The organism is Delftia sp. BGA-UO-ETr-SB1 (genome assembly GCF_059567865.1).
Window position 1 is genome coordinate 1,948,938 of sequence record NZ_JCAQOW010000006.1, and the last position, 55,447, is coordinate 2,004,384.

Annotated in this window: 54 protein-coding genes and 1 other RNA gene (2 of these 55 only partly in view); 30 read left to right on the forward strand and 25 right to left on the reverse strand. The window is 67.0% G+C overall.

The features are described 5' to 3' along the window. The 6 genes from pstC to phoR all read left to right on the forward strand — a co-directional run. Nucleotides 1-731, forward strand: partial view of a phosphate ABC transporter permease subunit PstC gene (pstC, locus tag AC57B5_RS27515; protein WP_012206716.1) — the 3' portion only. It extends 208 nt beyond the left edge of the window; 731 of the gene's 939 nt are visible here — the last part of the coding sequence; its start codon lies beyond the left edge, outside the window; its stop codon occupies nt 729-731. A gap of 17 nt (nt 732-748) precedes the next feature. Beyond that, a complete protein-coding gene (gene pstA, locus AC57B5_RS27520; RefSeq protein ID WP_034398840.1) occupies nt 749-1,612 on the forward strand; it encodes a phosphate ABC transporter permease PstA in 864 nt (287 codons plus the stop codon). Between the two features lie 38 nt (nt 1,613-1,650). Continuing rightward, the gene (gene pstB, locus AC57B5_RS27525; RefSeq protein ID WP_012206714.1) at nt 1,651-2,433 is read left to right on the forward strand and encodes a phosphate ABC transporter ATP-binding protein PstB; all 783 of its coding nucleotides are present in this window, start codon (nt 1,651-1,653) and stop codon (nt 2,431-2,433) included. A gap of 13 nt (nt 2,434-2,446) precedes the next feature. Further along, on the forward strand, nt 2,447-3,148 hold the full coding sequence (phoU, locus tag AC57B5_RS27530; RefSeq protein ID WP_012206713.1) for a phosphate signaling complex protein PhoU: 702 nt from the start codon (nt 2,447-2,449) through the stop codon (nt 3,146-3,148). A 20-nt stretch (nt 3,149-3,168) separates the two neighbouring features. Continuing rightward, a complete protein-coding gene (gene phoB, locus AC57B5_RS27535) occupies nt 3,169-3,864 on the forward strand; it encodes a phosphate regulon transcriptional regulator PhoB (protein WP_012206712.1) in 696 nt (231 codons plus the stop codon). 118 nt (nt 3,865-3,982) lie between these two features. After that, nucleotides 3,983-5,377, forward strand: coding sequence for a phosphate regulon sensor histidine kinase PhoR (phoR, locus tag AC57B5_RS27540; protein WP_012206711.1), 1,395 nt, complete (start codon nt 3,983-3,985; stop codon nt 5,375-5,377). Between the two features lie 30 nt (nt 5,378-5,407). On the opposite strand, the gene AC57B5_RS27545 is transcribed toward phoR, so the two are convergent. The 4 genes from AC57B5_RS27545 to AC57B5_RS27560 form a co-directional block, all read right to left on the reverse strand. Continuing rightward, complete coding sequence (locus tag AC57B5_RS27545) at nt 5,408-6,775, reverse strand: MATE family efflux transporter (protein WP_496400698.1); 1,368 nt, start codon at nt 6,773-6,775, stop codon at nt 5,408-5,410. Beyond that, the gene (locus AC57B5_RS27550; protein WP_099750753.1) at nt 6,772-8,511 is read right to left on the reverse strand and encodes a hypothetical protein; all 1,740 of its coding nucleotides are present in this window, start codon (nt 8,509-8,511) and stop codon (nt 6,772-6,774) included. The genes AC57B5_RS27545 and AC57B5_RS27550 overlap by 4 nt, the downstream gene beginning before the upstream one ends. 155 nt (nt 8,512-8,666) lie before the next feature. Beyond that, nucleotides 8,667-8,912, reverse strand: coding sequence for a type B 50S ribosomal protein L31 (locus tag AC57B5_RS27555; protein ID WP_013801474.1), 246 nt, complete (start codon nt 8,910-8,912; stop codon nt 8,667-8,669). Between the two features lie 114 nt (nt 8,913-9,026). After that, a complete protein-coding gene (locus AC57B5_RS27560) occupies nt 9,027-10,220 on the reverse strand; it encodes a citrate/2-methylcitrate synthase (protein WP_496400699.1) in 1,194 nt (397 codons plus the stop codon). A gap of 101 nt (nt 10,221-10,321) precedes the next feature. On the opposite strand from AC57B5_RS27560, the gene AC57B5_RS27565 reads away from it, so the two are divergent. Continuing rightward, a complete protein-coding gene (locus AC57B5_RS27565) occupies nt 10,322-11,731 on the forward strand; it encodes a CoA transferase (protein ID WP_496400700.1) in 1,410 nt (469 codons plus the stop codon). A 73-nt stretch (nt 11,732-11,804) separates the two neighbouring features. On the opposite strand, the gene rho is transcribed toward AC57B5_RS27565, so the two are convergent. Together rho and trxA are read right to left on the reverse strand one after the other, a co-directional pair. Next, nucleotides 11,805-13,067 (reverse strand): transcription termination factor Rho, encoded by a 1,263-nt coding sequence (gene rho, locus AC57B5_RS27570; RefSeq protein ID WP_012206705.1) that lies wholly within the window; start codon nt 13,065-13,067, stop codon nt 11,805-11,807. Nucleotides 13,068-13,333: 266 nt separating this feature from the next. Beyond that, nucleotides 13,334-13,666, reverse strand: coding sequence for a thioredoxin TrxA (gene trxA, locus AC57B5_RS27575; protein WP_012206704.1), 333 nt, complete (start codon nt 13,664-13,666; stop codon nt 13,334-13,336). A gap of 271 nt (nt 13,667-13,937) precedes the next feature. On the opposite strand from trxA, the gene AC57B5_RS27580 reads away from it, so the two are divergent. After that, nucleotides 13,938-15,314 (forward strand): TIGR03862 family flavoprotein, encoded by a 1,377-nt coding sequence (locus AC57B5_RS27580; protein ID WP_202759648.1) that lies wholly within the window; start codon nt 13,938-13,940, stop codon nt 15,312-15,314. Nucleotides 15,315-15,379: 65 nt separating this feature from the next. On the opposite strand, the gene ffs is transcribed toward AC57B5_RS27580, so the two are convergent. Then, nucleotides 15,380-15,476: signal recognition particle sRNA small type (gene ffs / locus AC57B5_RS27585), an RNA gene on the reverse strand. Between the two features lie 100 nt (nt 15,477-15,576). Here ffs and dnaX point away from each other — a divergent pair. From dnaX to AC57B5_RS27610, 5 genes are all read left to right on the forward strand, one after another. Beyond that, nucleotides 15,577-17,763, forward strand: coding sequence for a DNA polymerase III subunit gamma/tau (dnaX, locus tag AC57B5_RS27590; protein ID WP_496400701.1), 2,187 nt, complete (start codon nt 15,577-15,579; stop codon nt 17,761-17,763). Between the two features lie 47 nt (nt 17,764-17,810). Beyond that, on the forward strand, nt 17,811-18,143 hold the full coding sequence (locus AC57B5_RS27595; protein WP_012206701.1) for a YbaB/EbfC family nucleoid-associated protein: 333 nt from the start codon (nt 17,811-17,813) through the stop codon (nt 18,141-18,143). Nucleotides 18,144-18,288: 145 nt separating this feature from the next. After that, nucleotides 18,289-18,879 (forward strand): recombination mediator RecR, encoded by a 591-nt coding sequence (recR, locus tag AC57B5_RS27600; protein ID WP_034396114.1) that lies wholly within the window; start codon nt 18,289-18,291, stop codon nt 18,877-18,879. A 45-nt stretch (nt 18,880-18,924) separates the two neighbouring features. Continuing rightward, entirely contained in the window at nt 18,925-19,356 is a 432-nt protein-coding gene (locus AC57B5_RS27605; protein ID WP_496400702.1) for an MAPEG family protein, read from the forward strand. Nucleotides 19,357-19,440: 84 nt separating this feature from the next. Continuing rightward, nucleotides 19,441-20,526, forward strand: coding sequence for an ABC transporter substrate-binding protein (locus AC57B5_RS27610; protein WP_097201699.1), 1,086 nt, complete (start codon nt 19,441-19,443; stop codon nt 20,524-20,526). Nucleotides 20,527-20,602: 76 nt separating this feature from the next. Here AC57B5_RS27610 and AC57B5_RS27615 read toward each other — a convergent pair whose 3' ends face one another. Then, entirely contained in the window at nt 20,603-22,138 is a 1,536-nt protein-coding gene (locus AC57B5_RS27615; RefSeq protein ID WP_012206697.1) for a transglycosylase SLT domain-containing protein, read from the reverse strand. Then, nucleotides 22,138-22,911 (reverse strand): hydroxyacylglutathione hydrolase, encoded by a 774-nt coding sequence (gene gloB / locus AC57B5_RS27620; RefSeq protein ID WP_012206696.1) that lies wholly within the window; start codon nt 22,909-22,911, stop codon nt 22,138-22,140. Before gloB ends, AC57B5_RS27615 begins: the two co-directional genes overlap by 1 nt. Before the next feature lie 19 nt (nt 22,912-22,930). Here gloB and AC57B5_RS27625 point away from each other — a divergent pair, with 19 nt between their 5' ends. The 7 genes from AC57B5_RS27625 to AC57B5_RS27655 all read left to right on the forward strand — a co-directional run bounded on the left by AC57B5_RS27625 (nt 22,931) and on the right by AC57B5_RS27655 (nt 30,115). Beyond that, complete coding sequence (locus AC57B5_RS27625) at nt 22,931-23,740, forward strand: class I SAM-dependent methyltransferase (protein WP_496400882.1); 810 nt, start codon at nt 22,931-22,933, stop codon at nt 23,738-23,740. Then, on the forward strand, nt 23,737-24,183 hold the full coding sequence (gene rnhA / locus AC57B5_RS27630) for a ribonuclease HI (RefSeq protein ID WP_013801482.1): 447 nt from the start codon (nt 23,737-23,739) through the stop codon (nt 24,181-24,183). The genes AC57B5_RS27625 and rnhA overlap by 4 nt, the downstream gene beginning before the upstream one ends. Nucleotides 24,184-24,407: 224 nt before the next feature. Then, nucleotides 24,408-25,493, forward strand: coding sequence for a porin (locus tag AC57B5_RS27635; RefSeq protein ID WP_349612673.1), 1,086 nt, complete (start codon nt 24,408-24,410; stop codon nt 25,491-25,493). A 51-nt stretch (nt 25,494-25,544) separates the two neighbouring features. Then, complete coding sequence (locus AC57B5_RS27640) at nt 25,545-25,991, forward strand: (2Fe-2S)-binding protein (RefSeq protein WP_012206692.1); 447 nt, start codon at nt 25,545-25,547, stop codon at nt 25,989-25,991. After that, nucleotides 25,969-28,218, forward strand: a complete 2,250-nt coding sequence (locus tag AC57B5_RS27645) for a xanthine dehydrogenase family protein molybdopterin-binding subunit (RefSeq protein WP_496400703.1) — start codon at nt 25,969-25,971, stop codon at nt 28,216-28,218. Before AC57B5_RS27640 ends, AC57B5_RS27645 begins: the two co-directional genes overlap by 23 nt. 38 nt (nt 28,219-28,256) lie before the next feature. Continuing rightward, on the forward strand, nt 28,257-29,078 hold the full coding sequence (locus AC57B5_RS27650) for a TauD/TfdA dioxygenase family protein (protein WP_012206690.1): 822 nt from the start codon (nt 28,257-28,259) through the stop codon (nt 29,076-29,078). A 53-nt stretch (nt 29,079-29,131) separates the two neighbouring features. Continuing rightward, nucleotides 29,132-30,115, forward strand: coding sequence for a Bug family tripartite tricarboxylate transporter substrate binding protein (locus AC57B5_RS27655; protein WP_279211073.1), 984 nt, complete (start codon nt 29,132-29,134; stop codon nt 30,113-30,115). A gap of 53 nt (nt 30,116-30,168) precedes the next feature. Here the strand turns inward: AC57B5_RS27655 and AC57B5_RS27660 are convergent, their stop codons facing one another. The 9 genes from AC57B5_RS27660 to AC57B5_RS27700 all read right to left on the reverse strand — a co-directional run bounded on the left by AC57B5_RS27660 (nt 30,169) and on the right by AC57B5_RS27700 (nt 38,541). Then, entirely contained in the window at nt 30,169-30,900 is a 732-nt protein-coding gene (locus AC57B5_RS27660; protein ID WP_225970995.1) for a TetR/AcrR family transcriptional regulator, read from the reverse strand. Nucleotides 30,901-30,946: 46 nt separating this feature from the next. Further along, nucleotides 30,947-31,279 (reverse strand): thioredoxin family protein, encoded by a 333-nt coding sequence (locus AC57B5_RS27665; protein ID WP_012206687.1) that lies wholly within the window; start codon nt 31,277-31,279, stop codon nt 30,947-30,949. Nucleotides 31,280-31,291: 12 nt separating this feature from the next. Continuing rightward, nucleotides 31,292-32,638, reverse strand: a complete 1,347-nt coding sequence (moeA, locus tag AC57B5_RS27670) for a molybdopterin molybdotransferase MoeA (RefSeq protein WP_496400704.1) — start codon at nt 32,636-32,638, stop codon at nt 31,292-31,294. Nucleotides 32,639-32,690: 52 nt separating this feature from the next. After that, entirely contained in the window at nt 32,691-33,386 is a 696-nt protein-coding gene (gene mobA, locus AC57B5_RS27675; protein ID WP_096913648.1) for a molybdenum cofactor guanylyltransferase MobA, read from the reverse strand. A gap of 85 nt (nt 33,387-33,471) precedes the next feature. Then, nucleotides 33,472-34,608, reverse strand: a complete 1,137-nt coding sequence (gene moaA, locus AC57B5_RS27680) for a GTP 3',8-cyclase MoaA (protein ID WP_013801490.1) — start codon at nt 34,606-34,608, stop codon at nt 33,472-33,474. Between the two features lie 65 nt (nt 34,609-34,673). Next, a complete protein-coding gene (locus AC57B5_RS27685) occupies nt 34,674-35,459 on the reverse strand; it encodes an SDR family oxidoreductase (protein WP_065346096.1) in 786 nt (261 codons plus the stop codon). Nucleotides 35,460-35,483: 24 nt separating this feature from the next. Beyond that, nucleotides 35,484-36,083, reverse strand: a complete 600-nt coding sequence (locus tag AC57B5_RS27690; RefSeq protein WP_043819748.1) for a DUF2889 domain-containing protein — start codon at nt 36,081-36,083, stop codon at nt 35,484-35,486. A 74-nt stretch (nt 36,084-36,157) separates the two neighbouring features. Then, nucleotides 36,158-37,591 carry an aldehyde dehydrogenase family protein gene (locus tag AC57B5_RS27695; RefSeq protein WP_012206681.1) on the reverse strand — a complete coding sequence of 478 codons (1,434 nt, stop codon included), beginning with the start codon at nt 37,589-37,591 and terminating at the stop codon, nt 36,158-36,160. 113 nt (nt 37,592-37,704) lie between these two features. Continuing rightward, a complete protein-coding gene (locus AC57B5_RS27700; protein ID WP_013801494.1) occupies nt 37,705-38,541 on the reverse strand; it encodes a Crp/Fnr family transcriptional regulator in 837 nt (278 codons plus the stop codon). A gap of 62 nt (nt 38,542-38,603) precedes the next feature. Here AC57B5_RS27700 and AC57B5_RS27705 point away from each other — a divergent pair, with 62 nt between their 5' ends. From AC57B5_RS27705 to AC57B5_RS27720, 4 genes are all read left to right on the forward strand, one after another. Next, nucleotides 38,604-39,146 carry an Mpo1 family 2-hydroxy fatty acid dioxygenase gene (locus AC57B5_RS27705; RefSeq protein ID WP_012206679.1) on the forward strand — a complete coding sequence of 181 codons (543 nt, stop codon included), beginning with the start codon at nt 38,604-38,606 and terminating at the stop codon, nt 39,144-39,146. A gap of 153 nt (nt 39,147-39,299) precedes the next feature. Next, nucleotides 39,300-39,827, forward strand: a complete 528-nt coding sequence (gene ppa / locus AC57B5_RS27710) for an inorganic diphosphatase (protein WP_183021738.1) — start codon at nt 39,300-39,302, stop codon at nt 39,825-39,827. A gap of 181 nt (nt 39,828-40,008) precedes the next feature. Further along, on the forward strand, nt 40,009-41,787 hold the full coding sequence (locus AC57B5_RS27715; protein WP_496400705.1) for a methyl-accepting chemotaxis protein: 1,779 nt from the start codon (nt 40,009-40,011) through the stop codon (nt 41,785-41,787). A gap of 498 nt (nt 41,788-42,285) precedes the next feature. Beyond that, nucleotides 42,286-44,106 carry a methyl-accepting chemotaxis protein gene (locus AC57B5_RS27720; protein WP_496400706.1) on the forward strand — a complete coding sequence of 607 codons (1,821 nt, stop codon included), beginning with the start codon at nt 42,286-42,288 and terminating at the stop codon, nt 44,104-44,106. A gap of 3 nt (nt 44,107-44,109) precedes the next feature. Here the strand turns inward: AC57B5_RS27720 and AC57B5_RS27725 are convergent, their stop codons facing one another. Further along, entirely contained in the window at nt 44,110-45,333 is a 1,224-nt protein-coding gene (locus tag AC57B5_RS27725; RefSeq protein ID WP_496400707.1) for a GNAT family N-acetyltransferase, read from the reverse strand. A gap of 86 nt (nt 45,334-45,419) precedes the next feature. Here AC57B5_RS27725 and AC57B5_RS27730 point away from each other — a divergent pair, with 86 nt between their 5' ends. Next, the gene (locus AC57B5_RS27730; RefSeq protein ID WP_496400708.1) at nt 45,420-47,069 is read left to right on the forward strand and encodes an NAD+ synthase; all 1,650 of its coding nucleotides are present in this window, start codon (nt 45,420-45,422) and stop codon (nt 47,067-47,069) included. Between the two features lie 71 nt (nt 47,070-47,140). Further along, a complete protein-coding gene (locus AC57B5_RS27735; RefSeq protein WP_012206673.1) occupies nt 47,141-47,479 on the forward strand; it encodes a P-II family nitrogen regulator in 339 nt (112 codons plus the stop codon). Nucleotides 47,480-47,580: 101 nt separating this feature from the next. Here the strand turns inward: AC57B5_RS27735 and AC57B5_RS27740 are convergent, their stop codons facing one another. Genes AC57B5_RS27740 through AC57B5_RS27765 form a run of 6 tightly spaced genes read right to left on the reverse strand, consistent with a single transcriptional unit; the run spans nt 47,581 to nt 51,099 of the window. Then, complete coding sequence (locus tag AC57B5_RS27740; RefSeq protein ID WP_012206672.1) at nt 47,581-48,174, reverse strand: LOG family protein; 594 nt, start codon at nt 48,172-48,174, stop codon at nt 47,581-47,583. Continuing rightward, nucleotides 48,171-48,584 carry a diacylglycerol kinase gene (locus tag AC57B5_RS27745; protein ID WP_043819740.1) on the reverse strand — a complete coding sequence of 138 codons (414 nt, stop codon included), beginning with the start codon at nt 48,582-48,584 and terminating at the stop codon, nt 48,171-48,173. The genes AC57B5_RS27740 and AC57B5_RS27745 overlap by 4 nt, the downstream gene beginning before the upstream one ends. Nucleotides 48,585-48,624: 40 nt before the next feature. Further along, on the reverse strand, nt 48,625-49,170 hold the full coding sequence (locus tag AC57B5_RS27750) for an RDD family protein (protein WP_013801502.1): 546 nt from the start codon (nt 49,168-49,170) through the stop codon (nt 48,625-48,627). Between the two features lie 29 nt (nt 49,171-49,199). Next, nucleotides 49,200-50,051 (reverse strand): DUF3106 domain-containing protein, encoded by an 852-nt coding sequence (locus AC57B5_RS27755; protein WP_013801503.1) that lies wholly within the window; start codon nt 50,049-50,051, stop codon nt 49,200-49,202. Nucleotides 50,052-50,071: 20 nt separating this feature from the next. Beyond that, complete coding sequence (locus tag AC57B5_RS27760) at nt 50,072-50,530, reverse strand: DUF3619 family protein (RefSeq protein ID WP_496400709.1); 459 nt, start codon at nt 50,528-50,530, stop codon at nt 50,072-50,074. After that, a complete protein-coding gene (locus AC57B5_RS27765) occupies nt 50,527-51,099 on the reverse strand; it encodes an RNA polymerase sigma factor (protein WP_013801505.1) in 573 nt (190 codons plus the stop codon). Before AC57B5_RS27765 ends, AC57B5_RS27760 begins: the two co-directional genes overlap by 4 nt. A gap of 277 nt (nt 51,100-51,376) precedes the next feature. Here AC57B5_RS27765 and AC57B5_RS27770 point away from each other — a divergent pair, with 277 nt between their 5' ends. The 4 genes from AC57B5_RS27770 to pssA form a co-directional block, all read left to right on the forward strand. Next, nucleotides 51,377-53,158: an acetolactate synthase 3 catalytic subunit gene (locus tag AC57B5_RS27770; protein ID WP_043819761.1), complete on the forward strand. Its 1,782-nt coding sequence runs from the start codon at nt 51,377-51,379 to the stop codon at nt 53,156-53,158. Nucleotides 53,159-53,312: 154 nt separating this feature from the next. Beyond that, nucleotides 53,313-53,804: an acetolactate synthase small subunit gene (ilvN, locus tag AC57B5_RS27775; protein WP_012206665.1), complete on the forward strand. Its 492-nt coding sequence runs from the start codon at nt 53,313-53,315 to the stop codon at nt 53,802-53,804. Nucleotides 53,805-53,876: 72 nt separating this feature from the next. After that, nucleotides 53,877-54,893, forward strand: coding sequence for a ketol-acid reductoisomerase (gene ilvC, locus AC57B5_RS27780; RefSeq protein WP_012206664.1), 1,017 nt, complete (start codon nt 53,877-53,879; stop codon nt 54,891-54,893). A 210-nt stretch (nt 54,894-55,103) separates the two neighbouring features. Next, nucleotides 55,104-55,447, forward strand: partial view of a CDP-diacylglycerol--serine O-phosphatidyltransferase gene (pssA, locus tag AC57B5_RS27785; protein ID WP_012206663.1) — the 5' portion only. The gene runs 490 nt beyond the window's last position; 344 of the gene's 834 nt are visible here — the first part of the coding sequence; it begins with the start codon at nt 55,104-55,106; its stop codon lies beyond the right edge, outside the window.

Genomic DNA, 55,447 nt, shown 5'->3' on the forward strand with positions numbered 1-55,447 from the left:
CGCTGGCCACCTCGGCCATCGCGTTGCTGATTGCGGTGCCCGTGAGCTTTGGCATCGCCCTGTTCCTCACCGAGCTGTCGCCCGCCTGGCTCAAGCGCCCGCTGGGCACCGCCGTCGAGCTGCTGGCTGCCGTGCCCTCCATCGTCTACGGCATGTGGGGCCTGATGGTCTTCGGTCCCGTGCTCTCCACCTATGTGCAGCAACCGCTGCAAAAGCTGTTTCAGGGCGTTCCTTATCTGGAAGCCTTCGTGTCCGGCCCGCCCGTGGGCATCGGCATCCTGTCGGCCGGCATCATCCTGGCCATCATGATCATCCCCTTCATCGCCTCGGTGATGCGCGACGTGTTCGAAGTCACGCCGGCCCTGCTCAAGGAGTCTGCCTACGGCCTGGGCTCCACGACCTGGGAAGTGGTCTGGAAGGTCGTGCTGCCCTACACCAAGACCGGCGTGCTCGGTGGCGTGATGCTGGGTCTGGGCCGTGCGCTGGGCGAGACCATGGCCGTCACCTTCGTGATCGGCAACATGAACCAGCTCAACTCTCTGTCGGTCTTCGAGGCTGCCAACAGCATCACTTCGGCGCTGGCCAACGAGTTTGCCGAAGCGGGCGAAGGCCTGCACCAGGCTTCGCTGATCTATCTGGGCCTGGTGCTGTTCTTCATCACCTTCGTGGTGCTGGCCTGCTCCAAGGTGCTGCTCAACCGTCTGCAGAAGAATGAAGGAGCCCGCTCGTGAGCAGCACCTCCACCAAGATGATCAATGCGGCCGAACTGACGCGTGTGCGCCAGGCCAAGTACGCCAAGCGCAAGCGCGTGAACCAGGTGGCGCTGACCCTGTCGCTGGCTGCCATGGCCTTCGGCGTGTTCTGGCTGGTCTGGATCCTGTGGGAAACCATCACGCTGGGTATCGGCGGCCTGAGCCTGGCGCTGTTCAGCGAAATGACGCCTCCGCCCAATGAGGCGGGCGGCATTGCCAACGCCATCTTCGGCTCGCTGATCATGGTGGCCCTGGCCACCTTCGTCGGCACGCCCATCGGCGTGATGGCCGGTGTCTACCTGGCCGAATACGATGCGCGCGGCTGGCTGGCCAATACCACGCGCTTCGTCAACGACATCCTGCTGTCGGCACCTTCCATCGTGATCGGCCTGTTCGTCTACACCGTGGTCGTGGCGCGCTTCAAGAGCTTTTCCGGCTATGCGGGTGTGGTGGCGCTGGCGCTGATCGTGATTCCCGTGGTCATCCGCACCACCGAGAACATGCTGGTGCTGGTGCCTGCCAGCCTGCGCGAAGCGGCCTATGCACTGGGCACGCCCAAGTGGAAGGTCATCATCATGGTGACGCTGCGTGCAGCGCGTGCCGGCGTGATCACCGGCGTGCTGCTGGCCGTGGCCCGCATTGCCGGGGAAACCGCTCCGCTGCTGTTCACGGCGCTGAACAACCAGTTCTGGAATGCCGACCTGTCCAAGCCCATGGCCAGCCTGCCGGTGACGATCTTCAAGTTCGCGATGAGCCCTTACGAGAATTGGCAGCAACTGGCCTGGGCCGGCGTGTTCCTGATCACCGTGGCGGTGCTCGGTCTCAATATCCTGGCGCGGTTCCTGACCCGCCAGAAGTAATGCAGCAATAAGCAATCAACAAGGACAAGGATCACGCAATGACTGCGACCTCTTCCACCGCGCTGAACTCCTCCAAGCTGACGGTTCGCGACCTGAACTTCTACTACGGCAAGTTCCACGCCCTCAAGGGCATCAACCTGGACATCCCCGAAAAGAAGGTCACGGCCTTCATCGGCCCGTCGGGCTGTGGCAAGTCCACGCTGCTGCGCACCTTCAACCGCATGTTCGAGCTGTACCCCGAGCAGCGCGCCGAAGGCCAGATCATGCTGGACGGCGAGAACCTGCTGACCAGCAAGCAGGACGTGGCGCTGATCCGCGCCAAGGTGGGCATGGTCTTCCAGAAGCCCACGCCGTTTCCCATGTCCATCTACGACAACATCGCCTTCGGCGTGAAGCTGTTTGAAAACCTCAGCTCCTCCGACATGGACGACCGTGTGGAATGGGCACTGCGCAAGGCGGCGCTGTGGGGCGAGGTCAAGGACAAGCTGCAGCAAAGCGGCTCGGGCCTGTCCGGCGGCCAGCAGCAGCGCCTGTGCATCGCGCGCGGCATTGCCATCAAGCCCGAAGTGCTGCTGCTCGACGAGCCCTGCTCGGCCCTGGACCCGATCTCCACGGCCAAGATCGAGGAGCTGATTGCCGAGCTGAAGAACGACTACACCGTCGTCATCGTGACGCACAACATGCAGCAGGCAGCGCGCTGCAGCGACTACACGGCCTACATGTACCTGGGCGATCTGGTGGAATTCGGAGACACCGAGCAGATGTTCTTCAAGCCCCAGCGCAAGGAAACGGAAGACTACATCACAGGCCGCTTCGGCTGAGCAGGAGCAATCGATGAACGAAAAACACCTTTCCAGCCAGTTCGACAGCGAACTCAACCGCGTCTCTGCGCGCGTCATGGAGCTCGGCGGCCTGGTCGAGTCCCAGATCCGCCAGGCGGTCTATGCGCTGTCGCGCTTCAGCATCGAGGCCGTGGAGCAGGTCGATGCCGCGGAAAAGCGCGTCAACGCCATGGAAGTGGAGATCGACCACGAGCTCTCGTCCATCATCGCCCGGCGCCAGCCCACGGCGCGCGACCTGCGCCTGCTGATCGCCTTCTCCAAGGCCACGGCCAATCTGGAGCGCATGGGTGATGAAGCGCACAAGATGGCGCGCATGGTCAAGTCCATCATCGAAAGCGGTGCTGCGCGCTCCCTGCCCACGGGCGACCTGCGCACGGCGGCCGAGATGGCCTCGGGCCTGCTGCGCAAGACGCTGGACGCCTTTGCACGCCTGGACACCAAGGCTGCCGTGGCCATCCTCAAGGAAGATGATCTGATCGACCAGGAGTTCGACGGCTTCGTGCGCAAGCTCATCACCTACATGATGGAAGACCCGCGCACCATCTCGGCCAGCCTGGACCTGCTGTTCCTGGCCAAGGCCATCGAGCGCATCGGCGACCATTCCAAGAATGTGGCCGAGCTGATCATCTATCTGGTGGAGGGCAAGGATGTCCGTCACCAGACCATGGATGCCATTGAGTCGGCAGTGCTGTAAGTGCCGGAGGCGAACAACGGATGAAGAAGATGCCCATGGTCCTCATCGTCGAGGACGAGCCCGCCATCGCGGAGCTGATCGCTGTCAACCTGCGGCACAACGGCTTCCAGCCGGTCTGGGCCGAGGATGGCGTGACGGCTCAGCGCGAGCTGGATGCCGTGCTGCCCGACGTGATCCTGCTTGACTGGATGCTGCCCGGCGCCAGCGGCCTGTCCCTGGCGCGCAAATGGCGCGCGGACAGCCGCACCAAGGCCGTGCCCATTCTGATGCTCACGGCGCGCGGCGATGAACCCGACAAGGTGGCGGGGCTCGATGCGGGCGCCGATGACTACATCACCAAGCCCTTCTCGACCCAGGAGCTGCTCGCGCGCATCCGTGCCGTGCTGCGGCGCCGTGCGCCCGAGCAGATTCAGGACAAGGTCAATATCGGCGAGCTGGTGCTCGATGCCGCCGCGCACCGCGTGAGCTGGCAGGGCGACATGATCAAGGTGGGGCCCACCGAGTTCAAGCTGCTGCACTACCTGATGAAGCACCCCGAGCGCGTGCACAGCCGTGCCCAGTTGCTGGACAAGGTCTGGGGCGATCACGTCTTCATCGAGGAGCGCACGGTGGACGTGCACGTCAAGCGGCTGCGCGAGGCGCTGGGCATGGCCGGGGCATTGATCGAGACGGTACGCGGCGCCGGCTACCGGCTCAGCGCGCAGGCGCTGGCCTGAGGCCGTTTTTTCCGCATGAATCCACGCATGGCCTTCACGGGCCATGCCAGGGCGCCGCTGCCCCAGGCAGCGAATACAACGCAAAGAAGGCGCAAGTATGGGTTGGCGAGGTTTTCGCTTGTTGGCGTCCCAGATCGCGGGCGCATTGCTGGGCTGGTGGCTCTGGGGCGTCATGTCCGCCTCCAGCCCCGGCATGGCCGCCCAGGCCGTGGCAGCCCTGACGGGGGCGCTGTGCGCGGGCTGGATCTGGTGGCTGGTGGACAGCTGGAACGCCATGCGCCTGCTGTCCTGGCTGCGCCAGTCGGAGCTGCGGGAGGCGCCCGAGCTCAGCGGCATCTGGGGGGAAGCCAGCGTACGCATGCGCCGGTGGCTGCGCCAGAGCGTGCAGCAGGTGCAGCAGGGCGATCAGCGCCTCAACGACATTCTTTCCGCCCTGCAGGCCAGCCCCAATGGCGTGGTGCTGCTGGACGCCGATGGGCGTATCGAATGGTGCAACCAGATCGCGGCGCGGCAGTTCGGCTTCGATGCCGAACGCGACCTGCTGCAAAGCATTGGCAACCTGGTGCGCGACCCCGAGTTCAGCGCCTATTTCGCCACCCAGGATTTCTCACGCGACCTGGTCATGCAGGGCCGCGAAAGCACGGCCTCGCGGCCCGTCAAGCTGTCGGTGCAGCTGTATGGCTATGGCGAAGGGCGCAAGCTGCTGCTGGCGCGCGATGTCACCGCGGTGGAGCAGGCAGAGGCCATGCGCCGCGACTTCGTGGCCAATGTCTCGCATGAAATCCGCACGCCGCTGACCGTGCTCGTGGGCTTTGTGGAGACGCTGCAGAACCTGCCGCTGGAGCCCGAGGAGCGCAACCGCTACTTGGGACTGATGGCCCAGCAGGCCGAGCGCATGCAGCATCTGGTGGAAGACCTGCTGGCGCTGTCGCGCCTGGAGGGCAGCCCCTTGCCCAGCAGCAACGAATGGGTGCCCGTGGCCCAGCTGATGCAGCGCTGCGAGAACGAGGCGCGCGGCCTGTCTTCCATGCTCACGCGCAAGCAATCCCTGCCGCATGCGCTGAGCTTTCCGTCGGCCGAGATGCTGGCGCAGGCCGGTGAGGTGGCCGGCGCCAGCGCCGAGCTGCAAAGCGCTTTCTCCAACCTGCTGGCCAACGCCATGCGCTACACGCCGGCAGGCGGGCGCATCGAGGTGACCTGGGAGAGCCTGCCTGATGGATCGGCCCGCTTTGCCGTGCAGGACTCCGGGCCAGGCATCGAACCCAAGCACCTGGCGCGTCTGACAGAACGCTTTTACCGTGTGGACCGCAGCCGTTCGCGCGACACCGGCGGCACGGGCCTGGGCCTGGCCATCGTCAAGCATGTGCTGCAGCGCCATGGCGCCAAGCTGGGCATCACCAGCGCGCCGGGCCAGGGGTCGGAGTTTTCCGTGACCTTTCCGGCCAGCCGCGTCCGCATCGCGGCCCCCGGCACACGCGAAGTCGGCGAGGCCCGCGAAAGCCGCGCCGCATAGGCGTGGTCCCGTGTGAACGGCCGTTGCCGTTCAGCGGCTTGTGGCTTTGCGCACGATGGCGCTGAACACCAGGGCCGTCACCAGCAGCGCACAGGCACTGCTGGCCCAGAACGGGGCGGGCGTGCCATGGTGCAGCCAGGCGGGCAGGGCGCTGTCCGTGCCGTAGGCCAGCCAGTATCCGCCGGCCAATCCGCCGCCCCACAGCAGCAGGCAGTAGATGACCAGCGGCGCCACGGTGATGCGGTAGCAGCGCAGCACGAAGAGGCAGAAGGTCTGCACGGCGTCGGCCACATGGTAGGCAGCCACCCAGGCCAGCAGGCTGGCGGTAGTGGCCACCACCTCGGGGTTGCTGCTGTAGATGCGGGCCAGGCCCCCGCGGGACAGGAACAGTGCCGAGGCCAGCACCAGTCCACCCGTTGCCGCAAGCCGCCAGCCCATGGTGACAAGGCGGCGCGCCATGGCCTCGTCCCCCGCGCCGCGCCAGTAGCTGATCCGCGCGCTGGTGGCAATCGCCAGCGACAGGGGCACCATGTAGCACAGCGCCGCAAGATTGGCAGCAATCTGGTGGCTGGCCGAGGACAGCGTGCCCTGGCGTGCCACGAACAAGGCCATCAGCGTGAACGAGGTCACCTCCACCAAAATTGCCAGCCCTGCAGGAACGCCCAGTCGAGCGAACTGCGCCAGTTGCGGCCAGTCCGGGGGCTCCATGCGCTGCCACAGCGCCAGGGGCGCATACAGGCGCTGGCTGCGCATCAGCACGAATGCGAGGGCGACCATGGCGTAGTTCACCACCAGCGTGGCCCAGGCACAGCCCTCGGCGCCCAGCGCAGGCAGGCCGGCGCCGCCAAAGGCCAGCCAGATCGACAGGGGGATTTTCAGCAGCAGCGACAGCAGCTGCAGCCAGGTCACCAGCAGGGGATGGCCCAGCGCCTGGTTCAGTGTGCTGTAGATGCGAAACAGCAGCGCGGCCGGAAGGCTCCAGGCCAGCACCGAAAGATAGGCCCGCACCTCCACCTGCAGCGGTGGCGGCACATCGGCCCAGCGCAGCAGCGCATCGGGAAACAGCAGCACGCCCATGCCCAGGGCGCAGGCGGCCAGCAGCATGTACATGGCCTGGCGCAGCGTGCGGCCTATGGCCTCGGGCTGTCCGGCACCGCGATGCTCGGCCCACAGCGGCAGCAGGGCCTGGAAGATGCCCATCAGGGAGACATAGACACTCACGAAGATGGCCGAACCCACGGACAGCGCTGCCAGCGCCTCTTCGGCGTAGCGGCCCGCCACGATGGTGTCGGTCACGCCGAAGGCCATCACCGCCAGCTGCCCGGCCAGCACGGTCAGCGCGTGCTGGGCGATGGTGCGCCGTTCGGTGCCCAGTGGCGCGCGCGCAGGCTGGCTCATGGCCTGGCCTGGGCGCGGCTCGCCTCGGGCCTGCGCTTCAAGACCAGCAGGAAGTCCTTGCGATCGGTGGGGCGCACCACGCGGGCCACGGTTTCCCAGGTGCCCTGCAGGCGCGCGCTGTGCGGGTCCAGCCAGGTTTCTTCCTCGGCCACCATCCAGTCGCAGCGTGCGGCGCCGGCCATGCTCAGGCGTTGGGTGTCGATGTCGCCGTAGTAGCGCAGCGCCGCAATGTGGGCGCGGGGCAGGCCATAGGTTTGCACGCAGCTGCCGTCCTTGGGCAGTTCGGCCAGCACCTGGCGCATCTGCGGCTCGAAGCTGCGCGCGTGGTCCAGCAGCGGCAGCCACAGCGTCATCAGCAGCAGCCAGCCCAGCGTGGCACCGCTGGCCGGCAGCACCAGGCTCTTCCAGATGGCGGCGCGGTTGCGCGATGTGCGCCAGGCGACGAGCACGCACCAGGCCAAGGTGGCGGCAACCGCCACGGCGAAGGAGAACACCGAGAATTCCGGCGTGAACTGCGGAGCCAGCCTGGCCACATTGGCGGCCGGCTTGGCGGGAATGCCCGTCTGCAGCGAGAGCCAGATCACCCAGATGGCAATGGCGGCGGCGCTGAAGAACAGCAGGGTGAACCAGTCGATCAATGCGCTGATGCTGCGGCGCAGCGTCGGCAGGGCAAAGGCTGCCAGCGTGGCGATGGCCGGCAGGCCCAGCAGCAGGGCGCGGTCCGCAGGCAGCGTGCTCAGCGAAGCGATCACCGGAATGACGGCAAACCACAGCGGCAGCGCCAGATGGGGATAGCGGCGAGGCGCGGCGATCTGGCGGCGCCAGACCCACAGGGTCCACATGGCCAGCGGCCAGGCCGGCCAGCTGAACCACAGCAGCAGCCTGACCAGGCTTTGCCATTCCTTGGCGGTGCCGCTGTCCACAAGGCGCCAGGCCCATTGGTCCAGCCACAAGGACAGTGCAGCCGCCAGCAGCGTGACGCCCAGCCACAGCGCGGTCCAGATGCGCGCCTCGCGCGGCGCGGGCGAGGGCTCGTCACCCCAGGTGCGCGAGAAAAACGCCATGGTCGCACCGCCCAGGCCGAACAGCGTGGCCACGGTCGGCGCGCCGCTCAACGCCAGGCCCGGCAGGCCCAGCAGCAGCGCCAGCATGGCGGTGCGGCCGTGGTAGGGCATGGCTGCGGCGGCAAAGAACAGCAGGGCCGCGCAGCCGAGCTGGGTCATGTAGCTGGTGGTTTCATGGGAAAGCTGGGCCAGGCCCAGGCAGGCCACCAGGGCCAGCAGGCCGCCATCGGCCATGGCGCGCGCATAGTCGGTGGGCTGTGCCTCGCCGCCAAAGGCAAAGGCCACGGGGCGCGCGCCCGGCGTGCGCGCCAGGTAGTACACGCCCCACCAGGTGGCAGTCAGCGTGAGCACCAGCATGGCGATGAAGGGCAGGCGTGCCGCCATCTCCAGATGCAGCCAGGAAGGCGCTCCCTGCATGGCCAGCGCGCCAAGCCAGTACGACAGCAGGCCCTCGGATTCGGGCAGCAGGCCCGCCATGCGCGGTGCCAGCCACGAGGTATGGCCCAGGGCCAGCTCCCGCATGTAGCCGAAGGCCTCCATGTCGGCCATGCGCCAGGGGCTGCGCCCCACATATCCGGGCACGACATAGGCCAGGCACAGCAGCAGCAGCGACCAGCGGGGCAGGCGGCGCACGGCGCTTTGGGCAACGATGGCAGGGGTGGGCTGGTTCACTCACAGGACTTTCTGCAACGGAGGGCGCAAGAATACGCGAAGCAAGGGCCTCGAAAAGCGTGGAACATGGCTGGCCGGCAGGGATTGGCCGGACTGCGAAAAACAAAAGGGCAGCGCGGTTGCCCGTGCTGCCCTTCTGGCCGGAGAAGCAGGATTTACTTCTTGCCGAAACGGTTGCGGAAGCGCTCCACACGGCCGCCCATGTTGTCCACCGACTTTTGCGTGCCGGTGTAGAACGGGTGCGACTCGGACGAGGTGTCCAGCTTGAACAGGGGGTAGTCCTTGCCTTCGAAGGTGTCGGTTTCCTTCGTGTTCACGCAGGAGCGGGTCACGAACTTGAAGCCGTTGGACAGGTCCACGAACAGAACTTCGCGGTAGTTGGGGTGGATGCCTTCTTTCATGATCTTTCCTTCTGATGCAAGTGCGGTAGCCGTGCCTGACCCGCTGCAACCTTTGTAGCGGTTCAAATCAAGCGTACTTTCCGCAAGAAAAAGCCCTGCATTATCGCATAGTGCTCAATTGCGTGCCAAGCCGGCGGGCCTGAGCCCCGTGTACGCCGCGCGTGGCCGGATGATCTGCCGTGTGGCGCGCTGCTCCAGCGCCTGTGCCAGCCAGCCTGCGCAGCGGCCCAGCGCGAACAGCCCGAAGGCGCTGCCCGCCGGCAACTGCAGGTGCCGCCGCAGGGCCACCAATGCGAAATCGACCGAAGGGGCCAGGCCAGTGAGTGCCATCACTTCGGCCGCCAGGGCCGCCGCCGGTCCCTGCCTGGGCAGCATTTCCAGCAGCAGGGCGGCGCGCACATCGCCTTCGGGGTAGAGGTGGTGGCCGAAGCCGGGCAGGGTCTCGCCGCGCGCCAGGCGCTGGCGCAGGCGTGCCGGGGCCTGCGCCTCGCCCAGCTCGTCCCAGAGCGCCTCCACGCGCGCGGTCGTGCCGCCGTGGCGCCCGCCCGTCAGGGCGGCAAGGCCTCCCACCACGGCCGCCCGCAGGCTGGCGCCCGTGGATGCCACGCAGCGCGCCGTGAAGCCGGAGGCGTTGAGTTCATGGTCGGCGCACAGCACCAGGGCCATGCGCACCAGGTCGGCGCCTTGTGCGTCCAGCGCCCAGGCCTGGGCGCATTGCAGGTGGATGGGGGCCTTGTCCGGCGCCGTGCCCAGCAGGCAGGCCGCCAGCAGGCGCAGGAGCGCTCCGCAGCCTGCCGCCAGCCGTTCTGGCGATTGCTGCCATGCGGCAGTGGCCGCGTCATCGCTGGCGACGGTGAACAGGGCCAGCAGCGTGTTTTCGCAAGGCTGGCCGGCCATGCGCTGCTGCAGGTCGGGCAACACAGGGGCGGCCTCCACGGCGTGTGCGGCGAAGGCGGCATCGGCCGGGTATTGCCAGAGCAGGGCGGCGGTCTCTTCCAGCGTGTGCGAGCGTGCCCAGTCCACGGCGTCCTCGCCACGGTAGTAGAGGCGGCCCTGCTCTATCAGCGTGATCGATGACTCCAGCACCGGCAGGCCCCAGTTGAGCGCGGCCTGGGCGACTTCGCGGGGTTTGCGGCCCTGGCCGCGCTGGCGCGCGAGCTGCTCGACCTCTTCGCGCAGGTAACGGCTTTCGCGCGGCGTGTCTGCCGCATGGGCGTGCAGCAGACCCCGGCTGACATAGGCATACAGCGTGGCGCGGCTCACGCCCAGCAGTGCGGTGGCTTCGGTCGAGTTCAGGTAGTCGGGCATGGATGTGATGATATGTTGATTTATTTAATCAATATTGACAATATTTTCTGGAAATCTATGGTGCGGGTTCCAACCCTTGTTTCCGTTGCCAGGAGTGCTCCATGTCCAGTCTTCCGACCTCTTCCGCTTTTGATCACTGCGCCGCCCAGATCTGGGCGGCACTGGAAGGTGCCCAGGACGCGCTGCACCGTCTGGAGATGCGCGGGCAAGGCGCCTTGGCCTCGGTGTTTCCGGTCTCCGATCTGGCGGCGGCCAGCCTGGGTGTGGCAGGCCTTGCCATCTCCGAGCTGGTGGCCCAATGCGGCGCTGCCGCGCCGCAGGTGGTGGTGGACCGCAGGCTCGCGTCCCTGTGGTTTGGCAGCAGCCTGCATCCGCTGGGCTGGGAGATGCCCGCGCTGTGGGACGCCGTGGCCGGCGACTACCGCACGGCCGATGGCTGGATCCGCCTGCATACCAATGCGCCCCACCACCGCGCAGCGGCGCTGGCCGTGCTCGACACGCCGGCCGATAGGGAGGCTGTAGCGACGGCGGTCAGGCGCTGGACGGCGCATGAGTTGGAGTCGGCCGTTGTTGCGCAGGGTGGCTGTGCCGCCGCCATGCGCGGGCTGGCTGCCTGGGCTGCGCATCCGCAGGGGCAGGCCGTGCAGCAGGAGCCTTTGCTGGCGTGGCAGATGCATCCGCAGCCGGGCCAGCCCTTCAGTTTCAGTGCTGGTGCGTGGCAGCCATCGGCGCAGCGGCCGCTGCAGGGGCTGCGCGTGCTGGATCTGACGCGCATCCTGGCCGGTCCCGCCGCCACGCGCTGGCTGGCGGGCCATGGTGCCGAGGTGCTGCGCATCGATCCGCCCGGTTGGGAGGAGCCGGGTACGGTGCCTGAAGTCACGCTGGGCAAGCGCTGTGCCCGGCTGGACCTGCGGGCGCCCCAGGATCGTGCCGTGTTCGAGCAACTGCTGGCCGGCGCCGACGTGCTGGTCCATGGTTACCGGGACGGTGCGCTGGAGGGGCTGGGATTCGGGGCCGCGTGGCGCCGTCGGCTGAATCCCTCGCTCATCGATGTGTCGCTCAACGCCTATGGATGGAGCGGGCCCTGGCAGCGGCGGCGCGGCTTCGACAGCCTGGTGCAGATGAGCGCCGGCATTGCCGATGCAGGCATGCACCGGCTGGGCCGTGACCGACCCACGCCCCTGCCGCTGCAGGCGCTGGACCACGCCACCGGCTATCTGATGGCTGCCGCCGTGGTGATGGCGCTGGTGCGGCGCATGCAGGGGCAGGGCGGCAGCACGGTGCGTGCCTCGTTGGCGCGCACGGCGCATCTTCTGGCGGGGCATGGCGTGGGTGACCCGGATGCCTGCCCGCTGGCGCCGGTGAACGGTGCCGAGGATTTCAGCGCGGCGATCGAGGCGACCTCCTGGGGCGCGGCACGGCGTCTGCGGGCGCCGGTGGAGGTGGCGGGTGCGCCCATGCATTGGGAGCGCGCGGCCTGTGCGCTGGGCACGTCTGCCGCAGCGTGGTGAGACGGGCGGCTGGAACGCAAAACGCCCCGCGTGAGCGAGGCGTCTGTGGGGGCCGTGGGCTGGATCTCTGCGATCAGCCGCCGCGGCGCATCATGTCGAAGAAGTCCACGTTGGTCTTCGTGGCCCGCATGTTCTTGATCATCAGCTCCATGGCCTCGATCTCGTCCATGTTGTACATGAACTGGCGCAGGATGCGGGTCTTTTGCAGGATCTCGGGAGCCAGCAGCAGTTCTTCGCGGCGTGTGCCGCTCTTGTTGAGTTCGATGGCGGGGAACACGCGCTTCTCGTAGAGACGGCGGTTCAGGGCCAGTTCGCTGTTGCCCGTGCCCTTGAACTCTTCGAAGATCACTTCGTCCATGCGGCTGCCGGTATCCACCAGGGCCGTGGCGATGATGGTCAGCGAGCCGCCTTCTTCCACATTGCGTGCCGCGCCGAAGAAGCGCTTGGGGCGCTGCAGGGCGTTGGAGTCCACGCCGCCCGACAGCACCTTGCCCGACGAGGGCACGACGTTGTTGTAGGCGCGGGCCAGGCGGGTGATGGAGTCCAGCAGGATGACCACGTCCTTCTTGAGCTCGACCAGGCGCTTGGCGCGCTCGATCACCATCTCGGCCACGTGCACGTGGCGCGTGGCGGGCTCGTCGAAGGTGGAGGCGATGATTTCGCCCTTGACCGAGCGCTGCATCTCGGTCACTTCTTCGGGGCGCTCATCGACCAGCAGCACCATCAGGTGCACGTCGGGATGGTTGGCCGTGATGGAGTGGGCGATGCTCTGCATCATCATGGTCTTGCCGCTCTTGGGCGGTGCGACGATCAGCGCGCGCTGGCCGCGGCCGATGGGGGCGATGATGTCGATGATGCGGCCGGTGATGTTCTCCTCACCCTTGATCTCGCGCTCCAGGCGCAGCTGCTGGGTGGGGAACAGGGGGGTCAGATTCTCGAACAGCACCTTGTGCTTGTTCTGCTCGGGCGAGCCGCCGTTGACGGAGTCGAGCTTGGTCAGTGCGAAGTAGCGCTCGCCATCCTTGGGCGTGCGCACTTCACCTTCGATCATGTCGCCGGTGTGCAGGTTGAAGCGGCGGACCTGGCTGGGCGAGATGTAGATGTCGTCGGTGCTGGCCGTATAGCTGGTGTCGGGGCTGCGCAGAAAGCCGAAACCGTCCGGCAGGATTTCCAGCACGCCGTCGGCGAACACTTGTTCGCCTGCCTTGGCTCGCTTTTTGATGATGGCGAACATCAACTCTTGCTTGCGCATGCGACCGACGTTTTCGATCTCAAGCGCTTCGGCCTGCTTCAGGACTTCAGACACGTGCAGTGCCTTGAGTTCATTAAGGTGCATGGAGTGACTCCAGAACGGAGTGGAAAGAAACCAGGGGAAGGCGTTGAGCCAAGCGAAACACTGTGGAAGTGGGCTGGCTTGCCTGAGGGTCTCAGCGCGGCCTTCAATGCATAAGGCCGGTGATGAAGGGCATTATGACAGGAAAAAATCCGAAGGTCACAGGGAAATTTGCGCTGGCGCCTCGTTTATGCGCCAGTGCGATGCGGTGCCGCGGCCAACGCCGGCCCGCATCTGTGACGGCCCCGTGTGCGGGGCCGTCGGGGGAATCAGGCCAGGTGCTGTTCCAGGAAAGCGGACAGCTGTGCCTTGTTGAGGGCGCCCACCTTGGTGGCGGCCAGCTGGCCATCCTTGAACAGCATCAGCGTGGGGATGCCGCGGATGCCGAACTTGGCGGGGATCTCGCGGTTCTCGTCCACATTCATCTTGGCGATGGACAGCTTTTCCTTGTAGGTCTGCGCTGCTTCGTCGAGGATGGGGGCGATCATCTTGCAGGGGCCGCACCATTCGGCCCAGTAATCGACCAGCACCGTGGTGCCAGGCTGCAAGACGTCGGCTTCAAAGCTTGCGTCGGAGATGTGTTTGATCAGTTCGCTGGCCATGGGTGGAGTCCTTGATTTTTCGCAATGAGGAAGGCGCAGGAAAATCCGCACCGCAAAAAGATTGTGACAGAAACCTATCACCTGCTGCACCGTATGGGCGGTAGCTCAATGCTATGACTGTCATAGCTGTTTATGGGGTGGCGACAGGGTTGCCGGGACTCCGGGAATTAGTGGCGCCCGCGCGCAGACCGGCCTGCGGCAGGGTATTCTGCGCGCCCGCGCTGCAGGCATATGTGCCGGCCGGCAGCGCCAAGTTGAATGCGAGCATGGAATGGAAACTGATGTGATGGATGCTTTTGAACCCGGTGCGGCAGCGCGCACGATGGACTGCGATGTGGCGGTGATCGGTGCGGGGCCTGCGGGCCTGATGGCGGCCGAAGGGCTGGCCGGCAAGGGGCTGGATGTCCATGTGTTCGAGGCCAAGTCCTCCGCTGGGCGCAAGTTCCTCATGGCTGGCAAGGGCGGGCTCAACCTGACCCATTCCGAAAACCTGCCCGCCTTTGTCTCCCGCTACGGCGAGCGCAGTGCCGAGGTGTCGCGCTGGCTGGAACTGCTGTCCCCGGATCAACTGCGTGCCTGGGCCGGTGAACTGGGCGTGGAAACCTTTGTGGGCAGCTCGGGCCGCGTATTCCCCAAGGACATGAAGGCTGCGCCCTTGCTGCGTGCCTGGCTGGTGCGTCTGCAGACCCAGGGCGTGGTGCTGCACACGCGCCACCGCTGGGTGGGCTGGCAAGACGGCGATGCGCTGGGCTTTGATACACCCGAAGGGCGGCTGCAGGTGCGTGCAAGGGCCGTGGTGCTGGCATTGGGCGGTGGCAGCTGGGCGCGCCTGGGCTCGGATGGCGCCTGGCTGCCCTTGCTGGAGCAGCGCGGTGTTGAAGTCGCTGTGTTGAAGCCTTCCAACTGCGGGTTCGATGTGGGTCTGGATGGCGCGGCTTCGGGCGGACAGATCGATCGCCGGGAGTTCATGGCCGAGCTGCTGGGCGCCAGCCCCCAGCCTGCGCGCGGCTGGAGTCCTTACTTCACCGAGCGCTTTGCGGGCCAGCCGTTCAAGTCTGTGGCGCTGTCCTTTGATGATGGCAAGGGCCATGTTTTCTCGCGCAAGGGCGAATTCATTGCCACGACCACGGGCGTGGAAGGCAGCCTGATCTATGCCGTCTCTGCGGCGTTGCGCGAAGCTATTGCGCGCGATGGGCAGGCCACCGTCCATCTCGACCTGCTGCCCCAGTTGACGCCCGAGCGCGTGCTGGTGGAAGTGCGCCATCCGCGCGGCTCGCGCAGCTTGGCCAGCCATCTGAAGGGGCGCCTGGGCCTGGACGGCATCAAGGCCGCCGTGCTGCATGAGGTGCTGGGCAAGGAAGGTGTGGCCGACCCTGTGCGGCTGGCCCATGCCATCAAGGCCCTGCCCATCACCGTGGTGGCGGCCCGACCCATTGACGAGGCCATCAGCACGGCAGGCGGCGTGCGGCTGGAAGCTCTGGACGCCAACGGCATGTGCGCAGCCGCTCCTGGCGTTTTCTGCGCCGGCGAGATGCTGGACTGGGAGGCTCCCACGGGCGGCTACCTGCTGACGGCGTGCATGGCCAGCGGCCTGCAGGCGGCGCAAGGCGTTGCGCGCTATCTCAAGGTGGATGGCGCAGAGCGTTAAGGAGGAGAGGGTGCCGCAGCGGGCCTGGACGGGGCAGGCGCCCGCAGGGCCTGCTGTTCAATGAAGGTGACGAGCCTTGCCCTCGGCACTGGTTTCACGGTTAGGGCTGCTTGGTTCCCCACCTGACCCGGTTGGCCGCTTCCCCATGCGAGGAGGCCCGTCACTCTCGATTATAGGGGCAAACACCGGGCCGCCCGGACGACATGGCCGGCCAAACCCGGGTGGCCTCGGGCAAGGGCGCCCAGCCCCGTAGAATCGCGGGATGTCTTATCTTGTGCTGGCCCGCAAATACCGCCCCCGCAATTTCTCTGAAATGGTGGGGCAGGAGCATGTCGTTCAGGCGCTCACCAATGCCCTGACGCAGCAGCGCCTGCACCATGCCTATCTGTTCACCGGCACGCGCGGCGTGGGCAAGACCACGGTCTCGCGCATTCTGGCCAAGTCGCTCAACTGCCAGGGCGCCGATGGCCAGGGCGGCATCACGGCAACGCCCTGCGGCGTCTGTGCGGCCTGTACCGAAATCGACAGCGGGCGCTTTCCCGACTACACGGAGCTGGACGCTGCCTCCAACCGTGGCGTGGACGAGGTGCAGAGCCTGCTGGAGCAGGCTGTCTACAAGCCGGTGCAGGGACGCTTCAAGGTCTTCATGATCGACGAAGTGCACATGCTCACGAACACGGCCTTCAACGCCATGCTCAAGACGCTGGAGGAGCCGCCCGAATACCTGAAGTTCGTGCTGGCCACCACCGATCCGCAGAAGGTTCCCGTGACCGTGCTCAGCCGCTGCCTGCAGTTCAACCTGCGCCCCATGGCGCCCGAGACCGTGCTTGAGCATCTGGGCCAGGTGCTGGGGCAGGAAGGCGTGGCCTCCGAGCCCCAGGCCCTGCGCCTGCTGTCACGCGCCGCGCGTGGCTCCATGCGCGATGCACTGTCGCTGACCGACCAGGCCATTGCCTTTGGCAGCGGACAGCTGCAGGAGGCCACGGTGCGCCAGATGCTGGGCAGCGTGGACCGCAGCCATGTGTTCCGCCTGATCGAGGCACTCGCCCAGGCCGATGGCCAGGTGGTGGTGGAAACCTCCGACGCGCTGCGCCGCAATGGCCTGTCCGCAGCCTCCACGCTGGAGGAAATGTGCGCCGTGCTGCAGCGCATGGCCGTGGCACAGGCCGTGCCGCAGATGGCCGCCGACGCCAGCGATCCAGAAGCTGCAGAGATCGCCCGCCTTGCGGTGCTGATGCCGCGCGACGAAACCCAGCTGCTCTACAGCATCTGCCTGCATGGCCGGGCCGAACTGGGTCTGGCACCCGACGAGTACGCGGCGCTGACCATGGCGCTGCTGCGGCTGCTGGCGTTTAAGCCGCAATCTGCAGAGCCCGCCCCGGGCGTGGCTGAAAAAAAAACTCCAGCGCTGACCCCCTCCACGGCGAAGCCTGAATCTCCCGCGCCCGTTGCGCAGCCCGCACAGCCCGCTGTGCCTGAGGCTCCCGCTGTGCCCGAGGCTCTCGTTGTCCCAGCCAAGGCGGCCATGCCCGTCCCGGTAGCGCCTCCTGCTCCTGTCGCGCCTGTCGCATCTCCCGTGACCGCTGCGCCCGCCGTGGTCGCTCCCGTGGTGCAAGCCGTTGCGGCTCCAGCGCCTGTTCAGGCGCCCGCGGCCGTGGCCGCAGTTGCCATGCCGGAACCCGTGCTTGCGCCTGTCCAGGAGGCCAGGCCTTCCGCTGCTCCAGAGGTGAAGCCGGCCGCCGGTGTCGCCCAGGAGCCTGTGGATGAGCCCGTGGACGATGTGCAGGAAGACGAAGACTCTTCTGCCGATGAGGCGCCACAGGCGCAGGATGCCGATGCACCGGACGAGGGGGCCTGGGCCGGGATGCCCGATGAAGGCTGGGCCGACGAAGGCCGCTGGAGCGATGACGGAGATCTGGCCCTGGAGCCGCCTGCCGCTGCCGTGGCACGGCAGTCCGAACCGCAGATCGACACTCAGATCGATGTGCAGGACTTCGCTCCCGAACGTGGCCGCCAGTCCCCCGGTGCGCCACCCGCGCCGACCGTGGAGCGCACGCCCGACGGCGATGTCTGGCACGCTGCCGTCCAGCAACTGGTGCAGGCCGAGGCCGTCACGGCGCTGGCGCGGCAGCTGGCGCTGCAGTCGCAACTGGTGGCGCGCGATGGCGATGCATGGACGCTGCGCGTGGAAAGCAGCTCGCTGGCGCAGCCCGCCACGCGCGAGCGCCTGCGTGCGGCGCTGGAGGCCGCTGGCCTGGCGCGGCAACTGCATGTCGAGCAAGGCGCCGTGGCAGACAGCCCCGCGCGGCGCAATGCGGTGGCCAGCCATGAGCGCCAGCGCATTGCAGAAGACATCGTGATGAATCATTCTCTGGTGCAGACCCTGATCCGCAGCCATGGCGCGAAAATCGTGCCCGGCAGTATCAAACCCGTATCCATTCAGCCCTGACACGCTCTAGAGCGTTTCGTTTTTACCCTACAGAAGAAGGAACTCACATGTTCAACAAAGGACAACTGGCCGGCCTGATGAAGCAAGCCCAGGCCATGCAGGACAACCTCAAGAAGGCCCAGGATGAACTGGGCAACATCGAGGTGGAAGGCGAGTCTGGCGCGGGCCTCGTGAAGGTGGTCATGACCTGCAAGCACGACGTCAAGCGCATCACCATCGACCCCAGCCTGCTGGCCGAAGACAAGGACATGCTGGAAGACCTGGTGGCTGCCGCCTTCAACGCCGCCGTGCGCAAGGCCGAAGAGACTTCCAACGAGAAGATGGGCAAGCTCACGGCCGGCATGCCCGGCCTGCCGGGCGGCATGAAGTTCCCGTTCTGAGGCAGGCCCCAGCGGTTGTGCCGAACAGCCTGGAGAGGCCATGCCGGCTTCTCCAGCTGCCCACTCCTGTGGAGTGGCCATCGAGCGATCTGCCCCTGCAGATCGCTTTTTTTCTGAGACCCTTCTCCATTGAAAGGAAGCTGCCATGTCGGACGTGCAATCGCTCGATGGCCTGATCGAGGCCTTGCGCAGGCTCCCGGGTGTGGGCATCAAGTCGGCGCAGCGCATGGCCTTCCACCTGCTGCAGCGCGACCAGGACGGCGCGCGGCAACTGGCCCGTGCCCTGACGATGGCCGTGGAGTCGGTCACCCACTGCGAGCGCTGCCATACCTTCACCGAAGGCCGCATCTGCTCCATCTGCCAGGACGAAGGGCGTGACGCGGCCCGGCTGTGCGTGGTGGAGGCGCCCGCCGATATGGCGGCCATGGAGCGCACGGGTGCCTACCAGGGCTATTACTACGTGCTGATGGGGCGGCTGTCGCCACTCGACGGCATAGGTCCGCGCGATCTGAACCTGTCATCCCTGCTGGAGCGTGCCGGCGACGGCAAGGTGCAGGAGGTGATCCTGGCCACCAGCTTCACGGCCGAAGGCGAGGCCACGGCCCATGCGATCAGCGAGGCCCTGAAGGCGCGCGGCATCCATGTGACGCGGCTGGCGCGCGGCGTGCCCATAGGCAGCGAACTTGAGTACGTGGACCTGGGTACGATCGCCCATGCGCTGGTGGACCGCCGGTAGTGGCCGAGGCGGCTGGCGTTTCTTGTCTTTTCATCAGGAGCCTGTATGCCGACCTCTGTCATCCTGCCGCCCGGCGGCTTCTCCATAGCGCATTGGTGCCTGCTGGTGGCGGCCCTGCTGCCGCTGGCCTGCGCCTACATCGCCAAGGCGCCCGGCATGAAGCACCGGCCGGGGCAGCGCGGTTTCGACAACCACGAACCCCGGGCCTGGCTGGCGCAGCAGACGGGCTACCAGGCACGGGTCAACGCGGCGCAGGCCAATAGCTTCGAGTGCCTGCCGTTCTTCATTGGCGCCTTGCTGGTTGCCTGGCAATTGGGTGCACCGTCCTCGCGTGTCGATGGTCTGGCCGTGGCCTTTGTTGTGTTGCGCATTGCCTACATCGCCTTCTATGTGACGGACCGCGCCACGCTGCGCAGTCTGGCCTGGGCGCTGGCGCTGGTGGTGAATCTGCTGCTGTTTTTCGCGGGCTACCGCTGAGGCCTGGGTGAGGGCCGGGCGCGTGTTCACCGCGCGCCGTGCTGGCCCTGAAACCTACGGTGTTTCACATACGGGCAAGCACCGATGCTGTGCACGCGGGCTCTGGGCATGATCGTGCTGCACTGCAGCAAAATAACCATCATGTCTTCCCACGTGCTTGATCGCCGAACCTTGTTGAGCCTCATGGGGCTGGGTTCCCTTTGGTCGCTTCCTTCCCTCGGTTCGGCCGAGCTGGTGACGATTTCCGTGGGCGGTCAGGGCCTGCTGTATTACCTGCCGCTGGTGATTGCCCAGCAACTGGGGTACTTCGAGGCCGAGGGCCTGACCGTGCGCATCGATGACTATCCGGGCGGGTCGCAGTCGCTGCAGGCGCTGGAATCGGGCGCCGCCGATGTGTGCGCGGGTGCCTATGAACACACGCTTGTCGCGCAGCAGCGCGGCAGTGTGCTGCGTGCCTTCGTCGTGCAGGGGCGTGCGCCGCAGATTGCGCTGGGCGTGTCCTCGCGCTGGATGCCGCGCTACCAGACGCTGGCCGACCTGCGCGGGCGGCGCGTGGGCGTGTCCTCGCTGGGCGCATCCACGGCCCGGGCCGTGCAACTGATGCTGCTGGGCGATGGTCTGGAGGCCGATCTGGTGCAACTGGTGGGTGTGGGCTCGGGGCCTGACGCCATGGAGGCGCTGCGCACCGGGCGCGTGCATGCGCTGTGCCATGCGGACCCGCTGATGAGCGTGCTGGAGGACAAGGGAGCCGTGCGCATCGTCAGAGACCTGCGTGATCTGCGCAGCAGCGCGCAGCTGTACGGCGGCTCCATGCCCTCGGGCACGCTGTACGCGACCCAGGCCTTTTTGCGCAAGAACCCGGCCAAGGCCCAGGCGCTGAGCAATGCCATGGTCCGATCGCTCAAGTGGCTGCAGACCGCTGCGCCCATGGATGTGCTCAGGGCCGTGCCTGCACCTTATCTGCTGGGCTCGCGGCGCGCCTATCTGTCGGCCTTCGAGCACATGCGCACCACGATCTCGCCCGATGGCCTGATGCCCGATGACGGGCCTGCCACGGCCCTGCGCGCCCTGGTCCGGCTCAACCCTGCGCTGGCGCGCAGCGGTATCGACCTGGAGCGCTCGTTCACCAACGAATTCGTGCGGCAGTCCCGCCAGCGTTTCCACACCTGAGCTCCCGGGCCGCACGCAAAAGAGCCCGCGAAAGCGGGCTCTTTGGATTGGGGCAGTGGCGGTGCCTTCAGCGCCTTCAGCGCTTTTTCACCTTGGATGGCTTGCCGCCACGCGGCGCCGTGGTGACCGACACCTTGGCATTGCGGTTTTGCGGCTGCACGGCCACCTTGCGTGCGGTTCCGGTGGACTTGGCCGCCCGGGCATTGCCGCCGCTGCTGGCGCGCACCGGTAGGTAGGCCACCAGCGATTGGCCGGCATGCAGGGTGGCGGAGGACTTCAGGTCATTCCAGTCCGCCAGATTGGACGCGCTGACGCCGTAGCGGTTGGCCACGCTGATGAGCGTGTCGCGCTTGCGGGCCTTGATGGTGGTGCGGCGCGTGACGATCTCGGGGGCAAAGCTGATCTGGCCGTTGTCGGCCACGTGGCCGGCCACGTCGGCACGCACGTTGGCGCCGCGCGGCACCATGAGCGCGGAGCCGGCCTTGATCAGCATGCGCGGGGGGATGTTGTTGAGGGCGCGCAGGTCGGACTCGCCCAGGCCCACGCGCTGGGCCGCCTCGGCCACGCTGATGGTGGAGGGCACGGTCCACACGGTCCAGCTCGCGTACTGGCCTTCGTCGAAGGCCTGCATGTTGCGGCGGAACACCTTGGCGTTGTCCCAGGGCAGCAGGATCTCCGGCGTGCCGGCCGCAAAGATCACCGGCTTGCGGAAGCTAGGATTCAGCGCCTTGAAGTCATCGGTCGACACGTCGGCCAGCTTGGCCACCAGTTCCACGTCGATGTCACGGGTGATGGTGACGGTCTGGAAGTAGGGGTGGTTCTCGATCAGCGGCAGCTCGGTGTTGAACGCATCGGGGTTGGCCACGATGTTCTTGACGGCCTGCAGCTTGGGCACGTACATGCGGGTCTCGGCCGGCATCTGCAGGTCGGTGTAGCCCGTGGGCAGGCCCAGCTTCTCGTTGCGCTTGATGGCGCGGCCCACGCTGCCTTCGCCCCAGTTGTAGGCGGCCAGGGCCAGGTGCCAGTCGCCGAACATGTCGTAGAGCTTTTGCAGGTAGTCCAGCGCGGCGCGCGTGGAGGCCAGCACGTCGCGGCGGTCGTCGCGGAAGGCGTTTTGCTTGAGGTCGAAATAGGTGCCGGTGGCCGGCATGAACTGCCACATGCCGGCCGCCTTGGCGGTGGAGACGGCCTGCGGGTTGAAGGCGCTCTCGATGTAGGGCAGCAGCGCCAGCTCGGTGGGCATGTTGCGCCGCTCCAGTTCCTCGACGATGTGGAACAGGTACTTGCTGGAGCGCTCGGTCATGCGCTGTATGTAGTCGGGCCGGCTGGCATACCACTGCTCGCGGTCCTTGACCAGATCCTGGTCCAGGTCGGGCATGGCGAAGCCCTGGCGAATGCGTACCCACAGATCGCCCGTGGTCTCCAGCGAGGCCACGCCGCCGTTGCCGGCGCTGCCTGTGCCCAGCGGGCTCAGCGGTCCGTTGGGGTACATCGGGGAGTGCGGTGCGGTGCTGGGGGCGGGGGCCGTGCTGGCCAGGTCCGGGCTGCTGGTGGTGGCGCAGCCCGCAAGAGCCAGCAGGCTGCCCAGCAGCAGGGTGTGTAGCAGTTTCATCAGAAGACGTTTTTCCATTGGCGCAGGCCGGCCAGCACGCTGGCGGGGTCCTGCTGTCTCACCTGTGCGTCGAAGCCTGCGGCGGCGGCGGCCACTGCGGATTCGCGCGTTCTAAGAAAGGGATTGATGGAGCGCTCGGTCTCCATCAGGGAAGGCAGCGTGGGCCGGCCGGCCTCGCGCAACGCCTGACAATGCCTCTGGTAGTGAGCCAGGGCCTGGTTGTTTGGTTCCACGGCCTGCGCAAAGCGCAGGTTGGACATTGTGTACTCATGTGCGCAGCAGACCAGGGTGTTGTCCGGCAGCGCGGCCAGATCGTCCAGCGATTGCTGCATCTGCTGCGGCGTGCCTTCGAACAGGCGCCCGCACCCCCCTGAAAACAGCGTATCGCCGCAGAACAGCACGGGCTGCGCCTGCGCCGCCGTGCTGTAGAAGGCGATGTGGCCGCTGGTGTGGCCGGGCACGTCAATGACCTGCCAGGGGCCGCCCAGGGCCTGCACGGTATCGCCACCCTGCACGCGCTGCACGGGCTCGGGCAACTGCTCGTAGGCGGGGCCCCAGACCTGGGCGCCCGTGGCTTGGCGCAGCTGCGCCACGCCGCCGACATGATCGGCATGGTGGTGGGTGACTAAAATGCCCTGCAACTGCAAGTCCAGCTGGCGCAGGCTGGCCAGCACGGGCGCTGCATCGCCGGGATCGACGACCAGGGCCTGCCCTGCGTCGTACAGCAGCCAGATGTAGTTGTCGGAAAAAGCGGGGATGGGCAACAGGTTCATGAGCAGCAAAATTATAGGGATGCATCACTGGACGCAATCTGCCCTCGGCCACTACCTGCTGGAATGGGAGCAGCAGCGCTGCGACGAGGCGGTGGCCGATATTTTCGGCTATCACAGCCTGCAGTTGGGCATGCCCATGCTCCAGGGGCTGCGCGCCAATCGCATGCCGCACCGCTGGCTGGCCCTGGATTCCATGCAGGATGCGGTGCCAGCCGAGACAGTGCCGCCGCTGGAGGTGCCCGTGGCGCTGCTGGCCGATCCGGCCGCGCTGCCGTTTTCCGAGGCCAGCCTCGACCTCGTCGTCATGCCGCACACGCTGGAGACCTCGCCGGACCCGCATGCCGTGTTGCGCGAGGCGGCCAGGGTGCTGATGCCCGAGGGCCGTATCGTCGTGTGCGGGCTCAACCCCGCCAGTCTGCTGGGCGTGCAGCGCCGTGCCGAGCGCGGCGTGTACCTGCCCGATGTGGGCTGGGGCGTGGGCTACTGGCGGCTGCGCGACTGGCTGCGATTGCTGGCCTTCGAGATCGAGGCCGTGCAGTTCGGCTGTTATCGTCCCGCCGTGCAGACGGATCGCTGGCTGCGGCGCTGGCAGTTCATGGACCGCGTGGGGCGGCTGGGCTGGCCCATGCTGGGCGGCGTGTACTGCGTGGTGGCCGTCAAGCGCGTGCCGGGCGCGCGCATGCTGGAGCCTGCCTGGCGTGGCCGCGCAGCCGTGTCGGGCGCCTCCGTGCCTGTGGCCCACCGCATGCCGGCGCAGGCGGTGCAGGGCAGCGATCCGCATTCCAACCGGCCTGAAGGCCGGGCCATTCAACCCAAGGAAATTTTTTGAATCAAGTTGTTATCTACACGGACGGCGCCTGCAAGGGCAATCCGGGTCCCGGCGGCTGGGGCGTGGTGCTGGAGGCCGGCAGCGCCAGAAAAGAGCTGTTCGGCGGCGAGCTGAACACCACCAACAACCGCATGGAGATGATGGCCGTGATCGAGGCGCTGTCCGCGCTCAGGCGGCCCTGCGATGTGGTGCTCTACATCGACAGCCAGTACGTGCTCAAGGGCATCACCGAATGGATCCATGGCTGGAAGGCCAAGGGCTGGAAGACGGCCTCCAAGGAGCCGGTCAAGAACGTCGAGCTGTGGCAGCGGCTGGATGCCCTGGTCCAGGGCGGCGGCCACCGCATCGACTGGCGCTGGGTCAAGGGCCACGCAGGCGACCCTGGCAACGAGCGGGCAGACGCCCTGGCCAACAAGGGCGTGGACCAGGCACTGGGGCGCTGAGCGCCTGGTGCGGGGGCGGGTGCAATGCCCGTCCCTTGCTTCCACCTCCCGAGACCTACCTACAACGCGGTAGATGAAAACCCCAGAACCAGAATTCGGCCCGCGCAGCTAATATTTCCATAAGTGGAAATTAGTTCGCGCCTTGCCAGGCATCTTCCGTGGCGTGGTGTTCAAAATTGCCACTTGTGGAATTTTTAACCATCTCACGATGAAAGAGCCTTGCGATGAAATACAAAGCAATTGCCGCATTGGCGATGCTGGGCGGCGCGGGAGCGGCGCTGGCCCAGAGTTCGGTGACGCTGTACGGCAGCATGGACCTGACCATGCCCTGGATCAGCGATGTGCGCGGGAGCCGGCTGACGCGCATGGATTCGGCCATTTCCCAGCCTGACCTCTGGGGCCTGCGCGGCTCGGAGGACTTGGGGGGCGGCCTGAAGGCCTCGTTCCAGCTGGAAAACGGATTCCTCACGGACATCGGCTCGCCGATCTCGCCGACCAGCTACTTCAACCGGGCTTCCTGGGTGGGTCTGGACAGCGCGTCGATGGGCTCGGTGCGGCTGGGTCGCCAGGTCGATTTCACGGCCGGCACGCTGAGCCAGTGGGGCAACGGCTACCAGCTCTACAACTTCTATCTCTACCACCCCGGCAATCTGGACGGCCTGTCCAGCCAGTTTCCGGTGGACAACTCCGTGGTCTACCTGACGCCTAGCATGGGCGGCATGCAGTTCGGCGCGCAGTACGGCTTTGGCGAGGTGCCGGGCCGCTCGCAGGCCAACCGTACCTACAGCGTCATGGGCAGCTATTCCAGTGCCAAGCTCAATCTGGCCGTGGCCTACACCGATGCGCGTGGCCGTGCCTTCGATATCGCCGGGCGCACGGGCCTGGCGAACGCGCTGGGCCAGGACCTGGTGGCGGGCCGGCCGCTGGTGCTCGACACCTTCCAGGTGCTGGGCATCGGCGGCGGTTACCAGCTCGATGCGCTTCCGGTCCGGCTCAACGCGCTGCTGACGCGCTCCACGCTCAAGTACGGCGGGGCCTCCAGCAACATGAGTGCCCTTGACCTGGGCCTGGCCTGGCAGACCAGCCAGTCCGTGACCATCAACACGGGCTACTCCTTCAGCCGTTTCGAGCAGACGAAGTGGAACCAGGTCCACCTGGGCGCGCGCTACGCCTTCTCCAAACGCACGCAGCTGCATGCCTCGGTCACGCACCAGCGCGCCTCGGATGGCGTGGCGGCGATGAACTCCGTGGGCGTTGCCAGCGGGCGCACGCAGACCGTGATTGCGGCAGGCATACACCACTCGTTCTGAGAGGCATGAGACATGCAGCCCCGGCGACGCGGGCGCATTGGAGACCCCACGATGAAATTCACCCTCAATTCCCGAAGCGTGGCCTTTGACGGCGACGGGCAGACCCCCTTGCTGTGGGTGCTGCGCGATCACTTCAAGCTGCCCGGCACCAAGTTCGGCTGCGGCATCAGCATGTGCGGGGCCTGCACGGTCCATGTCGATGGCGAGCCGGTGCGCTCCTGCGTGCTGCCCGTCTCGACGGTGGGCGGCAAGGCGGTCACGACCATCGAAGGTCTGTCCAGCAACCGTTCCCACCCCATCCAGAAGGCCTGGATGGACAAGGACGTGCCGCAGTGCGGCTACTGCCAGTCCGGCATGGTCATGGCCGCTGCCGCGCTGCTCAAGACCCATCCACAGCCCACCGATGCGCAGATCGACGAGGCCATGACCAATCTGTGCCGCTGCGCCACCTACCACCGCATCCGGGAGGCCATCCATGCCGCAGCGTCCAAGCAATGAACGGGGCCGCACGGCCGGCTCTGCCATCTCGCTGCGGCGCAGGCATCTGCTCCAGAGCGCTGCTGCGCTGCTGGTGGCCCCTGCTGCCGGCAGCCTGCTGATTCCGCTGGCGCAGGCCGCGCCAGCGGAGGCCGGTGCAGCGGCAGCAACGGCTTCCTCCATCGGCGACTGGGTCTGGATCGAGCCTTCGGGGCAGGTGGTGATCGGCGTGTCGCAGTGCGAGGTGGGCCAGGGCATCTACACGGGCCTGCCCCAGGTGCTGGCCGACGAGCTCGATGCCGACTGGGCCAGCGTGACCGTGCGCTTCGTCACGGGGCGCGACGCCTATCGCAACGATGCGGGCGAGATGCCGTTCCAGCAGTTCGTGGGCGCGTCGATGTCGATGAACTATTTCTACGAGCGCATGCGCCTGGCCGGTGCCCAGGCCCGTGATGTGCTGCTGCGTGCCGGCGCGGCCCGGCTGGGCGTGCGGGCATCCCAGTGCAGCACGCGCGCCGGCCGGGTGCTGCACTCCGCGACGGGTCGCAGCGTGGGCTACGGCGAGATCGTGGCCGAGGCTTCCAGGCTGTCCATCGCCGCGCGCCCGCGCATGAAGTCGGCTTCCGAGCAGGGCCTGATCGGCCGCAACCTGCGCCGGGTGGACACCCCGGCCAAGGTCGATGGCAGCGCGGTCTTCGGCATCGATGTCGAGGTGCCCGGCATGCTGATCGGCGCCGTGCGCATGGCGCCCAGCGTGACGGGGCGCATCGTGCGCATCCGCAACGAGGCAGAGGTGCGCGCGCGCCCCGGCGTACATGCCGTCGTGCGCACCACGCAGTGGCCCGACCCCGAGCCCAGCACCGTGGTCGTGGTGGCCGATTCGTACTGGATCGCCAAGCAGGCCGCCGACGCGCTGGACATCGAATTCGACGCCGGCGCGGCGGCCGGCGTGGACAGCGAGCGCATCCATGCGCAGTTCGTCGCAGGCCTGGCCAGCGACAAGGCCGTCGTTGCCCGCAGCCTGGGCAAGCCGCGCGAAATGCTGGCAGCGGGCAAGCCGATCACGGCCGACTACCACTCGCCCTACATCACGCACGCCACCATGGAGCCGCTGGCCGCCACCGTGCATGTGCGCGACGGCGAAGTCGAAACCTGGGGGCCCTACCAGGGCCAGGACTTCCTGCGTGGCGAACTCGGCAAGGCCTGCGGGGTGCCTGCGGACAAGGTCATCGTGCACACCACCTTCCTCGGGGGCAGCTTCGGGCGCAAGTACATGCCCGACTTCGCCTTGCATGCGGCAGCGGCATCCAAGGCCGTGGGCCGGCCCATCAAGGTCATCCGCTCGCGCGAGGACGACATACGGCATTCCTACTACCGGCCCGGTGCCTCGGGGCGGCTGAGTGCCGTGCTGGGCGCCGACGGCCTGCCTGCCGCGCTGCATGCACGCATCTCGGGCCAGTCGCTGTACGGGGCCATCAACCCCAAGAAGATGGCCGATGCAGGCGGCTGGGACGAGACCATGGTCGAGTCCATCTACGACCTGATCTACGGCGTGCCCAACCTGCTGGTGGATGCCGTGGACGTGCAGCAGCCCATACCGCTGAGCTATCTGCGCAGCGTGGGCACCACGTCCAGCGTGTTCTTCCTGGAAAGCTTCATCAGCGAGCTGGCCCACACCGCAGGCGTGGACGACTACCAGTACCGGCGCCGCCTGCTGGCCGGCCAGCCGCTGGCGCTGGGCGTGCTGGATGCGGCGGCCAAGGCCGCGCGCTGGGAGCAGCCCGCACCGGCAGGGCTGCACCGCGCCATGACCTTCAACGTCTACACGGGGCGGGGCGAGAGCTTCCAGACCTTCGTCGCGCTGGTCATGGAATTGCGTGTTGTGGAAGGCCGCGTGCGGCTGGAGCGCGCCATCTGCGCCATCGACGCGGGCCGCGTGGTCAACCCGGGACTGGTCAAGGCCAATGTCGAAGGCGGCATCGGCTTTGCGCTGACCAACACCTTCAAGAGCCGGCTGGGCTTTGACAAAGGCGTGGTGCAGCAAAGCAATTTCCACGACTACCCGCTGCTGCAACTGTCCGAAATGCCCCGCGTGGAGGTGGTCCTGGTCGAAAGCGACCGGCCGCCCCAGGGCTGCGGCGAAGTGGCCCTGGGCCCCACGGCGCCTGCCGTGGCCACGGCCCTGTTCCATGCCACCGGCCGCCGGTTCCGCTCCATGCCGCTGCCGCAGGACATCGCGTCCACCTGATCACCCCCCAACCCGCTTTTTTCGAGAAAAGGAATTTCATGCAAGTCGAACACATCACCCCGTGCATAGGATCGGAGATCTACGGCATCGATCTCTCGGACCCGGCGCAGGTGCATGACCATGCGGACGCGCTGCGCCGGCTGCTGGCCGAGCGCCAGGTCATATTCTTCCGCGACCAGACGCTGGACCCTGCGCAGCAGGTGCGCGTGGCCCAGGTGTTCGGCAAGGTAGAGCCCGTCTCCTCCACCTTTCCCTCGCACCCGGACGATCCCCATGTCGAGCTGCTGATCAGCCAGGGCACGCGCACCGGCACCGACATCTGGCATGCCGACCTGACCTGGCAGACCAAGCCGCCCGCCGGCGCCTGCCTCTACGCCGTGGACGTGCCGCCCACGGGCGGCGACACCATGTGGGCCAGCATGACCACGGCCTTCGCCTCGCTGGCGCCCGAGCTGCAGGCCTATCTGCGCAAGCTGCGCGCCACCCACAACTGGGAGGCGCCAGCGCTCAGGCAAAGCCTGATGCGCCGAGATCCGTCTGGCGAGGCCTATCGCGCCACCCGCCTCAAGCATCCGCCGCTGGAGCAGCCCGTGGTCCTGGAGCACCCGGTCACCGGGCTGCCCGTGGCCTTTGTGAACTCGCTCTACACCACGCACATAGAAGGCGTGACCAGCGACGAGAGCGCGGCCCTGATCGCCATGCTCAGCGGGCTGGCCAAGGTGCCTGAATGGCAGGTGCGCTTTCGCTGGCGCAAGGGCTCGGTGGCCATCTGGGACAACCTGGCCACGCAGCACTACGCGGTCAATGACTACCACCCCGCAGCGCGGCGGATGCACCGTGTGGCGATACGCCAGGCTTGAGCCCGGCAACGACCTTTGCTGACAATGAAAAAACCACGATGAAAGCCCTCTCCATGAAAGCGAAACGCAGAACGCTCGCCCTGGGCGCGGCCATGGCCCTGGCGCTGCTCGCCGGTCCGGCGCAGGCCCAGACCCAGACCTACCCCCACAAGCCGGTCACCATCGTCGTGGCCTACCCCGCTGGCGGCGATACCGACGCGCTGGCGCGGCTGCTGGGCGAGAAGCTGTCGGCCCGCATCGGCCAGTCCGTGCTCGTGGACAACCGCGCGGGCGCCAGCGGCACCATAGGCAGCAGTTTCGTGGCCAAGGCACCGGCCGATGGCTACACGCTGCTGCTGGCGCCCAATACCTTTGCCATGGCTCAACTGGTGCTCAAGCTGGGCGCGGGCCACGGCTACGACGTGCTCAATGGCTTCACGCCCGTGATCGAGGTCGGCTCCACTTCGCTGTTCCTCGTCGCCGGGCCCGGTGCGGGCGTGCGCAGCTTCAAGGAGGCCATCTCCTCCAGCCAAGGCCGCTCACTGGGCTATGCCACGCCGGGCAACGGCTCGCCCATGCACTTCCTCGGCGAGATGGTCCGGCGCGCCACGGGCGCCCGCTTCGAGGCCATACCCTACAAGGGCGTGGCCCCGGCCGTCACCGATGTGGTGGGCGGCCATGTGCCCTTCACCTACAGCACGCTGGGCTCCATCGCTCCCTATCTGCCCGGCGGCAAGCTGGTGGCGCTGGCCGTGGCCGATGCCCAGCGCTCACCGCTGGCGCCCGACGTGCCCACGCTGGCCGAGCTGGGCTACAAGGACGTGGAGCTGACCGCCTGGTACGGCCTGTTCGGCCCCAGGAACATGCCCGCCGAGGTGGTCAAGCTGCTGAATACGCACCTCAACGAGATCCTCAGGATGCCCGACGTGGTGGCGCGCATGGCCACGCTGGGAACCGTCCCTGTGGGCGGCCCGCCCCAGCGCCTGGGCAAGACCAATGCCGGCGATTTCGAGCGTTTCGGGCGGCTGGTCAAGGAGCTGGGCATACAGCCGGACTAGATTGAACAGGCGCTGAACGAAAGGAGGGAGGAAGCAGCGGGCGCCGGCGCAAGTCATCCCGGGTGGTGGCCCGGGGAAGGAGGGTGGTCTTGCGCCGGCGCATCCTGCCTGATGCGCTCGGCCAGCAGGTGGGACATGAAGCGCAGGTAGCGCTCGATCTGCTGGTCTGCCTCGGGTCCCTCACCGAACAGTTCGGCCAGCAGCGGCCGTGCCGTGGGCAGGAAGGCCGAAATGCTGAGGATGGCCAGGTGGATGAAGCGCGGGTCCACCTGTGCCGGGTGGCTGGCCTGTGCTCCGTCCATCAGCATGGTCGAGGTCAGCTCCAGCCCGCGCCGCGTGATGCGCTGCAGCGGCGTGCCCGAGGGCGGCGGCTCTTCTTCGCTTTCGTAGTGGTAGATCTCGGAGAGCGCCAGCCGCTCGAACTGCGGGTGCTCGCGCATGAAATCCAGCCGCAGCAGCAGGCGCTGGTAGACGCGCTCTTCCACCGTGCCCTGCGTCCTGAGCGCCACTTCCATGCGGTTTTGCAACTCGCGCATCAGTGACTCCGTCACCTCCTGCAGCAAGCCCTTGAGGCTGCTGAAGTAGTAGCGCACCAGGGCACGCGTGACACCGGCTGCCGCCGCGATTTCCAGAATGCTCAGCTGCTCCGGCGTGCGGGTCTTGAGCAGGTTGACCGTGGTCTGCAGGATGATGTCCCGTCCCACGGCATCGTCGGCCAGCGGGCGGCCGCTGTTGCGGCGGGGCTTCTTGGGCGCGGATTCGGTTGGCTTCTTTTGAGGCGGCATGCGGGCCATTGTCGGCGATACACAGGCAGCGGCCGCGCCGCAAGCGTCAGGGCTGGGCGGTGATGCGGGCCAGCGCGTCCGCGATCTCGCGGGCCTGCTGGGGCCGCACCAGCCTTTGCACCTCCTGCCCGTCACGCAAAAAGATCAGGGTGGGCCAGAGCTTGACGCGGTAGCTGCGACCCAGGGCCCGGCCGGGGCCGTCTTCCACCTTGATGTGGGCCACCTGCGGGGCGGCCTCCAGCGCCTGGGCAATCAGCGGTTGCGCGCCCTGGCAGTGGCCGCACCAGGCGGTGCCGAACTCCAGCAAGGTAGCGCCGGGCAGCGTGTCGACGGTGCTGCGATCGGGGGCGTCGGTCAGGTGCTTGGACTGGAAGGGCATGGGAATCTCCTGTCAGGGAAAGGCCTGCAGCGGCAGGATGGACACGGTTTCGCCGGCTTGCACGGCACCGCGCTCATGTTCGAGCACGATGAGGCAGTCCGCCTCGGCCATGGAGCGCAGCACGCCCGAACCCTGCGGCCCGGTGGTACGCACCAGGCAGCGGCCATCGGCGCCTGTGGACAGAAGGCCGCGCTGGTACTCGGTGCGGCCCGGCCGCTTGGACAGCGCATGGGCAGCCACGGCCTGGGGCAGGGCGGCCGGCTCGGCAGCCGCCTGCGCAGCGCCCATGAGCTGCAGCAGCGCCGGACGGACAAAGACCAGAAAGCTGACCATGGCGGCCACGGGATTGCCAGGAAGGCCGATCAGCACCGTGGTGCGTGCAGGCGTGCGGCTTGCGGCAAACGGCGTGCCCGCATCGGGCTGCAGCAGGCCCACGGCCAGCGGCCGGCCGGGCCGCATGGCCAGTCGCCAGAAGTGCACGCAGCCCATGCGCTGCAGCATGGCGCGCGTGTGGTCGGCCTCGCCTGCGCTGATGCCGCCGCTGGTCAGCACCACGTCGGCCAGGGAGGCGGCTTCGCGCAGGCGCTCCTGCAGGGCCTCGGGCTCGTCGGCCACCACGCCCAGGTCCAGCACCTGCACGCCCATGCGCTGCAGCAGGCCGATGAGGCTGAAGCGGTTGCTGTCGTAGACCGCACCCTCGCGCGGTGCCGTGCCGGGGTGGAGGATTTCATCGCCCGTGGAGAAATAGGCCACGCGCAGCCGCCTGCGCACGCGCACCTGGGGCTGGCCCAGGCTGGCGATCAGGCCCAGGGCCGCGGGATGCAGGCGCTGGCCCGCCGACAGGGCCACGCGGCCCAGGCTCAGGTCCTCGCCGCGCAGGCGCCGGTTGTCCCCGGCACGCACGCTGCCTGCCGGAATGCCGATGTGGTCAGTGCCTGCGGACACGGTGCGTTCATGCGCGATCACCGTGTCCAGCCCGCTCGGCAACACGGCGCCGGTCATGATCTTGATGCACTCGCCGGCCTGCACGGTGCCGTGCCAGGGTTTGCCGGCCAGGGCCTGGCCGACCACGCGCAGCACCAGCGGTGCAGCGGGCGAACCGGCGTGAGCTGCCTGCAACTGGCCGCCATCGAAGGCATAGCCATCCATGGCGGCGTTGTCATGCGCTGGCACATCGACGGGGGAGACGATGTCTTCGGCCAGCACGCGGTCCAGCGCATCGGCCAGCGCCAGCGTCTCCAACTCTGCCACCGGGCCCAGGGGCTGCAGCAGGCAGGCCAGCTGTGTCAGGGCCTGATCGACCCTCAGGTCCTGGGTGGATGCGGTGGTGGGGGATGCGGGCTGGAAGGATGCTGTCATCAGAACGGAATCCGGTTGGGCAAGGCGGCGTGCGGGCCGGCGGCGCGGGGCACTACGACGGGGTGGCTGCGGCGCGCGCCAGCGCCTGCAGCTCCTGCTGCGTGTTGGCGTTGGCAAAGGCCAGCGGGCTGTCGCCTGCGCGGTCGAAGAGGGCCGTGGCGCAGCGGTGCTGGCCCGTCCATGCATCGATCTTGCGGCCGCCCGAACGTATGAACGATTGCAGACTATCACGCAGCGATGACCGCATCAGGCAGAACACGGGCTGGGCCCGCAGCAGGGATTGATCTGCGTCAAGCGAGTGCTCCCAGCCATGGGCGACGACGATGTCGGCCGCAGGCTGCTGCGACAGCGCCGCCTGCACAAGCCGCTCCACAAGGTCCAGCGGGAACAGCGGCGTATCGCAGGGCACGCAGACCAGCCAGGGCGTCCGGCAGTGCATCAGGCCGCTCAGGAAGCCGGCCAGCGGGCCGGGATAGTCGGGTTCGGCATCGGGCCAGACCGGCGCACCGTGGGCCGCGCCCAATTGCGCATAGGCCTCGGCATGGCGATTGGCGTTGATCAGCAGATGCCCGACCTGGGGCGCCAGGCGGTCCAGCGCATGGGCCGCCAGCGGCTGGCCCAGAAAGGGCTGCAGCCCCTTGTCGATGCCGCCCATGCGCATGCCGCGCCCGCCTGCCAGCACGCAGCCCGTGATGTCGTTCAGGGGCAGGGGGACGTGCAGGGGAGCGGGATGGGAAGAAGGGGGCATGTGGGGCGGGAGGGAGCAGCGGGAAAAGGAGTAGGGGGCGAGGCGGCGATGGCAGGGCGCCGACGCCCCGCGCACGCCGCACGGATCAGCCGCCGATGTAGCTCATCTCGATGCGCCTGCGCTGCGTGCCTGTGCTGGCCGGCAGGCTGGCGCGCAGTTCGGAGTAGCGGTCGCTGCGCTGCTGCCAGATGGGGGCCAGCGCGGAGGCGACCTCGGCATCGCTGGCGCCGCTGCGCAGCAGGCTGCGCAGGTCCCAGCCTTCGGAGGCGAACAGGCACAGGTACAGCCGGCCTTCGGTGGACAGGCGCGCGCGGTTGCAGTCGCCGCAAAAGGCATGGGTGACGCTGCTGATCACGCCGACCTCGCCCAGCGACGGGTCGTGCAGGCCGCGCGCGTCGGCATAGCCCCAGCGCACGGCCGTCTCGCCGGTGGCGCTGGGCTGCAGCGGCACCAGGGGCAGTTCGGCGCGCAGCCGGGCGATGACCTCGTCGGAGGGCAGGACCTCGTCCATGCGCCAGCCGTTGGTCGCGCCCACATCCATGTATTCGATGAAGCGCAAGGTCACGCCCGTGCCCTGGAAGTGGCGCGCCATGGGCAGGATCTGGTCTTCGTTGGTGCCGCGCTTGACCACCATGTTGACCTTGATGTTGGTCAGGCCCGCGGCCTGGGCCGCCTCGATGCCGGCCAGCACGTCGGAGACCGGGAAGTCCACGTCGTTCATGCTGCGGAACACCGCGTCGTCCAGCCCGTCCAGGCTCACGGTGACGCGGTTCAGGCCCGCGTCCTTGAGCGCGCGGGCCTTGCGGGCCAGCAGGGAGCCGTTGGTGGTCAGCGTCAGGTCCAGCGGCTGGCCGCCGGGCGTGCGCAGGGCGGAGAGCTGCTCCACCAGCGTTTCCACGTTCTTGCGCAGCAGCGGCTCGCCACCCGTCAGCCGGATCTTCTGCACGCCGTGCTGCACGAACAGGCGCGCCGTGCGCGTGATTTCCTCGAAACTCAGCAGCGAGCCGTGCGGCAGGTAGCTGTAGTTCTTGTCGAAGACTTCCTTGGGCATGCAGTAGCTGCAGCGGAAGTTGCAGCGGTCGGTGATGCTGATGCGCAGGTCGCGCAGCGACCGGCCAAGCCTGTCCTGCAGATCGCCGGTGGGCGTCTGCAGCAGACTTGGCACGGCGGCCGGGCGCGTGGGGGAGCGCTCGTCGACCAGGGGGATCACTCGTTCTGCCATGCCTGCGATTTTGCCCGAATGCCTATGTCCAGGCACTGCGCAAGCCTGCAGTTCTTGATCTGTGTCTAGACGCAGCGCGCTCCGTCCACCTCGATGCAGGTGCCGCTGATGAAGGCGGCCTCGTCGCTGGCCAGATACAGCGCGGCATTGGCCACGTCCCCTGCGGTGGAGAAGCGGCCCAGCGGAATGGTCGCCAGAAAGCGCGCGCGGCGCTCCTCGTCCACGGGGCCGCCGGCAAACTCGGCGGCCAGGCCGGTGTCGGGGTTGAAGACGGGGTTGATGCAGTTGACGCGGATGTTCTCGGGCCCGAGCTCGGCCGCCATGGACTTGCTGGTGATGATGACGGCTCCCTTGGAGCCGTTGTACCAGGTCAGCCCCGGCCGAGGGCGCAGGCCTGCCGTGGAGGCGATGTTGATGAAGCTGCCGCCGCCAGGGCGGCCATCGGCCAGCGCCGGGTTGGCGCGCATGGCGGGCACGCCGTGCACGGCAGAGAGGTAGATGCTCTTGACGTTGATGGCGTAGACGCGGTCGAACTCGGCCTCGCTGACTTCGAGCATGGGGCGGTTGCGGTGCGTCCAGCCCGCGTTGTTGACGAAGGCGTCGAGCCGGCCATGCGCCTGCAGCGTGGCCTCCACCAGGGCCTTGACCTGTTCGCTGCGTGTCATGTCCGCCTGCACGAAAAGTGCCCGGCCGCCTTCGGCGGTGATGGACTGTGCCACGCGCGTGCCCGCCTCGCGGTCGATGTCGTTGACGATGACCCGGGCACCTTCGGCGGCCAGCCGCTGGGCGATGCCGGCCCCGATGCCGCTGCCGGCGCCTGTGACGATGATGGATTTGTCCTGGACACGCATCGGGCTTTGCTCCTCGGTCGGGGGTCAGGCCCCCTGGGTTTCGGTGGTTGCTGTGGTCGCCGGGATCGGGGTCGCGCCGCCTGTGCCGGGCTGCCAGCCCACGAATTGCGGGTAATAGCGCGCCACGCCGGGGCCATTGAAGTCCCAGCCCAGGCACTGGCCCAGGTGGCGTGGCGGCTGGCTGGGGTCGGCATCGCCAAAGACGCCCGGCACGGACTGGAAGGCGGCCGTGGCCATGTTGAACAGCAGCTCGCGCAGATGCGTGCAACTGGCCACGCCGCCCAGGTTCTCGTTGATGGCCTTGCGCCAGCCGCGCGCCATGCTGCAGCCCACCATTTTCTGCAGGGCCCGCGTGGCCTCGGGGCAGTGGCCCAGCGGGTGGGAATCCATGACGACCTCGATGGCCTGCACCGTCAGGCGGGCATCGACCGTGGTGCGTATCCACATGTGGTGTATGGCCGTGCCGGCGGGCATGTGGCGGCCGCCGCTCAGTTCGATGTCATGGGTTTTGCTGTCGCGCAGCTCGCCTTCGATATCCCAGAGGCCGTCGGCGCGGGCGTAGCTGCGGTAGCGCACGTCGCGTTCATGCTGGGGCGTGCGGTCGGGAATGGGGGACAAGGGCATGGGGAAGCTGTTCTTTCTGTCGCGGGCTGCCGGCTGGCGCCGGGCATCCCGCGATTTTCCGTCATGCGCCAGGATCAGCCATGCCGTATGGCGACGGTCTTCAGCGTGGTAAAGCCGTAGAGCGCCTCGAAGCCCTTTTCGCGGCCATGGCCGCTGGACTTGACGCCGCCGAAGGGCAGCTCCACGCCGCCACCGGCGCCATAGTTGTTGATGAAGACCTGGCCGCAGCGCAGGCGCCGCGCCAAACGCAGCTGGCGCGCGCCGTCGCGCGTCCACAGGCCGGCCACCAGGCCGTAGGCCGTGCCATTGGCCAGTTGCACGGCATGGTCCTCGTCATGGAAGGGCATGGCGCAGAGCACGGGGCCGAAAATCTCTTCCTGCGCCAGCCGGTGCTCGGGCGGCACGTCGCGCAGCAGGGTGGGCGCCTGGTAAAAGCCGCTGTCGGGCGCATCCTCGACGATCTGGCCCTGCGCCACCACGGCAATGCCGGCCACCTGGGCGTCGGACAGGAAATCCCAGACGCGCTGCTGCTGGCTGGCGCGGATCAGCGGCCCCAGGTCCAGGTCCATGGCGGCCGGGCCCACGCGCAGCGCCTCGAAGGCCTGGCCCAGGCGTTCGAGCAGCGGCTCGTAGATCAGCGAGTCGATCAGCACGCGCGAACCTGCCGAGCAGGTCTGGCCCGCGTTCTGCACGATGGCGTTGACGATGGCGGGCACGGCGGCATCAAGGTCCGCGTCTGCAAACACGATCTGCGGGCTCTTGCCGCCCAGCTCCAGCGTGACGGGGCAGTGGCGCTCGGCAGCCGCCTGCTGGATCAGCGTGCCCACGCCGGGGCTGCCCGTGAAGCTCAGGTGGTCTACGCCGGGATGGCGCGCCAGGGCCTCGCCCACCTCGTGACCCAGGCCGGTGACCACGTTGAAGGCGCCGGCTGGAAAGCCTGCCTCGGTGGCCAGCCGCGCCACGCGCAGCACGGACAGGCAGGCGTCTTCCGAGGGCTTGACCACACAGGTGTTGCCCGCGGCCAGCGCCGCGCCCACGCTGCGGCCCAGGATCTGCATGGGATAGTTCCAGGGCACGATGTGGCCGGTCACGCCGTGGGGCTCGCGCCAGGTCAGGGCGCTGTAGCCCTGCTGGTAGGGCAGGGTCTCACCGTGCAGCTTGTCGCAGGCGCCGGCATAGAACTCGAAGTAGCGCGCCAGCGCCAGCACATCGGCACGGGCCTGGCGCGTGGGCTTGCCGCAGTCGCGCTGCTCAATGGCCGTGAGCTCATCGGCATGCTGGAGCACGCTGCCCGACAGGCGCATCAGCAGGCGACCGCGCTCTGCGGCAGAAAGCTTGCTCCAGACGCTGTCCTGGCACTCGCGCGCCGAACGCACGGCCAGGTCGATGTCCTGGGGCGAGCCGCGCTGCAGCTCGTCGAAAGCCTGCCCGTCCGACGGGTCCAGCACGGGGATCGTGCGTCCCGACTCCGTGGGCACGGACGCATTGCCGATGTAGTGGTATTGCATGGAGTCCGATTGTGGGGTGCCCGCGCCGCTTGTCCAGTCCCGGGCGTTGCTGCGTCCCCTCGATCGCCTTGGTGGCTCCAGCGGCTCCAGCGGCTTCAGTGGCTTCAGTGGCTTCAGTCCTCGGGCCAGCCCGCGTCGCGCAGGCCCTGCCGGTCCAGCACCTCCATCTTGCCGCGCCGCAGTTGCAGGCAACCGGCCTGCTGCAGCTCCTGCAGGATCTGGTTGGTCGTCTGGCGCGACAGGCCCAGCATGCGCGCCAGCTGTTCCTGGGAAACATCCAGCTCGCGGCGCCAGCGCTGGCGGCCCTGGCCGTCCGGCTGCCACTGGTCAAAGCCTTCGGCCATGCGCACCAGGCGCCGCGCCAGGCGCTGCGGCGCAGGCAGCAGTGTGTGCTCCTCCAGCGCCATCAGGCACACGCGCAGCTTGTCGGTCAGCAGCAAGGCCAGCACCTGCCAGTGTTCGGGATGGGCCGCCAGCCATGCCTGCAATGGGGCCTGGGGCACGTGCAGCACGGTGCAGGCCGTGGCTGCCTGGGCATCGTGGGTGCGCTCGGCTCCATCGAACAGCGCGATTTCCCCCAGCCACATGGGAGGCTCCACCAGGGTCAGCAGCGCCGTGCGGGCCTGCTCGCCGCAGGCGGCCGTTCCCGAGATGCTGAGCGCCCCACGCGCCACCGCATACAGGCCGCAGGGCGGGTCGCCGCGCCGGAACAGCCAGTCGCCTGCTGCCAGCGTGCGGGGCTGGGCCAGTGCCTTGAGCTGTGCGCCCAGCTCCGGCGGCAGGGCGTGGAACCAGCGGCCCGCCTCGATGGTGGCCCAGAGATCGGCCATGCCCGGCGGGCCGGCCGCAGCACGGCGCCGTACGCCGCGCGGGGCGGCGTGGGCTGCCGGAGCTGCCGGGGCGGGTGCGGGTAAGCCCGAGGTGTGCGATGAGGCTTGTGTCGGATCCATGACAGACGCCAATCCTTGATGACACCACCATGGTTGCGCAACATCCACCGCAGGTGCAGCCTATGAAAACCCTCATCGACCAACTGTCCCAGTACGCGGACTATCACCGTGATCCGCGCAACATCCTCACGCACTTCGTCGGCGTGCCGCTGATCATGTGGGCGGTGGTGATTTTGCTGGCCCGCCTGCAGTGGGCTGCCCCCTTGGGCGATGGCCTGCCCGAGCTGCCATTGAGCCTGGCCCTGCTGGCGGCACTGGCGGCAGGCATCTACTACTGTCTGCTGGACCTGCGCTACGGCATCGCCATGGCCCTGGTGCTTGCCCTGATGCTGGCGCTGGCCCAGCCCATCGCCATGCTGCCGATGGGGGCTTGGCTGGGCTGGGGCCTGGGCATCTTCGCCGTGGGCTGGGTGATCCAGTTCGTGGGCCATTACTACGAGGGCCGCAAGCCGGCTTTCCTGGATGACATCGTGGGCCTGGTCATCGGGCCGCTGTTCGTGCTGGCCGAGCTGGGCTTTGCCCTGGGCCTGCGCCGCGAAGTGCAGCATGCGGTGGAGCAGCGCAGCGGGCCCGTGCAGCGGCGCGCGGGCGGCGCACACGCCTGAAAACGGCCCGGGCGCTGCAAGCTTGGCGCAGGCTTGCCGCCGTAGCATGGCAGGCGTTCCTGCGGAGCCATCCATGGGGGCGTGTGCCTGCGCCTAAAATCACGCTGCTATCCCCCTGCGGGGGCTTTTTTGTTTCAACTCTCCTCATCCATCATGTCTTTCGACAAAGTCACACCGGGCAAGAACGCTCCTGAAACCTTCAACGTGGTCATCGAGATCTCGGCCAACTCCGATCCCATCAAGTACGAAGTGGACAAGGAAAGCGGCGCCGTCTTCGTGGACCGCTTCATGGGCACGGCCATGCACTACCCGGCCAACTACGGCTATGTGCCCCAGACGCTGTCCGGCGACGGCGATCCGGTGGACGTGCTGGTGATGACGCCCTTCCCGCTGCCCCCGGGCGTGGTCGTGGCCTGCCGCCCCATCGGCATCCTGCTGATGGAAGACGAGTCCGGCGTGGATGGCAAGGTCCTGGCCGTGCCCACGCAAAAGCTGCTGCCCGCCTACGACAAGATCAACTCGCTGGAAGACATCCACGAGATCACCCTCAAGCAGATCCAGCATTTCTTCGAGCACTACAAGGACCTGGAAAAGGGCAAGTGGGTCAAGGTGCTGGGCTGGAAGGGCGTGGACGAGGCCAAGAAGGAAGTCGTGGACGGCATCGCCAACTACAAGGGCTGATCCCTTTCACTCCCGTTGAGGGAGTCTCAACTGCGCTGAGGTAAATGCCCGCTTCGCAGTTGATACAATTTGAAACGCACCCGTTGTCTACGCGCCGGGTGCGTTTTTTGTTTTGTCGTGGATCAGGGTTTGGGCAGATCAATCAGGCGCTGGTGCGAGCCATCAGCCCGGGAGCGAGCAAATGAAGTTGGCAGATTGGCGCATGGGCACGAAGCTGGGCATGGGATTCCTCGTCATGGTCCTGTTCTCGGCCATCCTGGGGGCGGTGGCCTGGTTGCAACTGGCGCAGATGCACCGCAACGCATTGCATTTGTCGGATGTGGCCCTGCCCAGCATGTTCCATGCGGGCGCCATGCGCTCCGAGTACAACCGTCTGCGCCGCCACGAGGCCGGCATCGCCTCGGCGCGCAGCCTGGGCGAGGTCGATGGCTTTGCCAAGCAGGTGCAGGACCGGCTGCAGACCATCGGCGAGCATGAGACGGCTCTGCGTGCGCTGATCGACCAGCAGGCCCTGCGCGCGGCCTTTGACGACTACCTCGGCTTCAAGCAGCAGTTCCTGGCCATGCATGCGCGCCTGCTGGAGCGCGCGCGTGCCGGCAACTATTCGACCACCGAGGAGCAGGCCTTCATGGCCGACGAGATGGGGCTGATGTTCGCCGGCGAATCCGAGGCGCAGTTCGGCAAGCTGGCCGAAAGCGCCGGCCGCCTGCTGACCCTGCAGCGCGAGGCGGGCGAGCAGGCCCGCCAGCAGGCGCAGGCCGGCTTTGACCTCGCCCGCATCTGGGTGCTGGGCACGCTGGCCGTGGTAGTGGCCATTGCAGCCCTGGTGGGCTGGGCCATCACGCGTGCCGTGACCGGCCCCGTCGCCCAGGCCGTCCATGTGGCGCGCAACGTGGCGGCCGGCCATCTGGAGACGCCGGTCACCAGCCGCCGCCGCGACGAAATGGGCCAGCTCATCAACGCACAGGAAGACATGCGCCGCAAGCTCGCCGAGCTGGTGGGCGAGGTGCGTGGCAACGCGCAGGGCGTGGCACTGGCCGCCGGTGAGATCGCCCAGGGCAATGCCGATCTGTCGGCGCGCACCGAAAGCCAAGCCAGCGCGCTGGAGGAAACGGCGGCCTCCATGGAGCAACTGGGCGCCACCGTGCGGCAGAACGCCGACAGCGCGCGCCAGGCCAACCAGATGGCGGCCTCCGCATCGGGCATCGCCGCGCGTGGCGGCGAAGTCGTGGCCCAGGTGGTGGACACCATGAAGGGCATCAACGACAGCAGCCGCCAGATCGCGGACATCATTGGCGTGATCGATGGCATTGCCTTCCAGACCAACATTCTTGCGCTGAACGCCGCCGTGGAGGCGGCCCGCGCAGGCGAGCAGGGCCGGGGCTTTGCCGTGGTGGCGGGCGAGGTCCGTTCGCTGGCCCAGCGCAGCGCCGAGGCGGCCAAGGAGATCAAGGCGCTGATCCAGGCCAGCGAGCAGCGCGTGGAGCAGGGCACGCAACTGGTGGACAAGGCGGGCGAGACCATGTCGGAAATCGTCACCGCCATCCGGCGCGTGACGGACATCATGGGCGAGATCAGCGCTGCCAGCAGCGAGCAGAGCGCGGGCGTGGCCCAGGTGGGTGATGCCATCACGCAGATGGACCAGGCCACGCAGCAGAACGCGGCCCTGGTGGAGCAAAGCGCCGCCGCCGCCCAGTCGCTGCAGCAGCAGGCACAGGCCATGGTGGCCTCGGTCTCGGTATTCCGCACGGCGGCTGCCGATGCGCCAGCTGTCACTGTGGCGACTGCCGCAGCATCGCGCGCAACGGTTGTTGCCTCCTTGGCATCGCGTCCGGCCCTGGCTCCCCTGGCCGCCGGGCCGGCGCAACAAATCGCTGCGGCCACCCCGGCCAAGGCCACCAAGGCCGCCAAGGCCACCAAGACGACCACCGCCGACGATGAGGAGTGGGCCGCGTTCTGAGGCCTCACGCGCAGTTCAGCTCCCTTTTCTGGCGGCTCCATGCTTTGCATGGGGCCGCTTTCCTTTTGCGTCTGGCGCTGAGCTGGCGCAAGACGGGAGCGAGAGGCTGTGGCACAAATCTGCCAGTGAAGGTTTCTGCCTACTACCAGTCCCTGAACTTGTCCTGAACAATGCCTGGATACTGGCAGAATGTAAGTGGATGTAGTCCTATTCTTACAGCGTGAACAATGGCGGCTTCTGGTGCCGCTCCCTAGGAACGAAGGGGTATCCCGTGATCACCTTGTTCTCATGGCCGCCACGCCTGGCGGCAATCAGTCTGCCAGCGGACCGCGCCACCGCGGTGGCTCTCCCTCTCCAATCCTTGCCCACAAGCCGACTTGCGCGGTTGCGGCAGATCTGTTTTTGCGAAGTCCGCGCCGGGCCTGGCTGACGCCTGTCCATGGCGCAACACAAAGCTAGGCACAACAAGATGGCAGGACTTCGACAAGAAAGACGAACGTGAAAAACCTCAAGATCTCAACGCGCATGCTGGGCACCTTCGGCCTGCTGGTGGTGCTGCTGCTGGCCGTGGTGGCTGCGGCGCTGGTGCAGTTGCGCGCCATGCGCGCCAGCATGGAAGTCATCACGGGCAACGCCATGCCCAGCGTGGAAGTGATCAACCAGATCGGCACCGATGTCGTGCGCACGCGCCTTCTGGAAGTGCGCCATGTCAACAATGACGATGCCGCCTACAAGACCGATTCGGAAAAGCAGCTGGAACAACTGCAGCGCCGCCTGGCCGAGCGCAAGAAGGCCTATGAGCCGCTGCTGTCATCGGACGAAGAACGCAGGCTCTATGCGCAACTGGTCCAGGAACGCGAGCGCTACCAGCAACTGAGCCAGCAGGTGCTGGCGCTGTCGCGCCAGGGCGAGAAGGAAAAGGCCCAGGCGGTGCTGGGCGGCGAGTCGCTGAAGCTCTACAACGATTCGTCGAACACGCTGGACCTGCTGGTCAAGCTCAACAGTGATGCCGCCTTGCAGGAAAGCCGCAATGCCGAGGCCGTGTATGGGCGCTCGGTCGTCGTCCTCAGCGTGGCGGCGCTGGCGGCCGTGCTGCTGGCCGTGCTGGCCGGCCTGTGGCTGACGCGCTCCATCCGCGCGCCGCTGGCGCATGCGGTCGATGCCGCAGACCGCGTGGCCAACGGCGACCTGGGCGGGACCATCCGCATCGACCGCCATGACGAAACCGGCCTGCTGCTGGGCGCGCTGCAGCGCATGCAGTCCAGCCTGGTGCAGACCGTGCGCAGCGTGCGCCAGAACGCCGAAGGCGTGGCCTCGGCCAGCGCGCAGATTGCCTCCGGCAATGCCGACCTGTCCAGCCGAACGGAAGAGCAGGCCAGTGCCCTGGAGCAGACGGCAGCCTCCATGGAGGAGCTGGGCTCCACCGTGCGCCAGAACGCCGACAACGCACGCCAGGCCAATCAGCTGGCGCTCAATGCATCCAGCGTTGCGCGCCGTGGCGGCGACGTGGTGGCCGAGGCCGTGGAGACCATGAAGGGCATCAACGACAGCAGCCGGCGCATCGGCGACATCATCGGCGTGATTGACTCCATTGCTTTCCAGACCAACATCCTCGCGCTCAATGCTGCCGTGGAGGCGGCTCGCGCAGGTGAGCAGGGTCGGGGCTTTGCCGTGGTCGCGGGCGAGGTGCGATCGCTGGCGCAGCGCAGCGCCGAGGCGGCCAAGGAAATCAAGGCGCTGATCACGGCCAGCGTGGAGCGTGTGGAGCAGGGCTCGCAACTGGTGGACCGCGCAGGCACGACCATGACCGAAGTGGTGGCCGCCATCGGCCGGGTCACCGACATCATGGGCGAGATCAGCTCGGCCAGCACTGAGCAGAGCTCCGGCGTGGCCCAGGTTGGCGAAGCCGTCACGCAGATGGACCAGACCACGCAGCAGAACGCGGCCCTGGTCGAGGAAAGCGCGGCCGCCGCTGCCTCGCTGCGTAAGCAGGCGCAGGACCTGGTCGAGGCTGTGGCCGTCTTCCAGTTGCCCCGTGGCGCCACGGACAGCCATGCGCATGTGCCTCACAGGGTGGCGGCACCGGCCAGCGCCGCAGCGCGCCCCGCAGCCCCGCCTGTCCGGCCCGCCCCACCCGCCAGCCCTGCGCGGCCTGCGGCCCTGGGCGGCGGCGGTGCGCCTGCAGGCGGCGAGACGCTGGCCCGCCGGCTTGAGCGCGATGCCACACCCCCCATCCGGCCGCGCACCGGACCCACGCAGGCCGGCAAGCCGGCACCACGCCAGCCCGGCCAGGGCGATGACGACTGGGAAACCTTCTGAGCCCTACCCTTGGCGCAGCGGGCTGTGGGCCTGCAGCTCCTGCAGATAGCCGGCCATGCCCTCGCCCTCGCGGTCCAGAAAGCGCGAGATGGCATCGGCAAAGGACGGGTGCGCAATCCAGTGGGCGCTGGGGGTGACCACGGGCAGCAGTGCCCGCGCCATCTTGTGCTCACCCTGAGCGCCTCCCTCGAAATGCGCAATGCCGCGTTCTATGCACCAGGCGATGGGCTGGTAGTAGCAGGCCTCGAAATGCAGGCAATCCACGCGCTCCAGTGCACCCCAGTAGCGGCCGTAGGCCGTTCCCTGCGGGGTCTGCGGCGCGTGGGCGCGCCCGCCTGGATGGCCCGCTGACAGCCTTGCGGCCGCAGCATCCAGCGCGATCAGGCTGCAGGCCATGGGCTGGCCGTCGCGCTCGGCGATGAACATCAGCCAGGCCTCGGGCATCTGGCGCGCCATGGCCTCGAAGAAGGCCGGTTCGAGGTACGGGGCGTTGCCATGCTCCAGGTAGGTACGCTCGTGGCAGCGGTAGAAAAAGGCCCAGTCCTGTGCGCCCATGTCCGGCCCGTGCAGGGCGCGAAAGCGCACGCCGGCCTCATGCACCTTGCGCCTTTCCTGGCGTATCTTCTTGCGCTTTTCCTGGTTCAGCGTCGCCAGAAAGTGTTCGAAATCGCCGTGCCCGGCGCCATCGGCGCCCTGGTTGCTCCAGTGGAACTGCACGGTGCTGCGCTGCATCCAGCCGTCGGCATCGCAGGCTGCCAGATCCTCGGCATCGCTGAACAGCAGGTGCAGCGAAGACAGCTGCTGCGCCTGGGCCCATTCGCGCACCGCGCGCACCAGGGCTGCACGCAGCAAGGGCGTGCGCGCCAGCAGGCGGCTGCCCGGCACGGGCGTGAAAGGCACGGCCAGCACGCCCTTGGGGTAGTAGTCCAGCCCGTGCTGGGCGTAGGCACGTGCCCAGGCAAAATCGAACACGTACTCGCCATAGGAGTGCGCCTTGGCGTAGACCGGGCAGGCGGCGACCAGCTCGCTGCCCTGCCAGAGCGTGACCACGCGGCCGGCCCAGCCGGTTTGCGGCACGGCGCTGCCGCTGGATTCCAGCGCGCTCAGGTACTCGTGGCGCATGAAGGGAGTGGGCGCGGCCTGCGATGCCAGCAGCGCATTCCAGGCCTGGGCATCGAGCTGCTGCACGCTGTCCAGCACGCGGGTGATAATTGCGGTTTCAGCCATGCCATTCCTTGCAGGCCGGTGTGACGCGCGCTGCCGCCTCTCGCTGTGGGGTGGCCTTGTCGGCCCTGTTGGCTCCATTGCATTCCATGACGCTCTCCATCTGCACTGCCCAGCTCAACTTTGTCGTGGGCGACCTGCCCGGCAATGTCCAGAAAATCATTGCCGCAGCCCGTGAAGCTTATGCCACGGGAGCGCGCTTGCTGCTGACGCCCGAGCTTGCCCTGTGCGGCTATGCGGCCGAAGACCTGTATCTGCGCCCCGCCTTTCTGGATGCCTGCGACCAGGCCGTGCAGCAGCTTGCGCTGGAGACCGCGCAATGGCCGGGCCTGGCGCTGGTGCTGGGCCATCCCTGGCGCGACCAGGGCGCCGGGGGCGCGTTGCGCAATGCGGCCAGCGTGCTGCGCGACGGGCGCGTGGAATGCAGCCATGCCAAGCAATGCCTGCCCAACTACGGCGTGTTCGACGAGCAGCGCTACTTTGTGGCCGGCCAATCGCCCTGCGTGATCGAAGTGCAGGGCGTGCGCGTGGGCCTGCTGATCTGCGAGGACGCCTGGCATCCCGAACCCGCACGCGCCGCCGCCCAGGCCGGTGCGCAATTGCTGGCCGTGATCAATGCCTCGCCCTTCCATGAGGGCAAGCAGGCCGAACGCGAAGCCACGCTGGCCGCGCGTGCGTGCGAAACCGGCCTGCCCCTGGTGTATGCACATCTGGTTGGCGGCCAGGATGAAATCGTCTTTGATGGCAGCTCCTTTGCCGTGCAGGCGGACGGCTCCATTGCCGCGCGCGCGCCGGCCTTTGCCGAGGCCTTGCCGCGGGTGGAGGTCCGCACGGGCGGGCATGCGCTGGTGCTGGCAGGCGAGGTGATTGCGCAGCCAGGGCACCTGCCGGCGCTGTGGTCCGCCCTGGTGCTGGCCGTGCGCGACTACGTGGGCAAGAACCGTTTTCCCGGCGCCCTGCTGGGCCTGTCGGGCGGTATCGACTCGGCCCTGGTGCTGGCGATTGCAGTCGATGCCCTGGGAGCTGACAAGGTGCATACGGTGATGATGCCTTCGCCCTATACGGCCGACATCAGCTGGATCGACGCGCGTGACATGGCCGAGCGCGTGGGCGTGCGCTATGACGAAATCTCCATCGCACCGCAGTTCGAGGCCTTCAAGGCCGCGCTGGCCCCGGCCTTCGCGGGCCGCGCCGAGGACACGACCGAAGAAAACCTCCAGGCCCGCATCCGTGGCACCCTGCTGATGGGCCTGTCCAACAAGTTCGGCTCCGTGGTGCTGACCACCGGCAACAAGAGCGAGATGTCCACCGGTTACTGCACGCTCTATGGCGACATGGCGGGCGGCTTTGCGGTGATCAAGGACGTGCTCAAGACCGAGGTCTTTGCGCTGGCGCGCTGGCGCAATGCCAACGATCCGTTCGGCACGGGGCTGGACCCCATTCCGGATCGCATCATCACGCGCCCGCCCAGCGCCGAACTGCGCCCTGACCAGAAAGACCAGGACAGCCTGCCCGCTTATGAGGTGCTCGATGCCATCGTGCGCCGTTACATGGAAAATAACGAAAGCATCGCCTCCATCGTGGCCGACGGATACGCCAGCGCCGATGTGGAGCGAGTGACGCGCCTGATCCAGATCAACGAGTACAAACGCCGCCAGGCGCCCGTGGGGCCGCGACTGACGCGCCGCAGCTTCGGCAAGGATTGGCGCTACCCCATCACCAACCGCTTTCGCGCTTGAAGCACCTGAGGCGGCGGGGTTTCCCGGCCAGCCGTCTTGCCCCGTATTGCATGCACTGAGGAGTTCACCCCATGAAAATGATCACCGCCATCATCAAGCCGTTCAAGCTGGAAGAGGTCCGCGAGGCGCTGGCCGACTGCGGCGTCAACGGCCTGACCGTCACCGAGGTCAAGGGCTTTGGCCGCCAGAAGGGCCATACCGAGCTTTACCGCGGCGCTGAGTACGTGGTGGACTTCCTGCCCAAGGTGAAGATCGAGGTCGTGGTCCGCACCGAGGACGTGGACCGCTGCGTGGATGCCATCGTCAACGTGGCGCGTACGGGCAAGATCGGTGACGGCAAGATCTTCGTCACGGCCGTGGAGCGCGTGGTGCGCATCCGTACCGGCGAGCTCGACGACGGAGCCATTTGAGTCCGAGAGCAGGGCAGGGCGCATTCGGCGCCCTGCATTCCTGATATCTCGACGCTGGCGGCCATCCTCTCAAGGGTGGCCGTTTCCGTTTCCGCTTCTGTTCAGATCACGGCGCGCAAGGGCGCAGTCTCCAGGCCCGTGCCGGCGTTCTGCACCAGGGATTGCAGCAGCGTGGGGATGTCGCTGCCGCTTTCGATCAGTCCCATCTGCCACTCGCCCATGAAGCCATGGCCCACGCAGGTCTGCAGGAACTGCAGCATGCTGTCGTAGTAGCCGTCCACATTGAGCAGGCCGATGGGCTTGTCGTGGTAGCGCAGCTGGCGCCAGGTCCAGACCTCGAACAATTCCTCGAAGGTGCCTATGCCGCCGGGCAGGGCGACGAAGGCATCGCTGCGTTCGGCCATCATGGCCTTGCGCTCGTGCATGGTCTGGACGATGTGCAGTTCATCGCAGGCATGGTTGGCCAGTTCCTTGTCCACCAGCGCCTGCGGGATCACGCCCACGACGCGGCCGCCGGCCTGCCGCGTGGCCTCGGCCACCTCGCCCATCAGGCCGCTGCGGCCGCCTCCATAGACCAGCTGGCCGCCGTGCTCACCGATCCAGCGGCCGGTGGCGCGGGCCGCCTCGATGAATCCGGGCTGGTCGCCGGGGCGCGAGCCGCAATACACACAAATGGAAAACGTGGGATTTGTCATGCAATGAACCGTTGATAGAGGGCGGCCAGCCAGACGCCGGCGCATAGCAGCAGCGCCAGCATCACGGCCGCGCTGCCCATGTCCTTGGCCTGCTTGGACAGAACGTGCCATTCGGGGCCTATGCGATCGACCACGGCCTCGATGCCGCTGTTGAGCAGCTCCACGATCAGCACCAGCAAGACGGTGCCCGCCAGCAGTGCGACCTCGATCCAGCTGCTTCCCAGCCAGAAGGCGGCAGGGATCAGCACGATGGCAGCCAGCGCTTCTTGGCGGAAGGCTTTTTCGTTCCATCCGGCGCGAAGGCCTGAGAGCGAATAGCCTGCTGCGTGCCAGACACGCGTCAGGCCTGTGCGGCTTTTCTGGGGATTGACAGGTGCGCTGTCGGTCGGGTCGGGAGATGCGGCGGGCATGCTTGCGAGTGTAGGAGATGCGACGCTGCCTCTGGGCCTGTCAGCGCTTTTTCCTGGGTGCCGGTGCCTGGTGGATCAACTGGGTGCCGGCCCATGCGTCATGCCAGAACTGGCGGCGCGGATGAAAGCGGCTCAGAAGTGCCCAGAGCGCCACCCACAGCACCAGCAGCATCAGCGTGGTCAGTGCAGGCACGCCGGTCGAATAGGCCGCCAGTGGCGGCAGCAGCCAGATCCAGCTGAACACATAGCGCCGCAGCGCGCGCAACTGGCTGACGGGCTGGCCTGCCGCATCCACCAGGCGGATGTGCCAGGTCTTCATGGCCAGCGTCTGGCCCTTGGACCAGAACCAGACGAAGTAGATGCCCAGCACCACGAACATGAAGGCCTGCAGCGCATGGCGGTTGTCCATGGCATTGCGTGTCTGCGACAGGGTGCCGAACAGATAGCCTGCAATGAAGACCACGCCGAACAGCAGCATGCCCTCGTAGAGCCAGCAGGCCATGCGCCGCGCCAGTCGCGGGGCCATCTGTGGGGAGGCCGCGGTTGCGGCTGCCGTGGTGGAGGCGGGGGATGTGGCGTTCGTCATGCGGACGGGGAGATCGGTGCGTCAGTGCGTCAATGCGAGAGGGGCGCTTCGCCGTGCGATGGCTGGGATGCAGCATCGGGGCTGTCATGCAGTTCCATGGGCGGCAAAGGCATGGGCGTGGCCGAGGGCACTTCCACCGGCGCCGTCTCCACCAGCGCCGGCGGGCGCACGGGATGGGTTTCCACGGCCGCAGGGGATGGGGCAGGGGGTACCGGAAGCGGCGGGTTGTAGATGGTGGCGGGCGGAATCTTCGGCGGATTCGGAATGGTGGCCGGAGCCACCGAGGCCGCCGGAATCCGCGCCAGCCGCTTGGGCGCAACGGGCTCTATGGCCGTGGCGGCGCCCTTGGCCTTGGGCGCGGCGCGCGCGGCCAGCAGGCGTTTTTCCTCGTCGCTGAGCGCCTGGTAGGCCTCCCACTGGGCGCGCTTGTCCGTGGCCAGGCGGTTGGTCAGGGCGAAATTCAGGCGGGCCTGGCTGCGCTGCTGGGCGCTGAGGCTGGACCAGGTCTGCATGCGATCGCGCAGCTTTTCCTGCTCTTTTTCACTGAGCTTGTCCCAGCCCTCGGCCAGCGCCATCCAGCGGCGCTTTTGCAGCGCATCCATCATGGACCAGCGCTCGGACAGGGGTTCAAGCACGCTGCTCTGCGCCGGTGTCAGCTCTGCCCAGCGCGGGCCGGAGGCCAGGTCCGTGGCGCGCTGGCGTGTGGCTGCATCACCGTGCAGGGTCTTGGAGGCTGCGATCGTGGCCGGCGAGACGGTGCTGGGTGCCAGCCGTACCTGCTGCACGACGCGCCAGCCGGTCCAGGCCAGCGCCATCAACAGCACCGCCGCCAGGATGGCGGCGGCTGAGCGGTGGAACGCGGCGCGTGAATCAGTGGGCATGCAGGCAGGCAAGGCGGGGATCAGCGTTCCGTGTTGGTGGCCGAAGTCTTCAGGTACTGGATGAAGCCGGGGTCGGCGTAGGCGGCGGGCGGCAGATCATCGGTCAGCAAGGCGGTATCCACCTCGGCAACCTCGGTCAGACCTGTCTGGTCCGTCTGCACGTTGACGACCACCAGGCCAACGATCAACGCCAGCACCGGCACGGCCGAGATCAGCGCGCGCCACCAGGTGCCGCCCTCGTCGCCCGAGCCCAGCGTCAGGGTGCCGCCCTGGGCCTGGGTTGCGCTGGCAGCCTGCACGGGCGCAGCGCGCAGCTCGCGCCGGCGAAGGGACAGGGCGCGCTCGCGCCCAGCGCGCAGCCGCTCGGTGATGTCGTATGGCAGCAACGCCTCGCCGTCACCCAGGCGCGCGGTGATCCGGCGTGCGATGCGGTCGGCCGCCATTTCGCTGTGGAGAGTGAGAGTGGGCGCAGTCTTCATAGCTCGATTCCTTTGGCCTTCAGTGCCTTGCTCAATGTCTGGATGGCGCGGAAACAATGTGTTTTTACACTTCCTTCGGAACACCCCATCGCGGCAGCGGTCTCCGCGACGTCCATCTCTTCCCAATAACGCATCAGGAAAGCTTCGCGTTGACGTGCTGGAAGCTCCTGTATCTCTTTTTCAATGCTTTGCAAAATCTGGGCCCGCTCGGTCAGATCTTCGGCGCTGCGGGCGGTTTCGCCGTTCTGGCCGGAGTCGGCGTAGGTTTCGAGCCAGTCGAAGTCCGCATCGTCGCCGGCCGACGCCTCCAGGTCGCTCATGCGGGTGAAGAGGGCGTTCTGCGTTTTTTGCCTGCGAAACCAGTCCAGCGTGCTGTTGGACAGGATGCGCTGGAACAGCATGGGCAGCTCGTTGATGGGCTTGTCGCCATAGTGCTGCGCCAGCTTGAGCATGCTGTCCTGCACGATGTCCAGCGCCGCCTCCTCATCCCGGACGTGAAAAAAGCTGCGCTTGAAGGCTCGCTTTTCTACGCTTTTGAGGAAGTCGGATAGTTCTTGCTCGGTTGCCAAAAGGAACGCAGGCCCGGATGAGGGGCTCGTTGATGAGGGGCTGAACGGGTGCGGGGCCTGATTATCGCACCGCACTGTCAATTTTTTTCGCAGGATGGCGCGCAGGCTTGTTGCAGTGCGATAATGTCTGCTGCAATTCAAAAAGGCAAACGGGTCACGGTCCGGCGTTTACTCACTCGCCCATGTCTGTTGGTCCTAAGTCCCGCACCGGCCTCACAAGGGCTTCAGGCAAGGGGCACCCAAGGTTTTTCGTTAGAGAAATTCACAAAGGTTGATCATGGAAATTTCCAAAGCCGAGTACTCCAGCGCGGCAGCAGCGGCGTCGCAGTCCCATGCATCCCAGGAGCTGATGGGCTCCGAGATCCTCGTCAAGTCCCTGCAGGCCGAAGGTGTCAAGCAGCTTTGGGGCTATCCGGGCGGTGCGGTTCTGTACATCTACGACGCCCTCTACAAACAAGATTCCATTCAGCATGTGCTGGTGCGCCATGAACAGGCGGCCGTGCATGCGGCAGACGGTTTTGCCCGTGCCACGGGTGAAGTCGGCGTGGCCCTGGTGACCTCGGGTCCCGGCCTGACCAACGCCGTGACCGGCATTGCCACCGCCTACACCGATTCCATTCCCCTGGTCGTGATCAGCGGCCAGACCTCGACGGCCTACATCGGCACCGACGCGTTCCAGGAATGCGACACCGTCGGCATCACCCGACCCATCGTCAAGCACAACTTCCTGGTGAAGGATGTGCGCGAGCTGGCGGACACGATGAAGAAGGCCTTCCACATCGCGCGCACCGGCCGTCCCGGCCCCGTGGTGGTGGACATCCCCAAGGACGTGTCCTTCAAGAAGGCGCTCTACGCCGGCTACCCCGAGAAGGTGGAGATGCGCTCCTACAACCCGGTGCGCAAGGGCCATGCCGGCCAGATCCGCAAGGCGCTGCAGTTGCTGCTGGCCGCCAAGCGACCCTACATCTACACGGGCGGCGGCGTTCTGCTGGGCAATGCCTGCAACGAGCTGCGCACGCTGGTGGACATGCTGGGCTACCCGGTCACGCATACGCTGCTGGGCCTGGGCGCCTATCCGGCCAGCGACCGCAAGTTCCTGGGCATGCTGGGCATGCACGGCACCATCGAGGCCAACAATGCCATGCAGAACTGCGACGTGCTGCTGGCGGTGGGTGCACGCTTCGATGACCGCGTGATCGGCAACCCCAAGCATTTCATGTCGGTGGAGCGCAAGATCATCCACATCGACATCGATCCCTCTTCCATCTCCAAGCGCGTGAAGGTGGACGTGCCCATCGTGGGCGACGTCAAGGAGGTGCTGACCGAGCTGATCTCCATGATCCGCGAGGCAAGTGCCCGTCCCGACGCAGCGGCCCTGGGCCAATGGTGGGAGACCATCGAAGGCTGGCGCAGCCGCGACTGCCTGCAGTACAGCCGTGGCGATGGCTCGGTCATCAAGCCGCAGTACGTGGTGGAGACGCTGTGGAACATGACCCGCGACGCCGATGCCTACATCACGTCTGACGTGGGCCAGCACCAGATGTGGGCCGCGCAGTACTACCGCTTCGATGAGCCGCGCCGCTGGATCAACTCCGGCGGCCTGGGCACCATGGGCGTGGGCCTGCCCTACGCCATGGGCATCAAGCTGGCCAAGCCTGAATCCGAGGTGTTCTGCATCACGGGTGAAGGCTCCATCCAGATGAACATCCAGGAGCTGGCTACCTGCCTGCAGTACAACACGCCGGTCAAGGTGGTGTCGCTGAACAACCGCTACCTGGGCATGGTGCGCCAGTGGCAAGAGATCGAGTATTCGGGCCGCTACAGCAGCAGCTACATGGACTCGCTGCCCAACTTCGTGAAGCTGGCCGAGGCCTATGGCCACGTGGGCATGCTGATCGAGCGCCCCGAGGACGTGGAGCCCGCCCTGCGCGAGGCACGCAAGCTCAAGGACCGCACGGTGTTCATGGACTTCCGTACCGATCCCACCGAGAATGTGTTCCCCATGGTGCAGGCCGGCCGTGGGATCACCGAGATGCTGCTGGGAGCTGACGACCTCTGAGCATGGTCCCTTGCGGGATTTGCCCGGGTTCATTCCTGTCGCATCCGTTCCAGTGAGCCGTCCTCGAGGCGGCCCCTTTGACGAATCTATTGCCTGCCAAGCCCGACGTTTACCGGCGCCGGGGGAGGGCAGCGAAAAGAGGAATCTTTCTTTCATGAAACACATCATTGCCGTGCTGCTCGAAAACGAGCCGGGAGCCTTGTCGCGCGTGGTGGGCCTGTTCTCGGCCCGCGGCTACAACATCGAATCGCTGACCGTGGCCCCCACGGAAGACGCATCGCTGTCGCGCATGACCATTCAGACGAATGGCTCCGAAGACGTGATCGAGCAGATCACCAAACACCTGAATCGCCTGATCGAAGTCGTCAAGGTCGTGGACCTGACCGAAGGCTCCTATACCGAGCGCGAGCTCATGATGGTCAAGGTCCGCGCCGTGGGCAAGGAACGCGAGGAGATGAAGCGCATGGCGGACATCTTCCGCGGCCGCATCATCGACGTGACCGAAAAGAGCTACACGGTCGAGCTGACCGGCGACCAATCCAAGAACGACGCCTTCCTGCAGGCGCTGGACCGCACGGCCATTCTGGAAACCGTGCGCACCGGCTCCTGCGGCATCGGCCGAGGCGAACGCATCCTGCGCGTTTGATGCGCTGCAACGCACCTGAAACCTGTCCCCTTCCCCTTTTCAACCCCTACACACACGAAGCCTGGAGCCAACATGAAAGTTTTCTACGACAAGGACTGTGACCTGAGCCTGATCAAGGGCAAGACCGTTGCCATCATCGGCTACGGCAGCCAGGGCCACGCACACGCGCAAAACCTGAACGAAAGCGGCGTGAAGGTCGTGGTCGGCCTGCGCAAGGGCGGCGCTTCCTGGGACAAGGTCGCCAAGGCTGGCCTGACCGTCGCGGAAGTCGATGACGCCGTGAAGTCCGCCGACCTGGTCATGATCCTGCTGCCGGATGAGAACATCCCCGAGGTCTACAACAACAACGTGGCCCCCAACATCAAGCAAGGCGCCACGTTGGCCTTTGCCCACGGCTTCAACATCCACTACAACCAGGTCGTGCCCCGCGCCGATCTGGACGTGATCATGGTCGCCCCCAAGGGTCCTGGCCACACCGTGCGTTCCGAGTACCTGAAGGGCGGCGGCGTGCCTTCGCTGATCGCTGTGTACCAGGACAAGTCCGGCAAGGCCCGTGACCTGGCCCTGTCCTATGCCATGGCCAACGGCGGCGGCAAGGGCGGCATCATCGAGACCAACTTCAAGGAAGAAACCGAGACCGACCTGTTCGGCGAGCAAGCCGTTCTGTGCGGCGGCGCGGTGGAACTGGTGAAGATGGGCTTCGAGACCCTGACCGAAGCCGGCTACGCTCCCGAAATGGCCTACTTCGAGTGCCTGCATGAGCTCAAGCTCATCGTGGACCTGATGTACGAAGGCGGCATCGCCAACATGAACTACTCCATCTCGAACAACGCCGAGTACGGCGAGTACGTGACGGGTACCGAAGTCATCAACGACAAGTCGCGCGAAGCCATGCGCGCTGCCCTCAAGCGCATCCAGACCGGCGAATACGCCAAGATGTTCATCCAGGAAGGCCGCACCAACTACCCGAGCATGACGGCCCGCCGCCGCATGAACGCCGACCACGCCATCGAGAAGGTCGGTGGCCAGCTGCGCGCCATGATGCCCTGGATCTCCAAGAACAAGCTGGTTGACCAGAGCCGCAACTGAGATTGCTGCATTCCATCTTGCCTGGGTCGCGCAAGCGGCCTACGCAAGGTGCAGGACAAGGCCACCCCGACGGGTGGCCTTTTTCGTGCAGGGAAGGGGTGCGGCGCGCAGGTACACTGACCCTTTCGGGGCGGCGCGGTCCGCTCCCTTAGAATACTATCGTTTTAATAGCTGCCCGCGCCCGTAGGCGCTGTGCTGGAGGCTGGATTGATGCAAAACCACAATGAGTCCAACGAGATTGAGGGCGTGGTGGTGCGCAAGCGCCGCAAGGGTATCTACATCCTGCCCAACCTGTTCACGCTGGCTGCGCTGTTCGGTGGCTTCTACGCCATCGTGATGGCCATGAATGGCCGCTTTGAACTGGCTGCCGCAGGCGTGTTCTGCGCCATGGTGCTCGACAGCCTTGACGGCCGCGTGGCACGCATGACCAATACGCAAAGCGCCTTTGGCGAACAGATGGACTCGCTGTCGGACATGGTGTCCTTCGGCGCCGCTCCCGCCTTGATCGCCTACGAGTGGGCGCTCAAGGGCATTGGTCGCTGGGGCTGGATTGC

Coding starts and splice junctions, on each gene's coding strand:
- AC57B5_RS27605 (WP_496400702.1), top strand. CDS start 18,925: ATGCCGACCTCTGTCATCCTGCCGCCCGGCGGCTTCTCCATAGCGCAT.
- ilvC (WP_012206664.1), top strand. CDS start 53,877: ATGAAAGTTTTCTACGACAAGGACTGTGACCTGAGCCTGATCAAGGGC.
- AC57B5_RS27740 (WP_012206672.1), bottom strand. CDS start 48,174: ATGACAAATCCCACGTTTTCCATTTGTGTGTATTGCGGCTCGCGCCCC.
- AC57B5_RS27730 (WP_496400708.1), top strand. CDS start 45,420: ATGACGCTCTCCATCTGCACTGCCCAGCTCAACTTTGTCGTGGGCGAC.
- AC57B5_RS27700 (WP_013801494.1), bottom strand. CDS start 38,541: ATGGATCCGACACAAGCCTCATCGCACACCTCGGGCTTACCCGCACCC.
- rho (WP_012206705.1), bottom strand. CDS start 13,067: ATGCACCTTAATGAACTCAAGGCACTGCACGTGTCTGAAGTCCTGAAG.
- AC57B5_RS27745 (WP_043819740.1), bottom strand. CDS start 48,584: ATGCCCGCCGCATCTCCCGACCCGACCGACAGCGCACCTGTCAATCCC.
- AC57B5_RS27705 (WP_012206679.1), top strand. CDS start 38,604: ATGAAAACCCTCATCGACCAACTGTCCCAGTACGCGGACTATCACCGT.
- AC57B5_RS27760 (WP_496400709.1), bottom strand. CDS start 50,530: ATGAAGACTGCGCCCACTCTCACTCTCCACAGCGAAATGGCGGCCGAC.
- phoU (WP_012206713.1), top strand. CDS start 2,447: ATGAACGAAAAACACCTTTCCAGCCAGTTCGACAGCGAACTCAACCGC.
- AC57B5_RS27655 (WP_279211073.1), top strand. CDS start 29,132: ATGAAAGCGAAACGCAGAACGCTCGCCCTGGGCGCGGCCATGGCCCTG.
- AC57B5_RS27625 (WP_496400882.1), top strand. CDS start 22,931: ATGCATCACTGGACGCAATCTGCCCTCGGCCACTACCTGCTGGAATGG.
- mobA (WP_096913648.1), bottom strand. CDS start 33,386: ATGCCCCCTTCTTCCCATCCCGCTCCCCTGCACGTCCCCCTGCCCCTG.
- AC57B5_RS27640 (WP_012206692.1), top strand. CDS start 25,545: ATGAAATTCACCCTCAATTCCCGAAGCGTGGCCTTTGACGGCGACGGG.
- phoB (WP_012206712.1), top strand. CDS start 3,169: ATGAAGAAGATGCCCATGGTCCTCATCGTCGAGGACGAGCCCGCCATC.
- gloB (WP_012206696.1), bottom strand. CDS start 22,911: ATGAACCTGTTGCCCATCCCCGCTTTTTCCGACAACTACATCTGGCTG.
- AC57B5_RS27665 (WP_012206687.1), bottom strand. CDS start 31,279: ATGCCCTTCCAGTCCAAGCACCTGACCGACGCCCCCGATCGCAGCACC.
- moaA (WP_013801490.1), bottom strand. CDS start 34,608: ATGGCAGAACGAGTGATCCCCCTGGTCGACGAGCGCTCCCCCACGCGC.
- AC57B5_RS27735 (WP_012206673.1), top strand. CDS start 47,141: ATGAAAATGATCACCGCCATCATCAAGCCGTTCAAGCTGGAAGAGGTC.
- AC57B5_RS27725 (WP_496400707.1), bottom strand. CDS start 45,333: ATGGCTGAAACCGCAATTATCACCCGCGTGCTGGACAGCGTGCAGCAG.
- trxA (WP_012206704.1), bottom strand. CDS start 13,666: ATGGCCAGCGAACTGATCAAACACATCTCCGACGCAAGCTTTGAAGCC.
- ppa (WP_183021738.1), top strand. CDS start 39,300: ATGTCTTTCGACAAAGTCACACCGGGCAAGAACGCTCCTGAAACCTTC.
- AC57B5_RS27685 (WP_065346096.1), bottom strand. CDS start 35,459: ATGCGTGTCCAGGACAAATCCATCATCGTCACAGGCGCCGGCAGCGGC.
- AC57B5_RS27715 (WP_496400705.1), top strand. CDS start 40,009: ATGAAGTTGGCAGATTGGCGCATGGGCACGAAGCTGGGCATGGGATTC.
- ilvN (WP_012206665.1), top strand. CDS start 53,313: ATGAAACACATCATTGCCGTGCTGCTCGAAAACGAGCCGGGAGCCTTG.
- AC57B5_RS27650 (WP_012206690.1), top strand. CDS start 28,257: ATGCAAGTCGAACACATCACCCCGTGCATAGGATCGGAGATCTACGGC.
- recR (WP_034396114.1), top strand. CDS start 18,289: ATGTCGGACGTGCAATCGCTCGATGGCCTGATCGAGGCCTTGCGCAGG.
- AC57B5_RS27610 (WP_097201699.1), top strand. CDS start 19,441: ATGCTGTGCACGCGGGCTCTGGGCATGATCGTGCTGCACTGCAGCAAA.
- AC57B5_RS27560 (WP_496400699.1), bottom strand. CDS start 10,220: ATGCCCGACTACCTGAACTCGACCGAAGCCACCGCACTGCTGGGCGTG.
- AC57B5_RS27690 (WP_043819748.1), bottom strand. CDS start 36,083: ATGCCCTTGTCCCCCATTCCCGACCGCACGCCCCAGCATGAACGCGAC.
- AC57B5_RS27635 (WP_349612673.1), top strand. CDS start 24,408: ATGAAATACAAAGCAATTGCCGCATTGGCGATGCTGGGCGGCGCGGGA.
- AC57B5_RS27645 (WP_496400703.1), top strand. CDS start 25,969: ATGCCGCAGCGTCCAAGCAATGAACGGGGCCGCACGGCCGGCTCTGCC.
- AC57B5_RS27770 (WP_043819761.1), top strand. CDS start 51,377: ATGGAAATTTCCAAAGCCGAGTACTCCAGCGCGGCAGCAGCGGCGTCG.
- AC57B5_RS27660 (WP_225970995.1), bottom strand. CDS start 30,900: ATGCCGCCTCAAAAGAAGCCAACCGAATCCGCGCCCAAGAAGCCCCGC.
- AC57B5_RS27545 (WP_496400698.1), bottom strand. CDS start 6,775: ATGAGCCAGCCTGCGCGCGCGCCACTGGGCACCGAACGGCGCACCATC.
- moeA (WP_496400704.1), bottom strand. CDS start 32,638: ATGACAGCATCCTTCCAGCCCGCATCCCCCACCACCGCATCCACCCAG.
- AC57B5_RS27695 (WP_012206681.1), bottom strand. CDS start 37,591: ATGCAATACCACTACATCGGCAATGCGTCCGTGCCCACGGAGTCGGGA.
- AC57B5_RS27580 (WP_202759648.1), top strand. CDS start 13,938: ATGGAAACTGATGTGATGGATGCTTTTGAACCCGGTGCGGCAGCGCGC.
- pstB (WP_012206714.1), top strand. CDS start 1,651: ATGACTGCGACCTCTTCCACCGCGCTGAACTCCTCCAAGCTGACGGTT.
- AC57B5_RS27615 (WP_012206697.1), bottom strand. CDS start 22,138: ATGAAACTGCTACACACCCTGCTGCTGGGCAGCCTGCTGGCTCTTGCG.
- AC57B5_RS27755 (WP_013801503.1), bottom strand. CDS start 50,051: ATGCCCACTGATTCACGCGCCGCGTTCCACCGCTCAGCCGCCGCCATC.
- AC57B5_RS27555 (WP_013801474.1), bottom strand. CDS start 8,912: ATGAAAGAAGGCATCCACCCCAACTACCGCGAAGTTCTGTTCGTGGAC.
- pstA (WP_034398840.1), top strand. CDS start 749: ATGATCAATGCGGCCGAACTGACGCGTGTGCGCCAGGCCAAGTACGCC.
- AC57B5_RS27565 (WP_496400700.1), top strand. CDS start 10,322: ATGTCCAGTCTTCCGACCTCTTCCGCTTTTGATCACTGCGCCGCCCAG.
- dnaX (WP_496400701.1), top strand. CDS start 15,577: ATGTCTTATCTTGTGCTGGCCCGCAAATACCGCCCCCGCAATTTCTCT.
- AC57B5_RS27750 (WP_013801502.1), bottom strand. CDS start 49,170: ATGACGAACGCCACATCCCCCGCCTCCACCACGGCAGCCGCAACCGCG.
- AC57B5_RS27595 (WP_012206701.1), top strand. CDS start 17,811: ATGTTCAACAAAGGACAACTGGCCGGCCTGATGAAGCAAGCCCAGGCC.